Consider the following 54843-nt stretch of genomic DNA (forward strand, 5'->3'; position numbering starts at 1 on the left):
GCGCCTGGAAGGAGTTCGACGGAACGCTGACGACGATCCTCGCGCAGAGCTCGCGCGACGGCGGCAAGAGCTTCGACGCGCCGCGCGCGCTGGCGCAAACGGCGGAAGCGTCGGACCACCCGCTGCTCGTCGAGAGCAAGGGCGTCGCCTATCTCTCTTGGCTCACGCAGCAGGAGGGCTACAGGCTCGTTCCGCTGGAGCGCGGCCACGCCGCGGCGCAGGCGCCCAAGGCCACGGCCGGGCTCGCGACGAAGCGCTGAGTCCCGCCACTACGGACAAGACCGGATAGATCGCTCGGCCTTCTGCGCGCTATGTCGGCGACGCCCGCGATGCGCCGCGGGCGCAGCGAGAGCGCCGCCTTCGATGAAGCGATCGATCATTTTCGGCGCGGAGAGCGTCGCCCGCGGCCTCGGCCGGCTGGAGCCTCGACACGTCCTCGCCTATCTCGTGATCGCCTTTCTCGCCTGGCGCATCGTCTGCCATGGGCTCTCCGCCCTGCTGGCGCCGCATGATCCGCGCGCGGCGCTCGTCTTCGATGCGGCCGATCCGACAACGCTCATCCAGCTCGCTCAGCGCGAGCTGGCGCCGAACGATGATCGGCGCGCCGAGAGGGCGCGGTCGATCGCGGCGCGGCTGCTGGCCGTCGATCCACTCGCGCCCGGCGCCTTGTCGCTCTATGGCAAAGCGGTGGCGCAGCTCGGCGATGCGGAGCGCGCCGAGCGAATTCTGCGCCTCGCCGCCGCGCATCTGCCGATCGATCTCGTCGCGCACGCCTGGCTCTATGACAGCGCGCTCGCCAATGGACGGCTGCTCGAGGCGCTGGACGAGCTGGACACGTTGCTGCGTGCGCGTCCGTCGCTGGCGCAACAGCTCGCGCCGTCCTTGCAGGCGATGCTGAGCTCCGGTGCGGCGGTGGAGGACCGTTTCTTTCGGCAGCTGGCGGCGGCTCCGCCCTGGCGCGCCGTCATTGTCGCCGAGCTGGCGCCCCTCATCAAAGATCCGAATGTGATGCTTCGTCTCTTCGGCCGGCTGCAGACGTCAAAAGCGCGCCCTTCCGATGCGGAGATGAGCGTGCTTCTCGCACGGCTGCTGCGCGACGGTCTCTATGACGAAGCCTATGCGGCCTGGCTCGCGCATCTGCCGCAGGAGCGGCTCGCCCAGCTCGGGCTGCTCTACAATGAGCGCTTTCAATATCCGGTCTCCAATCTCCCCTTCGATTGGACATTCGCGCCGACGAGCGGCGCGACGATCGCGGTGGCGGAGGAGGAGGGGCGCAAGACGCTGAGCGTCGAATTCTACGGCGCGCGCGTCGCTTTCTCCAATGTGGCGCATATGCTCATGCTCGCGCCCGGAAGATACGCCTTCTCCGGCGCCGCCAGAACCGACGATCTCGACAATGAGCTGGGGCTGCGCTGGCGAATCTATTGCGCGGCGAATACGTCGCAGACGCTGGCGACGACGCGGCTATTGAAGAAGACCACTCCGCTGCGCGCGTTTCGCGTCGAGTTCACCGTGCCGAGCGAAGGCTGCGATGCGCAATGGCTCAAGCTCGAGATTCCGGTGCGAATCGCCTCCGACGCCGATGTCGGCGGCAGCGCCGACTACGTGAATCTCGCAGTCGAAAGTCTCGCGAGCGCGTCTAGATCGAGCAATTCGGCAGGCGCCATCGTGCATGACCGCAAATAGACCGGCGATAGCGCGAATGCTAGCGTCGAATCACGCTCCGCTCGGGCGATTTGGCTTATCGGGGGTTTCAATGAAGAGAATTTTAGCGACGATCGCCATTTTCGGCTGCTGCGCGCAAATGGCTTACGCCGAGAGCGCGGCCGTCGGCTCACAGCCGAATCAGCGCCGCAACGTCTGCGCCGTCGGCGAAGCGCGCCTGACGAATGTGAAGGGCGGCGTGCTTCTGTCGCGCGGCGGCTCGTTCACGGAGCTGCGCGACGCTGCGTCATTGTCGCCCGGCGATCGCATTCTCGTGCGCGAAGGCTCCGCGAGCATAATGCTCGGCGATAAGCTGGCGGTGCGCGCCGACGCGGGCGCGATGGTGACGATCGCCGAAAACGACGGCGCGATTTGCGCGAAGCGCGTCTCGTCCAATCCCGAGACCGTCGGCCAGGAGAGATCTTTCGATCCGGGGCCTTATGTCGCCGGCGGCTTCGCCGCGATCATCGTGGGCGTGGGCGTCGGAGTCGGCGTCTCCAACACGGGCAACAACAACGACGAGCAGCAGCGCAACGCCGCGCTTCTGCTGCTGCAAGCCTTGAGCAATTGACGCGAGCGCGGGTCGCTCATGCGCAAGACCGAGATGCTCTGCGGCGCCGCCATAGCGGCGTCGCTGATCTTCGGCGGCGCGACGCAAAAGGGCGGCGTCTCGGATGTCGTGGTGCAGCTCGCGGCGCTTCCGCTGCTGGCGCTGGTCTTGCCGGACATAGGCAGGAGCCTCGCGGGCCGCGGTTGGATCGCGGCCCTGCTCGGCGTCATCGTCGCCGTTCCGCTGCTGCAGCTCGTTCCGCTCGCGCCCTCGGTTTGGAACATGCTGCCGGGGCGTGACGCCGTCGCCGACACCTATCGCATCGCCGAGCTTTCTCCGCCATGGCTCGGCCTTTCCGTCGCGCCATGGGCGACGTCGATCAGCCTTCTCGCTCTGACCGCGCCGATCGCCATTTTTCTCGGCGTCTTGTCCTGCCACGCCGATGAGCGGCGGCGCCTGATGCTGCTCGCCACATGCATCGGCGTCGCGACCGTCCTGCTCGAGGTGATGCAGATCGTGCAGGGCCAAAAAAGCGCGCTTCGATTCCACAGCGGCGTCGACGTCGGCCTTTTCGTCAACAGAAATCACACGGCGGCCTTTCTCTATTCGCTGACGCCGCTCGCCGCCTATGCGCTGGAGCGATATTTGTCGCGGCGTTCCGCCTATGGCGTGCTGGCGGTGTTCGCGCTGCTCATGCTTTTCACGCTCGGCCTCATGATGACGGGCTCGCGCTCGGCTCTGCTATTCGGCCTCGTCTCGGCCGCGCTCACCTATGCGCTCATTCTCGGCGACCGGCTCGGCGGCGCGAGAGCCGGCAAGGCGGCGATCTATTTCGTCATCGCGCCGGCGCTCATCGTCACCGGCCTGCTGGCGCCCTATTTCGGGCTCACGCAAATCATCGATCGCTTCATGGGCGCGGATATCGCCGCCGATGCGCGCTGGAAGGTGTTTCGCATCTCCTTCGAGACGATGCAGGCGTTCTTCCCGCTCGGCTCCGGCCTCGGCACATTCGATCGCGTCTATCCGCTGTTCGAGCCGACGAGCATGATCGTCCCGGCGATCGTCAATCACGCGCACAATGACATTCTCGAATTGGCGATGGAGCTCGGGCTCGTCGGCATTCTGCTCGTCCTCTGCTGGCTTGCCGCGACGCTGATCGCCGCTTTGCGCAATTTCCGCGAGAGTGATGCGACGCTGAGAAAAGAGCGTTTCGCCGCTCTCATCGTCGTCGGGCTGCTATTCGCGCATTCGACGATCGACTATCCAATGCGAACCTCGGCGCTCGCCGCCGTCTTCGCGATGTGCTGCGCCGTCATCTGCAAAAAGTCGAGCCGCGCCGCGCGCCGCGACGAGCATGCGTCGCGGCGAACGGAGCTCGTCCACGAGCTATGAGCGCGCGGCGCGGATCTGTGGCGCTCGCTCTCATGCTCGCCGGATGTCAGGGCGCGCCGCTGGCGACGCCGCGTGACGCCGGCGGCAATCTGCGCGCCTATATCGATGAGGCGCGCCGGCTCGACGCGCGCGGCGCGCCGAAAGCCATTCGCGGCGTTTGCGCTTCCGCCTGCACGATCTTTCTCGGCCTGCGCAATGTCTGCGTGGAGCCCGGCGCGCAATTCTGGTTCCACGCCGCGCATCTGCCCGATGATCCGCGCCCCGACAGTCTCGGCTCGCTCGAGATGCTCGCCTTCTACCCCCCGCGCGTGCGCGAGTGGGTCATGCGATCGGGCGCGCTGGACAGCACGGATTTCGACAAGGCCAAAATGCTGTCCGGCGAAGCGCTCATCGCCATGGGCGTGCCCGCTTGCCGCGCCGCGCCGCTGTAGAATCTCGCGGCGCTCGCTTCCGATCTCTAGCAGGCGGCGACTTGTTCCGAGGTCAATTTGACCTTCACCGGACGGCTGAGCAATTCCATCAGCACGATGATGCGATCGCGCTCGTCCATGTCGATGACCGTGGCGACGAAGTCTTGAAAGGCGCCGCCGGCGATGCGCACTTTCTGGCCGATCTCGAAGCGGCGCGACGGCGCGACGATCACGCCGTCGACTTCTCTTATTTTCAAATCCTCGACGAAATCGCTCGGGAGCATGCTCGGGTTCTCGCCGGAGCGCACCAGCGTTCTCACGCCGAAGGTCGAGCAGATCGGCGTCCAGCGCGTGTCGGACGCGAGCTCCACGAAAACATAGCCGGGAAACAACGGCCGCGAGACCTCTCGCGTGCGACGCGCATGGCGGACGCGCTCGAGCATGAAGGGGCAATAGACGTGGAATTGCTGACGCATCAGATTTTCGATGGCGAGACGTTCCCGGTGCGGGTGCGTGTTCACCACCCCCCAGCCGCGCGCGTGGCGCAGGGAAACGTGTGCGACAGCATTATCCATATCTGGAAACGACGCCATGAGAAACCTCGACTGCTGAAATGAGACGAAGACAAGATTACACGCTCCGATGCGAAGGCCGCGCCGGTTGCGATGATGATTGCAGCTCGAAATGGCGCGGCCGAATATTTCGACGAATGAGACGTCGATGCGGCTTCGCGTCCGAAGGTCAGGCGCTCTTCACGAGCGGCGGCTCGACACACATCATGATCAATCCGCTTTCTGTTGACACAATGCGGCAATCATATACGGCTCGGTTACGAATTGTAAACGCCCGCCGCCACATGGACGGCGCGCCGAGCCTGCGTGATTATCCGCGCTGGACAAAGCTCTCCAGCACCATCTTGCGTCCGGCCTTGTCGAAATCGACCTGCAGCTTGGCGCCTTCGACATTGACCACCGTGCCCGGCCCGAACTTCTGGTGAAACACGCGCACGCCGATCGTGAAGCGCGCGCTCGTGGAGGATTTCGCCAGCACCTCGCCTTCTATCATCGGCGGCGCGCGGCGTGACGCAGGCTTGCTTCCGCCGCTCTCGCGCGCGGCTTGCGCGCGCTTCCAGCCCGGCGTCGAATAGCTCGAGCCATAGCTGTCCATATTGGCGAAGCGCGACACGCCGTATGAGCCATATTGCGAGCCGCCGGAGGCTTCTCTCACCTCGACATTGGCCGCCGGCAGATCGTCGAGAAAACGCGAGGGCAGAGTGGTTTGCCACAGGCCGTGAATGCGCCGATTTGTCGCGAAGAAAATTTTCAGCCGTCGCTTGGCGCGCGTGATTCCCACATAGGCGAGGCGGCGCTCCTCTTCCAATCCGGCGCGGCCATTGTCGTCCAGCGAGCGCTGATGCGGAAACAGGCCTTCCTCCCAGCCGGGCAGATAGACGGTCTCGAACTCGAGCCCCTTGGCGCCATGCAGCGTCATGATCGACACGCGCCGCTGATCGGCGGCCTCGTCCGTCTCCATCACCAGCGACACATGCTCGAGGAAGCCCGAAAGATCGGGGAATTCCTCCATGGCGCGCACCAGCTCCTTCAAATTCTCCAGTCGGCCCGCGGCCTCGGGCGTCTTGTCGTCGCGCCACATTTGCGTGTAGCCGGATTCGTCCAGCACCGTCTCGGCGAGCTCGTTCTGCGGCATGGTCTCGATGAGGCTGCGCCAGCGATCGAAATCGGCGATCAGCGCGCGCAGCGTCGCGCGCGGCTTGGGCTTCAGCTCCTCTGTCTCGACGATGACGCGCGCCGCCTGCATCAGCGGCGCGCTCTCGCGGCGTGAATATTCGTGCAGCACCTGCAGCGTGGCGTCGCCCAATCCGCGCTTGGGCGTGTTGACGATGCGCTCGAAGGCGAGATCGTCGAAAGGCTGCGCGACGCAGCGCAGATAGGCGAGCGCGTCGCGTATCTCCAGCCGCTCATAGAAGCGCGGGCCGCCGATCACGCGATAGGGCAGGCCGAGCGTGATGAAGCGCTCCTCGAACTCGCGCATCTGGAAAGACGCGCGCACGAGAATGGCGATCTCCTCGAGATTATGCCCCTTGCGCTGCAATTGCTCGATATCTTCGCCGATCGCGCGCGCTTCCTCCTCGCTGTCCCAGACGCCGGTGACGCTGGGCTTCTCGCCATCGGCGCCTTCGGTGAACAGCGTCTTGCCGAGCCGCCCTTCATTGCGCGCGATGAGATGCGAGGCCGCCGCGAGAATATGCCCCGTGGAGCGATAATTGCGCTCGAGCCGCACGATTTTCGCGCCGGGAAAATCCTTCTCGAAGCGCAGAATATTCTCCACCTCGGCGCCGCGCCAACCGTACACGCTCTGATCGTCGTCACCGACGCAGCAGACATTGTGCCGCCCCTGCGCGATGAGGCGCAGCCAGAGATATTGCGCTGTGTTGGTGTCCTGATATTCGTCGACGAGAATATATTTGAAGCGCTGGCGATATTCGTCGAGCACATCGGCGTTCTCGCGAAAGAGCCGCAGAGTCTCGAGCAGAAGATCGCCGAAATCGACGGCGTTCAGCACCTTCAAGCGCTCCTGATAGAGCGCATAGAGCTTCTTGCCCTTGCCGTCGCCGAAGCTCTGCGCCTCGCCGAGGGGGACCTGATCCGGCGAGAGGCCGCGGTTCTTCCAGGCGTCGATCTGATGCGCGAGGCCGCGCGGCGGCCAGCGCTTGTCGTCTATGTTCTCGGCCTGCAGAACCTGCTTGAGCAGGCGGATCTGATCGTCGGTGTCGAGAATGGTGAAATTGGATTTGAGCCCCGCCAGCTCTGCATGGCGGCGCAGGATTTTCGCGCTGATCGCGTGAAATGTGCCGAGCCACTGCAGCGCCTCGGCGCCGGGGCCGGCCAAGCTCTCGATGCGCTCGCGCATCTCGCGCGCGGCCTTGTTGGTGAAGGTGACGGCGAGGATTTCCCAAGGCCGCGCCCGTCCGCTCGAGAGTATGTGCGCGATGCGCGTCGTCAGCACGCGCGTCTTGCCTGTGCCGGCGCCGGCGAGCACCAGCAGCGGGCCGTCGATGGTCTCGACGGCGGCGCGCTGCTCGGGGTTGAGCGCCTCGAGAAAGCGCCCGCGTCCGGCGAGCGCAGCGGCGCGCGCGGCGACGCCTCCCTCGAGCGGCGTGAAGTCTTCCGGCGGCGCTTGACGTGACAAGGCGATTCTCCTTCGAAGCGGGGAGAATATAGGAGAACGGAAGGCGAATCACCGCCCTATTCGCGATATGCCCCCAAATGTGGGGACCGCGAGGGCGCGACCGTCACGCCTCGAGAGCTTGTGCGTCGTTATGGCGTGCGGACGCCGTGCGCTCCCTCTCCCTGCGTCAGCGGGGAGAGGGCCGGGGTGAGAGGCTCGGCGCGAATGGCGGCGGAGAAAGCCGCTCAGCCCTCCTCGCCTGCCTCCGCGCCCACCACCAGCCCTTCCTGGAACCAGCCGGTGAGCATTTGCGCCAGGCGCTCGGGCGAGGCGTCGGCGTGATCGCGGAAGGCGGCCATTTGGCAAATGTCGCCGAAAGCGTGACCCTCCATCGCCAGAGACAGCGCCATGAACTCGTCCGCCTCCAATTCGCAATGAACGGAGTCGAGATCGGCGCGCCATAGGGCGACATGGCCGCGGCCTTCGCCGCGCGGCGGCAGCTCCTGCTGCTCCATCGCCGCCTCATGCGTCGCGATCGTGCCGGTCTCGAGCTCCAGCAATATGAGGCTCGGGTGAAAGGCGAAGGAGAGGCGCGGCCATTGCTCGGGCGCGAAGGCGGCCAGCTCCTCGATCGGCAGAGCTTCGGCGTCGGGCGCGTCGAAAGCGTCGGTGAGCGCGCGCTCGAACAGCGCGAGGTCGATCGCGCGCGCATCGTCGCGCCACGCTTCGCTCTCGCGCAGAAAATCCGGCAGGCGCGTCGTGTACCAGCGGGCGTTGCGCTCGCGCGAGGGCTGCGCGCCGATATAGGCGTCGGCGAGCGCGTCGAAGGCTTCCTCGCCGATGAGCGCGCGCAGGGCGGGGAAGTCCGCCGCCAGGAACTCCGCGAGCCGCGCGTGATAGGCGTTCACATAGACGCCGAAGAGCGTGGTGCGGTCGGCTTGGCGCGAATTCTTCACCGATTCGAGAATTTGCGCGCCATCCTCGGCGCCGGCGAGCACGCCGGCCTGGAACATGGCCTGCAGCTCTGCGAGCCTCATGCGGCGCTCCGTGCGCTCTCGGCGTCTATGTGCGCGGCGATCTCGCGCATATGGCCGAGCTCGGCGAGCAATTCCTCGAAGGGCGGGAAATTATCGTCGCGCTCGATCATGGTCGAGACCGCGCCGAAGCGCCGCCGCGCGCGCTCATAGAGCGCCCACACCTCGTCGCAGACCGGCTGGTCATGCGTGTCGATGCGATGCGTGCCATTGTCGGTATGGCCGGCCATATGGAATTGCGCCACGCGATCCGGGTCTATGGCGTCGATGAACGCATTGGCGTCGAAGCCGTGATTGAAGCTGGAGACGAAGACATTGTTGACGTCGAGCAGCAGCAGGCAGTCGGCGCGCCGCGCCAGCTCATTGACGAAGGCCCATTCGCTCATCTCAGATTCGCGAAAGGCGACATAGGTGGAGGCGTTCTCGACGACGAGGCGCCGGCCGAGAAAATCCTGCACACGCATCACGCGCTCGGCGACATGGGCGAGCGCTTCCTCCGTATAGGGAATCGGCAAGAGATCGTGCAGCGTCACGCCATGCACGCCGGTCCAGGCGAGATGGTCGGAGACGAAGGCCGGCTCCACGCGCTCGGCCAGCGTCTTCAGCTCGCGCAGATAATCGAAGTCGAGCGGATCGGTGGAGGCGAGCGACATTGCGACGCCATGCATCACGATCGGATAATCGGCGCGCACGCGCTCCAGCATGGCGGTGGGCCGGCCGCCGCCGGTCATGTAATTTTCCGAGATGATCTCGAACCAGTCGACGGCAGGGCGCGTCGAGAGAATTTCATCATAATAGATCGGCCTCAGTCCGAGGCCGTGTCCCAATGGGGCGGGTCTGCTCATCTCTCGCGCTCCAAATGCTCTTTCGCGTCGCCCCCGCCGCGAGAATCGATCGCGCCCCGAATGGCGCGCGATCGACGGCTTCGATCGGCTCAGCGGCCGGCGCAGGAACCCTTGGCGCTGCAGGAGGCCTTATGCCCCTTATGATGCTTGCAGACGCCCTTTTTGGTCATGCACTTCGTCTTGCCGCCGCACTGGCCTTTTTCCATATTGCAGACATGTTTGGAATGCTTGGCGGAGGCCTGCGTCGAAACGCCGCCCGCGAGCGCCAGAGCGATCGCCGCCGCGGCGATGGTCGAGCCCGAAACGATCTTGGCTTTCATTTTTTTCTCCCATCATCGCTCTCCGCCCCAGGGGACTAAAGAGCGCGACCTGGACCTCCCCAGGCCCGGCGCGACCATAACACTCACCGAACGATTTGAAAGCGCGCTCCGATTCGCGCATCCGCCTCCGGTTGGCAGCCGCGCTCGCGCTTTCCATTCTCGCCGTCTGCGCCCTATCTGCGCAGGCGCGCCATGAGGCTCGACGTGTCCCAGCGTCGGCCTCCCATATTCTCCACCTCGGCGTAGAATTGATCGACCAGCGCGGCGACCGGCAGGCTCGCGCCATTGCGGCGGGCCTCGGCGAAGCATATGCCGAGGTCCTTGCGCATCCATTCGACCGCGAAGCCGAAATCATATTCGCCGGCGAGCATGGTCTTGTGGCGATTCTCCATCTGCCAGGATTGCGCCGCGCCATTCTTGATGAGCTCGACGACCGCGGCGCCGTCCAGCCCGGCGCGGCTGGCGAAATCCAGCGCCTCGGCGAGGCCCTGGACGAGGCCGGCGATACAGATCTGATTGACCATTTTGGTGAGCTGCCCGGCGCCGGACGGTCCCATCAGCCGGCTGGCGCGCGCATAGGCGGCGAGCACGGGCTCGACGCGGGCGAAATCCTCCGCATCGCCGCCGCACATCACCGTGAGCGCGCCATTCTCGGCGCCGGACTGGCCGCCGGAGATCGGCGCGTCGAGAAAGCCGAAGCCGCCCTTTTTCGCGTGCGCGTAGAGCTCGCGCGCGACCTCCGCCGAGGCGGTGGTGTGATCGACGAAGACCGCGCCGGCTTTCAGCGCGCGAAAGGCGCCGTCCTCGCCGATCGTCACCTGGCGCAGATCATTGTCATTGCCGACGCAGGAGAAGACGAAATCCGCGCCTTCGGCGGCGAGGCGCGGCGTCGGCGCCGTCTTCGCGGAAAATTGCACGGCGAAGCGCTCGGCTTTCTCCGGCGTGCGATTGTAGACGACGACTTTGCGCGCGCCGCGCGTGACGAGATGGCCGGCCATCGGATAGCCCATCACGCCCAATCCGATGAAGGCGACGGTCAGCTCGGTCATTGGTCGGTCCTCTGCGGGTGAGATGCGAGAGCGAGGAAGCAAGGCCGAGGCCGGCCGTCCCCGTTTCAGCGTATGTCGAAATCGAAATATTTGCTGCGGATCGTGCGATAGGTTCCGTCGGCGACGATCGCGTCGATCGCCGCGTCGATTGCGCTCTTCAGCGCCGTGGCGCCTTTGCGCAGGCCATAGCCGAAGCCGCCGCCGAAATAGGCCGCGTCCTGCGGCAGATCGGCGATGATGCGGCAGCAGCGCCCTTCCTTGCGCTCGCGCAGAAAATCCATGGCCGCGAGCTTTTCCTCCGCGACGACGTCCACGCGGCCCTCGGCGAGGTCCAGCATGGCGGCCTCGAGCGTCGCATAGCGCTGCACTTCGCTCTCCTTGAGCTTGTCCTCCGCATAGGCCTGCTGCGGCCCATCCGCGACGACGCCGATGCGGGCGCCCTGCAGCGTTTTCGGATCGGCGTTCGCGAGCGGCGATTGGCGCTGCGCGATCAGCGCTGAGGGCGTATGCGCATAGGGCTTGGAGAAGTCGATTTTGCGCAGCCGCTCCTCGTTTATCTCCATGGCCGAGACGACGAGATCATATTGCCGATTCTCGAGCCCGAAGACGAGGCTCTCCCATTCCTGGGTGATGAAGACGCAATCGGCCTCGATGCGGCGGCAGATCTCGCGCGTCAGATCGATCTCGAATCCGGCGAGCTGATTATTGGCGTCGAGATAGTTGAAGGGCGGCCGCGCGCCTTCGCTGGCGATGCGCAAATGGCGTGGCTCGGCGGCGGCCGGGCAGAGAAGAAGGGCGATGGTCGCCGCGGCGGTGGCGAGGCGCCGGATCATCCCCCGGTCGTGCTCATATGCCGCGCGACGGCCGGCGCTCGCGTCGAGCGGTCGATGATGAAATCATGGCCCTTGGGCTTGCGGGCGATCGCCTCGTCTATGGCGGCGTTGAGCGAGGCGTCGGTCGGATCGGCGCGCAGCGGCGCGCGCAGATCGGCGGCGTCCTCCTGGCCGAGGCACATGAACAGAGTGCCGGTGCAGGTGACGCGCACGCGATTGCAGGATTCGCAGAAATTATGCGAGAGCGGCGTGATGAAGCCGACGCGCCCGCCAGTCTCGGCGACGCGCATGTAGCGGGCAGGCCCGCCGCTGCGATAGTCGATCTCCTCCAGCGTGAAGCGCTCGGCAAGACGCTCGCGGACCAAAGTCAGCGGGATGTATTGATCGACGCGCTCGCCGCCGTCGATCTCGCCGAGCGGCATCACCTCGATGAAGGTCATATCCATGCCGCGCTCATGGGCGAAGCGCGTCAGCGCGACGAACTCGTCCTCATTGACGCCTTTCAGCGCCACGGCGTTGAGCTTCACCTCGAGGCCGGCGCGTAGCGCCGCGTCGACGCCGGCGAGAACGCGCTCATGGTCGCCGGTGCGCGTCAATTGTCGGAAACGCTCCCGATCCAGCGTGTCGAGCGAGACATTGACGCGCTTGACGCCGCAATCGACCAGCGCCTGCGCGAAGCGCTCGAGCCGAGAGCCGTTTGTGGTGAGCGTCAGCTCCTCTAGCCGGCCGGAAATCAGATGACGCGAGAGACGCTCGAACAGCGAGAGAATATCGCGGCGCATCAAGGGCTCACCGCCGGTGATGCGCAGCTTGCGCGTGCCCCGCTCGATGAAGGCCGTGCAGAGCCGGTCGAGCTCCTCCAGCGTCAGCAGATCGCGGCGGGGCAAAAATTGCATGTGCTCGGACATGCAGTAGACGCAGCGGAAATCGCAACGATCCGTCACCGAGACGCGCAGGTAGGAAACGGCCCGTCCGAACGGGTCGACGAGCGGCGCGGGGGCCGTGGGATCATAGGCGATTTTCGGATGCGGATTCATATAGTCGACCGTTTGCGGCGTCCCGTCCTGCGTATAGGCTCCAAAGGAGGTTCCTATATATTGACGGAATGGCCGCGCGTGAAGCCCCAAGCAATGGGTGCGCCGGGGCGGACGGCCGACCAGACGATCGGGAGAAGACCATGGCCGACGCGGATATTTGGCCGAGCGAAATACGCCTGATGGAAGAGGGGCGGAAGCTCAAAGTGAGCTTCGAGAATGGGGCGAGCTTCGATCTTTCGGCCGAGCATTTGCGGGTGCGCAGCCCCTCGGCCGAGGTGCAGGGCCATTCGCCGGAGGAGCGCAAGACCGTGGGCGGCAAGCGCAATGTCGCCATAATCGGCGTCGCGCCGGTCGGCCATTACGCCGTGCGGTTGGATTTCGACGATCTCCACAACACCGGCATCTACACCTGGGGCTATCTCCATGAGCTCGGCGCGGGCGGCGCGGCGGATTTCGCCGCCTACGAGCAGGAGCTCGCGGCAAAGGGCCTGGATCGGGACCGTCCGGGCGAGCGATAAAAAAAGCGCGCCGAACCCTTTCGGGCGCTCGGCGCGCGATTTTACGGATTTGGAGATCAGCGGTTGACGATGACCCGCGCGCCGACGCGCACACGCTCGTAGAGGTCGACGACATCCTCATTGGTCATGCGGATGCAGCCGGAGGAAACCGCCTGGCCGATGGTCTCGGGCTCGTTGGAGCCGTGGATGCGGTAGAGCGAGCCGCCGAGATACATGGCCCGCGCGCCGAGCGGATTGGTGAGCCCGCCCTGCATATGGCGCGGCAGATCGGGGCGGCGGCGCAGCATTTGCGTGGGCGGCGTCCAATCCGGCCATTCGCGCTTGCTGGAGACGACGCGCGTGCCGGTCCATTCGAAGCCCGGCCGGCCGACGCCGACGCCATAGCGGATCGCCTGATTATTGCCGAGAACATAATAGAGCCGCCGCTCATTGGTCGAGACGACGATGGTGCCGGGCGAGTAGCCGCCGGGATAGGACACGATCTCGCGGGCGACTGCGGTCGCCTGCGGCCGGCCGTCGGCCGGCTGCTGCTGTCCACGCGGACTCAAATCGAACAATCCGGCCAAGCCCCCTGTTTCGTACGCAGACCCGGCCGAGCAACCCATGAATGAAATGCACAGAGCAACTGCGATACGCCGCATGAGCTTCCCCCATTCGCCTCAAGTGACAACAATCGAGCGGCCACGGCCGCCGAAGCGACCGTGTTGCGAGCCGGACGCGGGTCCAGCGTCGTTTCCTCGCACACCCTCGCTCTAGGCGAAAGCGGGCGGAAAGAATTTAAAAAAATACGATGTGACGAAGCGGCTGCGGCGTGGCCTGCAACCTATGGGCGCGCCGAGCTCGCGGCGCGCCTTCGTCGGTCGTTCGGGATCAGCGGCTGCCGCGGCGGCGGCGCTGCTGGCCGAGGCCCATCTGCTTGGCGAGGGTTGAGCGCGCCTTGGCGTAATTCGGAGCGACCATCGGATAATCGGCGGCGAGACCCCACTTCTCGCGGTATTCTTCCGGCGAAAGACCGTATTGCGTGCGCAGATGGCGCTTGAGAGACTTGAACTTCTTGCCGTCTTCCAGGCAGATGATGAAGTCGTTGGTCACCGACTTGCGCACCGAAATGGCGGGCTTGGGCGCTTCCGCCGGCTCGACGACGACGCCGGAGCCGACCCGCATGAGCGCGCCATAGACTTCGTTGATGAGGCCCGGGAGATCGCCGGCCGGAACCGAATTATTGCTCACATAGGCGGAAACGATGTCGGCCGCGAGTTCGATGTTGTTCGTCGATGTCATCTCTTCACTCTTCACTTTCTCGTTTCGGCGCCGGAAGTCCTGACACGGCGCGGTCGACGGGGCAAAGCCCGGCAAGCTCGGGGCGGGCAAGTCAGCGCCGTTTCGACCGCAAAGACATTTGCGGGTATACATCAATGCTCTACCCCTCGCAACTAATTCCTAACCAAGCATCACTAAATCTGGGCATAAATATTTGTCGCGACTGCTACGTAGAACTACGCTCGAAAATCGAGCGGCCGTCGACGTCGCCGTTTGACTTGCTCGGCCAGGCTGTGGGCGCGTCCACGAAAGAACCGGCCATGGCCTGCTAGAAGAATGGGCCGAGCCCATATCTCGAATCGAAGTCGAATGCGTCATCCGTGCGCAGACTATGCTCGTTCAACCGCTGGTCGACGCTTCCAGCTCGGCTTCCACGCGTAGATTGTCCAGATCGCGGCCGATCGTGGCTGTCGCCATTCTGTGATCGCGGGAGAAATAGGTGACGATGCAATCCCTTTTCTCGAGGTCGCCGGCGATCTCGACGCGATCCCAGGCGCCGGCGTGTCCGACATAGGCGATGGTCATGTCGTAATGACGGCTCCAGAAGAAGGGCGGCGCCTCGAAGGGCTCCTTCGCGCCGAGTATATTGCGCGCCGCCGTCTGCCCTTGGCGCTCGGCGGTGACGAAATGCTCGATCCTGATCCGCTCGCCGCTGCGGCGATCCGGCCAGCGCGCGATATCGCCGGCGGCGAAGACGCTCTGAGCGCTGGTTTCGAGATATTCATCGACGAGGACGCCGTGATCGACGGCGAGGCCGGCCTCCTCGGCGAGCGTCGTGAGCGGGCGCACGCCGACGCCGACGACGACGAGATCGGCCGGAACGCGCGCGCCACTCGCCAGAGCGACATGATCCTCGCCGATGGCGACGACGCTCTCGCAAAGATGAAAGACGACGCCATGCGTCTCATGCGTCGCGCGCACCAGCCGGCCTATGTCCTCCCCCAGCGTCTTCTGCATCGGCGTCGCGTCCGGCGCCACGACATTGACCTCGAGCCCGCGCTCGCGCAGCGCGGCGGCGGTCTCGAGGCCGATGAAGCTCGCGCCGATCACCGCGACGCGCGAGGCCCGCGCCGCCGCGGCGATGAGCGCGCGGCTGTCGGCGAGGCTGCGCAGATAATGGACATGCGGCAGCTCGGCGCCCGGAATTGTCAGGCGCACCGGCTCGGCGCCGGTCGCCAGCAGCAGCGCGTCATAGCGCAGCGGCTCGCCATGCTCGAGGGAGACCAGTCGCGCGCCGGGGTCGATCGCGCGCACGCGCGTCGCCAGCAGCAGCTCGATGCGCCGCTCCTCGTAATAAGCGCGTGGGCGCAGCGGCAGCCAGTCTTCCGGCGCCGAGCCGGCGAGATAATCTTTCGACAGATTGGGGCGGTCATAGGGGGCGGCGGCGTCGGCGCTGACCATGACCAGCGAGCCGGAATAGCCTTCCTCGCGCAGCTCATGGGCGGCGGCGAGCCCGGCCGCTCCGCCGCCGACGATGACGACGCGTCCGAGCGTCGGCGGCGCGGGCGCGCGCTCGCGCGTCGAGGGGGCGATCTTCTCCATGGCGAAGAGGAGATCGCCGCGCTTTTCGGCGCGCCAGCAGGGAATGGGGTCGAGGGCCGGGGCGCGCAGCGCTCGTCCGTCGCGCAGGCTGAAGCAGGCGTGATGCCAGGGGCAGCGGATCGTGTCGGCGACCACCAGCCCCTCGCCGAGCGGACCCTGATAATGGGTGCAGGCGGAGCCGATGATGGAGAATTCGTCGCCGCGGCGGATGAGCAACGCCGGCTCGGCGCCGACGCGACCGGAGAGAATGGCGCCGTCGGCCATATCGGCGACGCTGACGCCGAGCGAGAAATCGGGGCCATCGGCCGCTGCTGCGCCCTCGCCCATGACCGGCCTCGAGGAATACAGGCTCCCGCGCGGCGGGATATCGCAGCTCATGTAGAGAGGCGCGCCTGCTCCGACAAGGATGCGCCGCGCGAAACTAACCGGCGCAGCTGTGCTCGCCGCGGCTGCGCAAATGCCGCGCGACGATCTTTTCGGCCTCCTCGAGATCAGCGAATACGGCGCCCTCGAGCGCGGCCAGCGCCCATGAGGCGCCGCAAAATCTCTTGCATTCGCCCTCGGTCACCAAAAGCCCGACGGCGATCTGATCGACGAAGACGAAATCGACATTGCTCGGCATGGGCGTCCTCGAGAGCCTTCTGAGCGAATCCTGTAGCGTGAATGCTAGGAGTACAAGTCCATAAGTCAACAAGATTAGTCGAATATTGGGCCGCATGACGCCGCGTCCGCCTCCGCTATATTGCCGAGGGAGCCCTGAGCCCTGGCGTGTTCGGCGAGGAAGGGACATGGCGAGGATGCGACATGGTGAGGATGGGATGGATGGAGCCCTGATTCTCCGCTTGCTGCTTCTGCTGATCGTCGCCAATGGCGCGCCGGTGCTCGGCAAAAGGCTGCTCGGCGACCTCTTCGCCCGCCCTGTGGACGGCGGCGCCCGCTTCTTCGACGGACGGCCGCTGCTCGGCCCCGCCAAGACTTGGCGCGGGCTGCTTCTCGCCGTGCTCGCCGCCGCTTGCTGCGCGCCGCTCGTCGGCTTTCCCGTTCATCTCGGCGCATTGCTCGGCGCTTTCGCCATGGCGGGCGATCTTTTCTCGAGCTTCGTCAAGCGCCGGCTCGGCCTTCCCTCCAGCAGCCGCGCGCCGGGGCTCGATCAAATTCCGGAAGCGCTGCTCCCGCTGCTCGCCATCGCCGCCCCGGCGCGCCTCGGGGCAGGGGAGATCGTCATCGTCACCGGCCTGTTCTTCTTAGGCTCGCAGGCGCTCTCGCGGCTCATGTTCGATCTGCGCGTCCGCGAGCGGCCGTTCTGACGACGGGACAAATCGCCCGCGCAATCGAGACTTTTTTGAAATGAAGCGCGCCTCGGCGCCGCCTATGTTGGCGAGACATTCTCGAGCTATCGGATAGGCTGTGCTCTCCAATTCTGCTCTCGCATGGGCGCGTTCTCTGGCGTGCCGCGCCTTGCTGCCGCTCTGCCTCGCCGCCCCGGCCGCCGCCGCGGATATCGATCGCGGCCGTTATCTCGTCGAGGCGCTGACCGCCTGCGACAATTGCCATACGCCGCGCGGCCCCGACGGCTATCGGCTCGACAAGCGCTTTTCCGGCGGCTCGCAGACTTTCAATGGCGAGACTTACAGCGTGCGCGGCCCGAATATTTCATCGGACGCCGCGACCGGAATCGGGTCCTGGAGCGATGAGCGGCTGACGGCGGCGATCGTCGCCGGCGTCGGGCCGGAGGGACGTCTCGCGCCGGCCATGCCGTCGGAATATTATCGGATATTGACCGCGCGGGATATCGAGGCGGTCGTCGCCTTTCTGCGCACATCGGCGCCGGTGGAGTCCGCGCGGCCGGCGCAGCGCCGCGACGGCGAGCAGAAGGCCGACACCTTTCCCGGCGCCGAGGCGCCATTCGAGGAGAGCGCGCTCGACGATCCGCTGCGGCGCGGATTTTATGTCGCGACCCTGGCGCGTTGCATGGAATGCCACAGCGGCGAGACCAATGGCGCGCTCGACCATAAGGAAAAGCTCGGCGCCGGCGGCAAGCTGTTCCGCACGCCGGCGGGAACGGCGGTCGGCGCCAATATCACCCAGCATCCGACGGCCGGGATCGGCGCCTGGAGCGACGAGGAGATCAAGGCCGCCATTGTCGCCGGCGTCGGCCGCGACGCCAAGCCGCTCAAGCCGACCATGGCCAATCTCTCCAAGGCGCATTTCTCGAAGATGACGCCACGCGATCTCGATGCGCTCATCCTCTGGCTGCGCACGATTCCGCCACGCGCGGGGCCGTGAGCCTTTTCCCGAAGCGCTCTAGCGCGCGTCTGCCCGAAGATTGGCCCGAATAGCGTCCAGCAATTCGCCCTCGAACAGCAGCGCCATGCCGAAATGGCGTTCCATGTCGAAATCTCGGCGCGAATTCATGTCCAGCGAGGCGCTGTGCATGGCGATGAGCCGTCCATCGTCGCCGAAAATCCCCGAGCCCGAGCCGCCATAGCCGTCGTTGCAATCATGCCGAGCGCGGCGAATTCCCGCCTCCGTCGGCGCGTCGATCTGATGAATCTGGCACTCTTCTATGCTGGTCGCGCGGCGGAAATTGGAGTGGCCGGCAGGCGACACCATCACCACGCGCAGCTTCTCGACGCCGGTCGGCAGCGCCGGCCCGTCGGGGATCGGCTGCGGCGTTATATCGGCGTCCACGGGATCGCGCAGGCGCACCAGCGCCCAATCATCGGTGATGTTCAGCGATTTGGCGTCGCGGGCGAAGCCGAAGCGCAGGCTGTCCGTGTCGAAGGCGTATTCCTTCTCGCCGATGGAGAAAGCGCAATCGTCTATGGGATGCGTCGGCCGCAGCTTGCGATCGACGAAATTATGCGCGTTGAGCACGACGAGGCCGCGGTCGCCGATCAGCCAGGCGGCGGCCGCGCGCTCCGGCACGCCCTCCTCCGTGCGACACGTCAGCACGCCGGCGCCCGGATAGCGGCGAAAATCCTCCTCCGCCATGAAGCGCCGCGCCTCCCGCGGATAGAGCGCCGCCAAGGCCGCGGCGGCGCTGGCCGCGAGCAGCAGGGCCGCGCCGATCGTCGTCCGAAAGCCTCGAAGGCCCGCGCCCGCAATTCGCCAGCCGCCCTGCATCCCACGCCCTTTCCTTCACGTCTCTGTCATATTCTAGCGGCGGACGCGAAGCTCGACCAGATGCGCGGGCGATTTCGCCGCTCAGGCGGTCCGCAGCCGATGCAAGGTGATCTCCGGCGGACAATTGAACCGCACCGGCAGCACGGAGGAGCCGGCGCCGACCGACGTATAGCCTTGCATGTCGTGATATCGCCAAGCGCCGGCGCCATAGGCGCGCGGCAGCACGGAGTCGAGCGTGAGCGCGACGCCGCCCGGCAGGCAGATCTGCCCGCCATGCGTATGACCGGCGAGCAGAACGTCGAAGCCCGCATGCGCCGCCTGTCGAAAAATCTCCGGCGTATGCGAGAGCAGCAGAGAGAATTCGCCTTGCGGAATTCCCTCGCCGGCCTTGGCGATGTTGTCGACGCGAAAATAATGCGCGTCATCGACTCCGGCGACATGAATGCGCGCGCCGTCGCGGACGAATGTCTCGCACTCATTGAGCAGAACGCGCATCCCCATCTGCTCGAGGCCCGGCGTCATCAATATCGTGTCGTGATTGCCGAGCACGGCGAGGATCGGCGCGCGCAAAGCCTCGCGCAGCTCCGCCATGCCGTCCAGCGCCGCCGCGTGGGACCCATGCGTCGCGCCACGATAATCGCCGGTGAGCACGCAGAGATCATAGGCGAGATCGGCGACCATCTCGCGCAGCCGCGCCATAGCGCGCGGACACATATCGACGTGCAGATCGCTCAAATGGAGAATGGCGAAGCCGTCGAAGGCGCGCGGCAGCCGCGCGCTGACGATCTCATTCTCGCGCAGCAGAAGCTTCTCCGCATTGGCGAGACCGCGGCGGTAGAGTCCGACGGCGGTGAGCGCGGCGCGGATCAGCAGCGGCGAGGCGGCGAGATTCTCCGGGTGAAAGAAATTGAGGCCCTGGCCGAAGATCTGCGCCTCATGGTCGCGCTCTATGCCGAGCCTCTGGCGCGCATGCAGTCGTCCGAGCCGCGCCTCCAGCGCGCGCATGATGTCGTCCTCGGTCAGCGTCGGCTCGTTGGACATGTCGCAGCGCTCCATTAAAGAGCAATATAACCGGCCGCGACACTTTGCCTATGGCGTCGCCCCGCAGCGAAAGCCTTCGCTTTCGATCGCTTCTCATCCTATCCGCCCTTCGCCGACGCAATGCGCCGATTGTCTTTTCGCGCGGCGCTCCTACGTCACAGGCGTCGTGCGAGCGCGCCGACGCGCGCGCCACGCCGATCGTCCATTTTGATAGAGGAGGCGGAAATGGCGGAAGCGCAGACGAGAGTTCCGGTGAAAGAATCGAAGGAGACGCTGCCGAACTCTGGATTGTTCGACTGGCATCCTCTGGAGACGCTGCGGCGGCAGATCGATCGCTTGTTCGAGGATGCGCCCTTCCAAAAAGGCGCGACGCCAGATCTCGAGCCTTTCGGACGCTTCGGCATCGGCTGGGCGGCGACGCCCGCGGTCGATCTCGTCGAGAAGGACAAGGAATATCAGATCACCGCGGAGCTTCCCGGCATAGACGAGAAGAATGTCGAGGTGAAGCTCTCCAACGGCTCGCTCATCATCTGCGGCGAGAAGAAGGAGCAGCGCGAGGAGAAGGACAAGGGCTATTTCCTCTCCGAGCGTCGCTATGGCTCCTTCCGTCGCGCCTTTCGCGTGCCGGAGAATGTCGAGGCCGACAAGATCGACGCGACCTTCGCCAAAGGCGTGCTGACCGTGCATCTGCCCAAATCGGCGCAGGCGCAGAAATCCGAGAAGAATATCGATATAAAGGCAGCGTGAGCGGCGACGGCAATCTCCCTCTCCCGCCGCGCGCGGGAGAGGGCGCGAGACGGATTTTCGACGAATGGCGGGCCATTTTCGCCTCGCGACCTTCAACATAGAGAATTTGGACTGGTCGCCATCGGCGCAGGACGAATTCGATCGGCGCCTCGCCGTGCTGCGTCCGCAGCTCGCGGCGATCGACGCCGATATTCTCTGCCTTCAGGAGGTCGATGCGCAGCGCGAGACCGCGCATGCGCCGCGACGCTTCATCGCGCTCGATCGTCTCGTCGAAGGCGGCGGCTATGCGAATTTCTTCCGCGCGACGACTTCGCGTCCAGGCGCCGACGCGCCCGCCGATATCCACAATCTCGCGCTGCTCTCGCGCTGGCCGATCGTCGAGCGCCGCCAGCTCTATCACGACATAATCGCGCCCTGGCGCTGGATTCCGCCGCCGGAAACGAGCGCCCCGCAGCCGATCGACATTCTATTCGAGCGGCCCATTCTCTATGCGCGCATCATGCTCCCCGATGGCGCAACGCTACATGTGCTGAACTTGCATTTACGCGCGCCGCGCGCCGTGCCGCTGCCGGGCGAGGCGGATCGCAAATCGAGCCGCGCCTTCGCGGAAGGCCAATGGCTCGCCGCGCAAAAGCGCGAAGCGCAGGCGCTGGAGGCGCGGCTCTTCGTCGATCGCATTTTCGATGTGGAGACCGCGCCGCTCATCGCCGTCTGCGGCGATCTCAACTGCGACGCCTATGATGCGCCCGCGCGCATTCTCTGGGGCGCGGAAGAGGCCGCGGCCGGGCCGCGCAGTCTCGCCCCGCTCGCGCTGCGCATTGCGGAGCGCACGCGCTTCACCGTGATTCACGCCGGCCGCAAGACGCTCATCGACCAGATATTGGCGTCGCCCGCTCTCGCGTCACGATGCGAGGAGGTCGTGATATCGAATGAGGGCCTCGCCGATGAGGCGACGGCGCAAGATCCGATTCTCGGCTCACTCCACGCGCCGCTCGTCGCGCGTTTTCGTCTTTGAAATTATTGCCGATCGTCCTCGAAGCCTTCGCAGCTCTCGTCGAACTCGTCGAGCCCCGCCTCCAGATAGCTCGCCAGCAGCGGAATGCCGAGCAGATATTTCGAGGTCGGCCCTTTGCGTCGCTCCTTCGCCTGAATGACCGCGGAATCCCAATCATCGGCGGTGAAATCGCCGCGTCCGACCCAGACGAGCGCGACCAGCTCCGCCTGCTCGTCATCGTCCATCGCCTCGATGAACTCGACGAGCTCGCGGCGATTTGGCGACCAGCCTTCCTCCGTCAGCACGCTCACGAATTTGTCGTCGGAAGGATTGGAGGCGTCGGGCTGCATGCCTTCGTCCTCGGCCTCGAGCTCGCGCGCCTTGACGATGACGAAGCAGACTTTATCGGTATTGATTTCCGGCATGGCTCACGTCCTCGAGATGTGATCGACGTCATATGGGGCGCGGGACGGCTCGATCACCGTCACGCCGGCGGCGCGCATTTCCGCGCGCGCCTTCTCGCCGCCCTCGCGTGTCACTGGGCGCGTGGCCGCGCGCAGCACATGAGTCTCGAAGCCGAGACGCGCAGCGTCGATCGCGCTGCATTTCACGCAGAAATCTTCGGCGAGACCGACGACGAAAATGCGATCTATGGCGCGCCGGCGCAGCTCCTCCGCGAGGCTGGTGCCGTCGAAATCGGAATATTGCTCGCGCTCCGCGCGCTTGGCCTTGGAGACGAACAAAGCGCCCGGCGGCAGGCGCAGCTCAGGGTGAAACTCCGCGCCTCTGCTGCCGCGCACGCAATGCTGCGGCCATTCTCCGCCCTGCGCGGCAAAGCTCACATGGTCCGGCGGATGCCAGTCGCGCGAGACGATGATCTGAGTCCCGGAGCGGCGCGCCTCGTCGATGACCTCATTGACGACCGGGAGAATCTCCTCGGCCTTTGGAACAGCGAGCTTGCCGCCCGAAAAAAAGTCGAGCTGAAGATCGACGATCAGGAGAGCGTCGGTCGAGCGCAGCCCTATCTTCTTTCTCGTCATCGCGACCTCCTCCAATGAAGCCGCCTATGTCTTCGCCGCAAGACCGAGCGCCATCCGATCGCCTCGCCGAGGAGCTGAAGCGTCGCCTCGCGCGCGCGCCCGCCGGCGTCGATGTCGTCGAGACACATATGTCTCGCCTGTTCCTTGCGGGAGACCGCGTCTATAAATTGAAGAAGCCCGTGCGCTTCGCCTTCCTGGATTTTTCGACGCCGCGCGCGCGTGAGGCCGATTGTCGCGCAGAGCTTCGGCTCAATCGTCGCCTCGCGCCGAATGTCTATCTCGATGTGGTTCCGGTCACGTTCGCCGATGGACGATTGGCGATCGGCGGCGCGGGCGAGATCGTCGATTGGCTCGTCGAGATGAAGCGTTTGCCGGCCGAGCTGATGCTCGATCGTCTGCTGGCTGCCGGCGCTGTCGACGCGCGCCGGATCGAGGCGCTCGCAATGCGTCTTGCCGCCTTTTATGCGGGCGCCGATCGCTCCACCATCTCCGCGTCCGAATATGTCGCGCGCTTCTTTCGCGAGCAGGCGGAAAATCGACGCATCATCACCCTGCGCGATTTCGCGCTCGATCATTACGACGCCGTGGCTCTGCTCGATCGCGTCGATCGCCTGCTGGTAGCGCAGACGCCGGCGCTGGAGGCGCGCGTGCGCGAAGGGCGCATCGTCGATGGACATGGCGATTTGCGACCCGAGCATATCTGCTTTTGCGAGCCGCTGGCGATTTTCGATTGTCTCGAGTTCAATGATGAATTGCGGCAGGTCGATCCTTTCGACGAGCTCGCTTTTCTCGATCTCGAATGCGCTCTGCTCGGCGCGCCGCAAATCGGCGCGGCCATTGTCGAGGCCACGGCGCGGCGTTTGCCAACTCCGCCGCCGCCCGCGCTCTTTGCGCTCTATGGCGCTTGTCGCGCGCTGCTGCGTGTGCGTCTCTCGCTCGCTCATCTGCTCGATCCCGCGCCGCGTCACAAGGACAAATGGGAGCCGCTCGCGCGCCGCTATCTCGCGCTCGCGCGTGAGCGCCTCACGCGCATCGGGTGAGATGCGGCTGTCGCGTCCGCGGAGCCTTGCGCGTGAGAGACGCTTCCACCTCGCGCTCATATTCGGCGAGGCTCACGCTGATCGTCACCGGATAGGGACCGGCGCAAGGCGAAAGGCCGCGGGCGTCGGACGGCAGCGCCGCCATCGCCGCGCGCGCATGCTCGCGAATGTCGGGCAGGCTCGGATGCGGCTTCACCAGCTCGCCGTCGCGCATCACCGGCTCGAGCAATGGAACGCCGGAGTAGCGCTCGTCCTCGCGCGCGATGACGTCGCGCAGCGCGACGCCATCGTGGAATTGGCGGAAGATCTGCTTGCGGCCCGGTAGATTGCGCTTGCCGGGCGACAGCTTCATGCGCCCCTCGCCAGCGAATTCCACGAGCTTATAGGCGATATCGAGCGCCGGCGCATCGGTGGAAGCCGCCATTTCCGTGCCGACGCCGAATGCGTCGATCGGCGCATGCGAGGCGGCGAGGCGATCGATGAGCGTTTCGTCGAGCCCGCCGCTCGCGACGATCTCGACGCGCGTGAGCCCGCCTTCGTCCAATATGCGCCGCGCCTGCCGCGACAGCGCATCGAGGTCGCCGGAGTCGAGCCTTATCGCATGCACGTCGAAATCGGCGCCCATCTCCTGCGCCAGCGCGACGATCTTGCGCACGCCTTCCAGCGTATCATAGGTGTCGACCAGCAGCGTCGCGCCGGGAAACATGCGCGCATAGGCCTCGAAGGCGGCGGCCTCCGAAGGGCAGGCCTCGATGAAGCTGTGCGCCATGGTTCCGGCGACGGCGATGTCATGCGCTCTGCCCGCGGCGAGATCGGAGGTGGCGGCGACGCCGGCGATATGAAAAGCGCGCGCGCCTTTCAGCGCGGCGTCGAAGCCTTGCGCGCGGCGTGCGCCGAAATCGACGATGGCGCGTCCGCGCGCGGCGAAGACCATGCGCGCCGCCTTGGAGGCGAGCATGGTCTGCAGGCCGATCTGATTGAGGATCAGCGTCTCGACGATCTGCGCCTCGCCGATCGGCGCCGTCACTTCGAGAATGGGCTCATTGGCGAAGAAGGGCGTGCCCTCCGGCAGCGCGCGAATGTCGCCGGTGAAGCGAAATCGCGCGAGCCAGTCGAGAAACTCGCGCCCGAAGCCGAGCGAGGAGAGATAGCGCAAATCGTCTTCCGAAAAGCACAGCTCGTGCAGCTCTCTCAGCACATCGGCGAGGCCGCAGGCGAGCAGGAAATTGCGCGCTGGCGGCAGACGCCGCACGAAGAGGCCGAATGTGGCGCGGCGCTCCGCCATGCCGAGCTCGAAATAGGCGCGGAGCATGGCGATCTCATAGAGATCGACGAAGAGAGCATTTGCGGTCATGGGGCGCCTTTCGGACCTGTGTCGAGCAATTCGTCGATGGAGCCGCCGCTGTGGAGGCGCGCGATCGCCTCGGCGAGCAGCGGCGCGACGCCGAGCGTCACCAGGCGCCCGCGCAAGCGTTGCGCGACGGCTTCGCTCAGCGCGACCGTGTCGGTGACGACGATCTCCTCGATCGGCGCCTCGCGCAGCGCGCTGTCGGCGTCGCGCGCGAAGAGTCCATGCGTCGCGGCGAGGAAGATGCGCGTCGCGCCATTGGCGCGGCAGGCGCGCGCGGCGCGCGCCATCGTGCCGCCGCTGCTGATGAGATCGTCGAGAATGACGACCGCGCGGCCAGCCACATCGCCGGCGAAAATCTCGCCGGCGATCTCGCCCATGCTGCGATGCTTGTCCATGAAGCCCTTCGCGACCGGATGCGCGAGGATTGTCTCGAGGCGCTGGCGGAACAGCTCGGCGCGCTTTTCGCCGCCGAGATCGGGAGAGACGATCGCCGCAGGCTCGGTGCCGAGCCGCTGCGCGAAATAGCGCGCGAACAGCGCCTGCGCGTCGAGCGCGACGGCCTCTATGCGAAAGGCGTTCTCGAAGGCTGCGATATTATGCGCGTCGATGGCGACGATGCGATCGGCGCCGATCGCCTCCAGCAATTGCGCGACATAGCGCGTAGCTACAGGATCGAGCGGCTTGGTGCGGCGATCCTTGCGCGCGTAGCAGAGATAGGGCGTGACGGCGGTGACGCGCGCGGCGCCGGCGTCGCGCAGCGCGCCGATGAAGAAGAGAAGGCGCAAGAGCTTGTCGGCGCCGCTGTCGCCGGTCTCGCCCTCGAGGCTCGCGAGGACATAGACATCCTTGTCGCGCACGCCGACGAGCGGCCGCGTCTTGCGCTCCTCATCCTCGAAGCGGCGCTCCTCATGCGGCGAAAGCGTGATCGCGAGCTCGCGCGCGACGCGCTCGCCGAGCGCGCGGCTGGAGCCGAGCGCGAACAGCGCGATCGGCTCGTCCGTCGCCGGCGGCGGCTCATGCGCCGGCGCCGGCGCCTCATAGCGCTGAATGTTCAGCGCGCCGAGCACGGCGCCGAGCGCGCCATCGGCGAGCGCGAGCGGAGCAGCGAGCAGCTCGACGCCGGCGCGGTCGCGGCCTTTCTCGACCAGGGTGAACTCCACGAGCGCAGGCTCGCCGGCGCGCAAGGCTTCATCGAAGAGGCGGCGCAGGCGCACGGCGCCGCGGCGGTTGGGCGCCTCGCTCAAGCGCGCGCCTTCCGCGACGGCGCCGAGCAGCGGCGCCACCGCTTTGGCGCCGATCACGATCTCATAATCGCGCGCTTCCGGCACGGCGCGAAAGGCGAAGCCGCCATGACGCAGATCGGCGACGACATCGGCGAAAGTCGGCGCAACGCCGCGGCGTGAGGCGCGCCAATGCTCGAGCGCGCGGCTCGTCTCGACGCCGATCGGCCGCGGCGCGAGATCGATGCGCTCGAAGAGACGCTTCAGATAAGGTTGCGTCTGGGCCAGCGTGGTCATGCGAATCTCTCGCTTCGATCGCGCCGCGCCAATTTCTCGGCCAGCCATTCCGCCGCGAGCGCGGCCGCCTGCTCCAGAGTTCCAGTCTCCTCGAACAAATGTGTCGCGCCTGGCACGACGTCGAGCCGTGCGTCGGCCAAGCGTCTCGCCGCGATGCGATTGAGATTAAGAACTTCGAAATCGAGTCCGCCGACGATGAGCAGAGTCGGCGCGCGCACATGCTCTAGCGCGTGGCCCGCGAGATCGGGGCGTCCGCCGCGCGAGACGATCGCTTTCACCTTTTGTGGCCGTTCCACCGCCGCGACGAGAGCTGCGGCGGCGCCCGTGCTGGCGCCGAAGAGGCCGATCGGCAGATTGTGGAGCAGAGGCTCGATCGCGGCCCAGTCGATCGCCTCGACGACGCGGCTGGCCAGCAAGGGAATGTCGAAGACATTGCGGCGGTCCTCGGCTTCTTCCTCGCTCAGCAGATCCATCAGCAATGTCGCGAGGCGCCTCTCGCGCAGCGCGGCCGCGACGAAGCGATTGCGTGGGCTGAAGCGCGACGAGCCCGAGCCATGCGCGAAGATTATCGAGCCCTGCGCATCTTCTGGAACTGCGAGCGAGCCGCCGAGCCGGCGCGGCCCGACGGCAACCTCGAACTCGGCGATCGGCGTCGTCATGATGCGCATCCTTCCGCCGGCGGCGCGACTTCCTCCGCACGCCCTATCTATCTATCGCGCTGCTCGCACGAGCGGCGGCGAAATTCGCGTCACGAAAACGGAGGCTCGGCCATGCAGACGACGCCGGAAATCGATTTTCAAGGCATGGAGGCTTCGCCGCAGGCGCAGGCGCGCATTGCGCGTCAGATCGACGAGCTCGAGACTCGCTTCGGCCGCGTCACCGCTTGCCGCATCGTGGTCAAGGCGCCGAGCACGCGTCATCACACGGGCGGGCAATATGAGATCAACATACGGCTCGCTCTGCCGGATGGGCGCGAGGCGATCGTCGAGCGCACGCCGCCGCAGGACGAGCGCTATCAGGATTTCGATTTCGCGCTGAACGACGCTTTCAAACGCGCGCGCCGCCGGCTGCAGGATCAGGTGCGTCGCCTCGAGGGTCATGTGAAGCAGCATGCCGAGCCCGCGCTCGGCGTCGTGCGCCGGCTGATGCGCGAGGACGGCTATGGATTCCTAGAAGGCGAGGATGGGCAGGAACTCTATTTTCACCGTAATAGCGTCGAAGGCGCGGGTTTCGATGCGCTCGAGCGCGGCGATCGTGTGCGCTATGTGCCTGAAGACGCCGAGGATGGCCCTCAGGCCAGCGCGGTGCGGCCGCTCGGCGAGCGGGCGCCTTCGTGAGCGGCCTCTCGCATCGCGGCGGCTCCCGACTATATCGATGGCGTCGCGCATCCGCGCCGGAGCTGGATCGCCATGCCGTTTCGAGACCGTGACGACGCAGGTCGCCGCCTCGCCGATGCGCTCGCCGCGCATGCCGGCCAAGCTTGTGTCGTCTATGCATTGCCGCGCGGCGGCGTTCCCGTCGCCGCGCATATCGCCGAGAGGCTGAAGGCGCCTCTCGATCTCGTGCTGGTGCGCAAGATCGGCGTTCCCTATCAGCCGGAGCTGGCCATGGGCGCGATCGCCAATGGCGGCGCGCCGATCATTGTGCGCAATGAGGATGTGATCGATGCGGCGGAGGTGACGGAGTCCGTTTTCGATTCCGTCTGCGCGCGCGAGCGGGCGGAGCTAGAGAGACGACGCGGGGCCTATCTGCGCGGCAGGACGCGGCCCGATGTCGGCGGCAAGCTCGCTGTCGTCGTCGATGACGGCGTCGCGACCGGCGCGACGACGCGCGCGGCGCTGCGCGCGGTTCGCGCGCTGCATCCGCGCAAGCTCATTCTCGCCATTCCCGTCGCGCCCACCGATGCGCTCGCAGCGCTTCGTCACGAGGCCGATGAGATCGTCTGCCTCGAGGATTATCGGAGCTTCGGCGCGATCGGCTTCTTCTACGAGAATTTTCGCCAGATCGAGGATGCGGAGGTGGTCGAGATTCTCGATCGCTTCTCGCCGCTCGCGTGATCGGAGAGCATGATGCGCGTCGGCGCGCCCAAGGAAATCAAGGACAATGAATTTCGCGTCGCGCTGACGCCGGCCGGCGTCTACGAGCTCGTGCAGCGCGGGCATTTCGTCATGGTGGAGAGCGGCGCCGGCGTCGGCGCGGGGATTTCGGACGGCGATTTTCAGACGGCGGGCGCCGCGCTGGTGGAAGGGCCGGAAGCGATCTTCGCCTCCGCCGATCTCATCGTGAAGGTGAAGGAGCCGTTGGCGCAGGAGCGCGCGCGATTGCGGCCGGGGCAGCTGCTGTTCGCTTATCTGCATCTCGCCGCCGATCGTGCGCAGGCGCTCGATCTCATGCGCTCCGGCGCGATCTGCATCGCTTACGAGACCGTGACTTCGCCCTTCGGCGGTCTGCCGCTGCTGACGCCCATGTCGGAGATCGCTGGGCGGCTCGCGCCGCAGGCGGGCGCGCGCTGTCTCGAGAAATCCATGGGCGGGCGCGGCGTTCTGCTCGCTGGCGCGCCGGGGGCGCCGCCGGCCGAGGTGATGATTCTCGGCGCCGGGACAGTCGGAACGCAGGCGACGATGATCGCGCTCGGCATGGGCGCGAGCGTCATCGTCGCCGATCGCGGCGCCGAGCCGCTGCGGCGCCTCTCCGCGCGCTTCGGCAATGCGCCGCGCACCATTTTCTCGACGCCGACGGCGATAGCGGAGCTGGTGCGGCGCGCCGATCTCGTCATAGGCGCGGCGCTGGTTCCGGGCGCGGCGGCGCCCAAGCTCGTCAGCCGCGGCATGGTCGCGGGCATGAAGGCGGGCGCGGTCATCGTCGATGTCGCGATCGATCAAGGCGGCTGCTGCGAGACCTCGCGGCCGACGACTCATTCCGATCCCACCTATGTCGTCGATGGCGTCGTGCATTATTGCGTCACCAACATGCCGGGCGCCGTGCCGCGCACCTCCACATTCGCGCTCGCCAGCGCGACCTTGCCTTTCGTGCTGGCGCTCGCCGACAAAGGGCTCGGCGCCTTGCGTGAGGATCCGCATCTTTCCGCCGGCCTCTCAGTGGCCCGCGGCGAGATCGTCAACGCAGCCGTCGCCGCGGCGCTCGGTCTCGCTGTCGCGGCGGCGGAGAAATTCACGACAGGAGCGTAATATGCGGCTGCTATCGTCGGCCTTCGCCCATGGGGAGGAGATACCGCGCAAATACACATGCGACGGCGCCAATGTCTCGCCGCCGCTGCGCTGGAGCGACGCGCCTGCGCAGACGAAGAGCTTCGTGCTGCTCTGCGACGATCCAGACGCGCCGGCCGGCGTCTGGCGCCATTGGGCGGTCTATGATCTATCGCGCGACGCCACGGGATTGCCGGAAGGCGCCGGGCGTCCGGGGCCGCAGCGCGGCTTCTCGCAGGGGATCAATGATTTCGAGGGCTCCGGCTATGGCGGGCCATGTCCGCCGCCGCGCCATGGCGCGCATCGCTATCGTTTCCGGCTGATGGCGCTTTCCACAGCCTCGCTCGCCGTGGCGCGCAAGGAGCCGAGCTGTCTCGAGGTGGAGCGCGCCGCCAATGAGGTCCTGCTCGAGGAGACGGCGCTGGTCGGCGTCTATCAGCGCTGAGCGCCCTCAGTCGGCGCGGCGTTCCGCGGCGGGAGCGGGCTCCTTCTTCTCCTTATTGTCTCCCTTGACCTCGCCGGGCGTGAAAATGCTGCGCACGCGCTGGCCGGGCTTCTCGATCACGGTCGCTTGGCCCGTCGCCGTGTCGTAGGTAAGCTTCTCTCCCCTCACGACTCCATTGTCTTTGGTCAGGGTCACATTGCCGATGAGATAGACCTTGTTCTCGCCGCGCTCATAGCTGCCGTGATCGCCGGTGCCGATCTGATCCTTGGAAACGAGCGTCACCGGGCCTTCCGCGTCTATGTGGCGAACGCGGTCGCTGCCGCCGTTGCTCTCCTGGCCCGGCTGCGCCTTGTCGAGGAAGATGATGAGGCGCGAGGCCTTCAGCGTGGAGGGGCCGTTCACGACGATGACGCCGCCCGAATAGACGAGCTTCTGCTCCTTGTCGAAATAGTCGAGCTTGCCCGCGTCTATGTCGACCGGGTCCTTGGCGCTGGCGCCGGGGAGAATGCCGCTGGAGCGGCCTTTGGCGGCGAGCGGCGCGGCGGTCATAAGCGCGGCCGCGAAGACGGGAATGGTCAGGAAAGCAATGATTTTCGTCGAGATCATTTTCTTGGCGATCAACTTCTTGGCGATCATTTTCATGGAGACGATCCTTCCGCCGCGCCAGCGTCGTCGTCGCCGGGCAGCGTCGTATGCACAGCGCCGGAGAATGTCGCGCGGCGCTCGTTCTGCGAGAATTCGACCGATTGCGACGTCACCACCGATCTGTCCAGCGTCAGCCTGGTCGGATGGTCGGAGGTGACGATATTGCCGCGAAAATCGATGACCGCCGCTTCGGTGCGCAAATCATAATGCTTGCCGTCGAAGACGCGGGCGCCGCGGGAGAGATCGGCGCGGTCGTTCTTGGCGTCATAGAGGCCATGTTCCGCCGTCAGCACGACATTCGATTCATTGTCGCTCTGAATATGCACCTCGAGCTGCTCCAGCTCGAACACATCTGGCTTGGCGATATCCTGTATGCCGGTGCGGGCGTGCAGCTCATAGGGGCGGCCGTCCTTGCGATAGCCGACGAGCTTGGGGCTTTCTATGGTGATGCGCGTGCCCTGCATGGCGATGCGCGAGAAGCGCAGATCGGCCGGCAGAAAGCGCAGCGAATGAAGCGCCACGCCCACGGCCACGGCGGCGACGATCGCGCCGCTGCCCCACAGCAGCCAGCGCCGCAGCCGGGCGACGCGCTGGGAATGGCGCCGCGCCTGCGGAATGGCGTCGCGTCGCGGCGCGACGATGGAGGCGAGCCGATCGCGTCTGTCGCTCGGCGGCGAGGCGTCGTTCATTCTGATTCTGCCCGCCAATTCTGCTCGTCATCCCTGCTCTAGAGTCATTCCGGTTCAGATCGAGCCGGAATGACTCTCGATTTCCTTGTTCGGTCGTGTTTTCTTCACGCGAACCGGTTCCCACCTCGCTCGAAAACACTCTAGAACCGCCGCGAGATAACGCCGACCGCATGGCGAATTCGAGGCGTCATTCATGCGAGAAAATATCGGTCTCCGGCCAGCCCGCGAGATCGAGCCGCGCGCGCGTCGGCAGAAACTCGAAGCAGGGAGCCGCGAGATCGGCGCGGCCCTCGCGCGCCAGCATGGCGTCGAGCTTCTCGCGCAGCGCGTGGAGATAGAGCACGTCCGAGGCCGCATAGGCGAGCTGCGCGTCCGAAAGCGTCGCCGCGCCCCAGTCGGAGGATTGCTGCTGCTTGGAGATTTCCACGCCGAGCAATTCGCGCACCAGATCCTTCAGCCCATGGCGATCCGTGTAGGTGCGGATGAGCTTGGAGGCGATCTTGGTGCAATAGACGGGCTCCGCCATCACGCCGAAGGTCTTGGCCAGAATGGCGATGTCGAAGCGCGCGAAATGGAAGAGCTTCAGCACCTTCGGATCGGCGAGCATGCGCGTCAGATTGGGCGCCGCGGTTTGGCCCGGCGCGATGCGCACGAGATCGGCGTCGCCATTGCCGCCGGAGAGCTGGACGAGGCAGAGCCGGTCGCGATGCGGATTGAGGCCGAGCGTTTCCGTGTCGATGGCGACGACGGGGCCGAGATCGGCGCCGTCCGGCAGGTCGCCCGTATGCAGGCGGATGGTCATGGGCTTTTGATTCGCTTTCTCGAGGGAGAGCGATCTTTAGCCGATTTCCGGGGGCTTTGTCGAAGCGGGGCTCGGAACCGCTATGGCGTGTTCCAATAGCCGAAGGGCCGCTTCGACAATTCAGAGTTGAAATAGCGCGGATCGCCCGAGACCTCGCGGCCGAGCCAGCCCGGACGGTCGAAGCTCTCCTCCTCGGAGCCGAGCTCGATCTCGGCGATAATCAGCCCGTCATTCTCGCCCAGGAACACGTCGACGGTCCAGAAATGGCCGCCGAACACCTCCTCATAGCGCGTCTTCTCGATCAGCGGCCGCTCGCACAGGCGATCGAGCATGATCTGCGCATCCTCGACGGGAATGGGATATTCGAACTCCGAGCGGGTGACGTTGGAGGTTCGGCCCTTGATCGTCAGAAAGGCGGCGCCGCCGGCGATGCGCACGCGCACCACGCGATCCTCGGCGCGCGAGAGATAGCCCTGGCGAAAGGCCACGCCGTCGTTGCGCGGCCGCCACAGCTCACGCGTGACCAGAAACTTCCGCTCGATCTCCACGCCCATTCCTTCCTCCTCCTGCTCAGATCGCCAGAGCGGCGGCGCGCTCGACGCCTTTGGGAAAATTAACATTGAGCCGCGGATCGGCGTCGAGCGCGTCGAGCGCCGCGGCGAGGCGGCGCTCGTCCTCGCTCTCCAGAGCGACGCTCTCCATTGGCGCGGGGCCGATCTGCAGCCGCACGAATTCCGCCGCGCAGCCGCGAAAGGAGAAGCGCAGCCGCGACTTTCGCACCGCGACGGCGCGCAGCGCGGGGCAGGGCGCGACGATCTCCGCAAGAAAACGCGCCTCGTCATAGGCGGCGCGATCGAGCCGGCTCAGCGGCAGCGCCAGGGCCGCGGCGGCGGCGGCGAGACGCTCCGCCGTCACCGGAAAGGGCGCCCGAAAGGCGGGCTCCCATAATTCCAGCCCATCGTCGACGCGCAGCAGACGCTTCACCTCGAGCGCCTCGTCGCGAAGCTTCGCGGAATGCGGCGTCAGCGCGTTCAGCAGATAGATCTCGTCGCTGCGGCGCGGCAGGCTCGTCGGCGAGCCGAGCTTGGCCTCCAGCGCCGCGAGATCGGCGCCGAAGATGCGCCATTCCCAACGTGGCGTCGCATTCGGCTGGAGCGCGTCCATGGGACCTCTCACTCTCACGGCGAGCACCGCTGGTGTGCAGCCTACCGAGGCTTGCAATGAGCGTCGTGACGAAAGACGCATCGACACGACATTTAGCGCGGCGGCGGCCGGAGAGGATGGCGCGATCGTTCGCCGTTCAGAAACACGGCGAATAAGATGGCGCAACATCGGCGTCCGAGATAGAGCACAGTTGTGGCTCGGCCCGATTCGTGGATCACTCGCGAAGCATGAACGACATCACGCCGGATTCGGCTTTTCGACAGGCGCGCGCGCGCCACGAGGCGGGACAGATCGACGAGGCCGCGGCGCTCTATCGCGGCGTTCTCGATTGCTGGCCGGAACATGCCGACAGCCTGCATCTTCTCGGCCTTCTGGAGGCGGAGCGCGGCGCGCCGGAAACGGGCCTCGCGCTGATCGCCAAGGCGATGGCCATCACGCCCGGACAGGCGATCCATCACAACAGCCGCGCGCTCGCTCTGCGCGCGCTGGGGCGGCTCGAGGAGGCGGTCGAGGATTATCGCGCCGCGGTCGCGCTGCGGCCCGGCTCCGGCGCGCTGCATTGCAATCTCGCCAGCGCGCTGATGGATCTCGGCCATGGCGCCGCCGCCGCCGCGCATTACGCCGAGGCCACGCAATGCGCGCCGGATCAGCCGGCGATCTGGTACAATCTCGCCAATGCGCTGGCCGAGATCGGCCCCGCCGCACAGGCGGAGGCGGCCTTTCTGCGCGCCATAGAGCTCGAGCCGCGGCTCGTCGAGGCGCAGGGCAATTTCGGCCGCTGGCTGATGCGGCGCGGCCGCTGGAGCGAAGCCGCCGCGCGTCTCACCATCGCCGTGCGTCTCGCGCCCGGCGACGCCAATTATTGGAACAATCTCGCCGTCGTGCTGCAGGAGCTCGGCCGTCATGCCGAGGCGATCGTCTGCTATGAGAGCGCGCTGGCGCTGAAGCCCGATCTCTCCGACGCGCATTATAATCTCGGCTGCCTGCTGCATCTCGAGGGACGCACCGATGACGCGGTGGCGCGCCATCGCGCGGCCATCGCGGCCGATCCCGGCCATGGCGGCGCGCGCATCGCGCTCTGCATGGCGGAACTGCCGATCCTCTATGACACGCAGGAGGAGATCGCCATTCGCCGCGCGCGCTATGCGCAGGCGCTCGCAGCGCTCGCCGCTTCCGCGCAGGATGCGGAGATCGCCGCCGCGCTCGCGCCGGCGATCTCCGCGACGCAGCCCTTCTTCCTTCCCTATCAGGGCGAGGACGATCGCCAATTGCAGACGCTTTATGGCGAATTCGCCTGCCGCACTCTCGCGCAGGCGCATCCCGCCGCGCCGCTCGCGCCGCCGCCGGCGGCGAGCGAGCGCATACGCGTTGGAATCGTCAGCGGCTTCTTCTGCCGCCATACCGTGTTCCGTCTTTTTCTCGAGAGCTGGATCGAGAAGCTCGATCGCGCGCGTTTCGAGATCATCGGCTTCCATACGGGCAAGACCGAGGACGCCGAGACGATTCGCGCCGCGCAGGCCTGCGACCAATTTCCGCGCGAGCCTTCGACGCCGGAAGGTTGGCGCGAGGCCATTGTCGCCGCGGCGCCGCATGTTCTGCTCTATCCAGAGATCGGCATGGATCCCGTGTCCGGCTGGCTCGCGGCGCAGCGTCTCGCGCCCGTGCAATGCATGGCCTGGGGCCAGCCAGAGACGAGCGGCATGCCGACGATCGACCATTTTCTGTCGAGCGAGCTGATGGAGCCCGAAGGCGCCGAGCGCTTCTATACCGAGCGTCTCGCGCTTCTGCCCAATCTCGGCCTGCATTACACGGCGGAGACGCTCGCGCTGCAAAAGCTCGATCGCTCGCTTTTCGACGCCGAGCCGCACGCGCCGATCTTCTTCTCGGGACAAGCGCTCTACAAATATCTGCCCTGCTATGATTCCGTTTTTCCGCGCATCGCCGCGGCGATCGGGCCGTGCAAATTCCTCTTCATCGCCTTCGCCAAGAGCGAGGAGGTGACTGCGGTCTTCCGCGCGCGGATGCAGCGCGTCTTCGCCGCCGCCGGACTCTCCGCGGAAGATCATTGCGTGATTTTGCCGCAAATGCCGCAAGAGCTGTTCATCGCCACCGCGGCCGCGTCGGATGTCATTCTCGATACGCCAGGCTGGTCCGGGGGCCGCTCGACGCTCGATCTGCTCGGCGCCGATCGCCCGATCGTGACATTGCCCGGCGCATTCATGCGCGGGCGCCATACGGCCGCGATTCTGCGCCGCATCGGCTGCGAGGAGACGATCGCCTCCTCGCTCGATCATTATGTCGAGATCGCCGTGCGCCTCGGGCGCGACCGCGCCTCTCGCGCCGGGCTCGCCGCCCGCGTCGCCGCCGAGAAGCGCAGAGCCTTCGAGGATATGGATTATATTCGCGCGCTCGAGGATTTTCTCGAGACGGCCGTGCGCGGCGGTTGAAGGGCCGCGCCGGCTACAGCCGATTTCGCCGGCTCAAATCTTCTGGAGCGTTCGCTTTTTGGCGACGACGCCTGTCGGCGCTTCGCGCGGCTGCGCCGGCGAACGGCGACGCGCGGGAGGGGGAGTGAAAACGAAGCTGCGTCCGCCGAGCACGCCGCGATAGGGCGCGCTCGTGTCGTAGCGCGTGAGATCGAAGCTGACGTAGGTGTTCGGCACGCCGACCGAAAGCACAGATTCGTCATGGGCGATGACGTCGACCTCGAGCGCCTCGTCCGGTCGATCGGGGTCCAGAAGGTGAATGCGTCCTTTCATCTCATCCTTCTTCTTCGTATCGATGCTCGACAGAAAGATCGATGGTCCAGACGATAGGGACGGCGCCGAAGCCTCGCGGAACCGGTTGCGCCCTCATCTGGCGTGCTGCAATGACGGCTTTCGGAAATGACGGCCTATCGAAATGGCTTCGCGCTCGTTCCAGCAGCAGCGCCTACGGTAGAAAATACGTGAGACTCAGAAAAAGTCAACGATGTTGAGTTGGTCGGCCGCATGTCGGATTGACCGCCGCCGGCGGGCGCATATCTTGCCTGCGCTCGGGCGGGGGACGGGATATCGAGATGCAGGCGAAGCCGAAAGAAAGCCGCGGCGGAGAGAAAACGCGCGGGCGCATTCTCGCGGCGGCGCTCGCGCGTTTCGGCTCGGCCTCCTATGAGGACGTCAAGCTTCGCGACATAGCGGCGGATGTCGGCGTGGATGTCGCGCTCGTCCACCGCGCCTTCGGCTCCAAGGAGCAGCTCTATGCGGCGGCGCTGACGGCCTCGCGGGCGAAGGAACGGCCGGTCGTTTCGGAAGGGCGCAGCCTCAGCGCGCAATATGCCGAGGGCCTGTTCGGCGAGCGCGAGAATGAGACGCTGCAGATCGTCGTGCGCTCCATGACCAATCCGCAAGCGCGCGAAGTATTGCGTATGCGCAGCGGCCCGGAATTCATCGGCCCTATCGCCGCGACGCTCGAGGGGCCGGCGGCGCTGGAGCGCGCCACTCTCTTCAACGCCTGCCTCTTCGGAATCTCGATATTGCGCCAAGTCCTCGGCGTGGAGGCGCTCCGGGACGCCAATGAAGCGACGATGCGTCCTCTGATCGAGCGCCTGCTCGCTGTCTGCCTTGCGCCAGAAGGCGCAGTCGCGGAAGGCGCGGTGGAGAAAGTGAGCGTCCCGCCGGCGCTCGAAGCGCGCCGAGCCGAAGCTCTCCCCAACAAAAAGACGGCGGCAAGAGCGGCGCGCAAACGCCACGCTGAGCGCAAGTAGCGAGCGAGCCGCGCCGGCCCATCGGCCTGCGACATGCGCGCCGATGGATAAGCTCGCGGCGGCGCCTATATTCCACCAGCGCGACTCGTTTCTCGGTGCGCGCGGACGCTCGGCCCATCTTTAGAGTGTTTTCGAGCGAAGTGGGAACCGGTTCGCGTGAAGAAAACACGGCAGAACAAGGAGATCGAAGGTCATTCCGGTTCGATCTGAACCGGAATCACTCTAGCGACGATGAGGCGCGACTCATGGAGCAGCCACCGAAGGACAAGGCCTGGTCTTTTCATCTCGCCTATTTTCTGCTGGCGCTGATCGGCGTGCTCATACTGCAGCAGATGTGGACGGTCTATCGTCAGACCGAGGTCGTTCCCTATAGCGAGTTCCAGACCCTCTTGCGCGACAGCAAGATCGACTCGGTCGAGGTCGGGAGCGACGTCCTACGCGCCACGCTGAAGGAGCCCATGTCGGACGGGCGCAAGCAGCTCGTCGCGGTGCGCGTGCCGACCGATGTCGCCGCCGAGCTCGAGGCCGCCAAGGTCAAATATTCCGGAATCGTCGAAAACACCTGGGTCTCGACTCTGCTCTCCTGGGTCGTGCCGATCGCTCTGTTCTTCCTCGTCTGGAGCTTTCTGTCGCGCCGCATGACGCAAGGCTTGGGCTCGGTCATGCAGATCGGCCAGAGCCGCGCCAAGATTTTCGTCGAGACGGATGTGAAGGTCGGCTTCGCCGATGTCGCCGGCGTCGACGAGGCCGAAGAGGAATTGCAGGAGATCGTCGCCTTTCTGAAGGACCCCAAGACCTATGGGCGTCTCGGCGCGCGCGTTCCCAAAGGCATTCTACTCGTCGGCCCGCCCGGCACCGGCAAGACTCTGCTCGCCCGCGCGGTGGCGGGCGAGGCGGGCGTGCCCTTCTTCTCCATCACCGGCTCGGAATTCGTGGAGATGTTCGTCGGCGTCGGCGCCGCGCGCGTGCGCGATCTGTTCACGCAGGCGCGCGCCTCGGCGCCTTGCATCATCTTCATCGACGAATTGGATGCGCTCGGCCGCGCGCGCGGCATCTCGGGCCTCTCCGGCGGCCATGACGAGAAGGAGCAGACGCTCAATCAATTGCTCGCCGAATTGGATGGATTCGATCCGAGCGCCGGCGTCGTGCTGCTCGCCGCCACCAATCGGCCCGAGGTGCTCGATCCGGCGCTTTTGCGCGCCGGCCGCTTCGATCGGCAGATTTCCGTCGATCGGCCGGACAAGATCGGCCGCGCCGCGATCTTGAAAGTGCATTTGCGCAAGATCAAGCTCGGCGCCGATATCGATCCCGCGCAGATTGCGGCGATGACGCCGGGCTTCACCGGCGCCGATCTCGCCAATCTCGTCAATGAGGCGGCGACTTTGGCGACGCGGCGCGGCGCGGTCTCGGTGACGCTGGACGATTTCACCTCGGCGATCGAGCGTGTGATCGCCGGGCCGGAGAAGCGCAATCGCCTGCTGCATCCGCGCGAGCGGCGCATCGTCGCCTATCACGAGATGGGCCATGCGATCGTCGCCATGGCGCTGCCGGATATGGACCCGATCAAGAAGGTCTCGATCATTCCGCGCGGCATGGGCGCGCTCGGCTATACGATGCAAATGCCGACCGAGGACCGCTATCTGATGACGCGCACCGAGCTGATGAATCGCATGACGGTTCTGCTCGGCGGCCGCGCGGCCGAGATGAATGTGTTCCACGAGGCGACGACCGGCGCCGCCGACGATCTGCAGCGCGCGACGGAAATGGCCCGCTCCATGGCGACGCGCTACGGCATGGAGCCCGCGGTCGGTCAGGCGTCCTATATCGCCGAGCGGCCGCGCTATCTCGACATAGCCGATCTCGGCCAGCGCTCGCAGGCGAGCGAGGAGACGAGCGCGCGCATCGACCGCGCCGTGCGGGAGCTGGTGAACGACGCTTTCATCCGCGCTACTGGGATTTTGAAAGCCTGCGCGAGCATTCACGAGGAGACGGCGAAGCGGCTGCTCGATAAGGAGACGTTCACAGAGGAGGAGCTGGAGCCGATCCGCGCGGAGGTGGAGGCGAGCCTGAAGGCTCGCGGTCCAGGGACCGCGCCGAACGCGGAGCCTTCAGGCTCGCATTCCGCGACGAGTGGCGGTTGATAGCTGCGCCGCCCGTCCGCGCGCTTTTTCCAGCATGTGGTCGAGGGGCGACCCGCGACTCGCTTTAACGATCACAATAGCGAGGAAGAAATACGGGGATATCGGGGATATTGGGGATATTGGGGATATGAAGAATATCGGCGCCGCCAACGCATCGACGGATGGGCGCGTTTCTCCGTAGCCGTGTAGATAGATAGGCGTCACCGAATCCTGAAGGCGCCTCATGCTCACCAACAGTCGCGATATTATCCGCCGCCTGGAGCGTGAAGGCTGGCGACTCGTGCGCATCAATGGATCGCATCATCACTTTGCGAAAGACGGCCGACGCAATCTCGTGACGGTTCCGCATCCTAGGTCCGATATTCCGCTCGGCACGGCGCGGAATATCTACAAGCAGGCTGGCTGGGCAAAGGAGTAATCAGGCCGCCTGTTGCGTCGATCGGGCGCGCGGCGGCGGCAGGGCTATGACGAGAACGGCGTCGGCGAAGCTCTCCGCCCATTCCGGGTCGCCCATTATCTCGGACAAATCGCGGGTCGGCAGGATCGGAAGACCTTCCTCGATCATCCCCTCGGTCCAGCCTTCCAACGCCTCCGTCGCCATGGCGAACAGATCGTCGAGCTCGTCGGCGGCCGAGAAGCAGCCGGGCGCGTCGGGAAAGCTCACGCCATAGGCGCTGTCGCCTTCCTGGTGGATGATGGCGATATAGGGTTTCATGCGACGCTCGTTCTCATAGACGAGCAATCATAGCGCATTTCATTCATATTGCCATGCGGGACGAGGCGAGCGAGACGAGGAGCGGCGCGGCCGACGCCCGACGGCTCTGCGAACGGAGCCGCCGGGCCGGATGGCCTCACCCCAGCGTCTTCTTCAGCTCCGCCAGAATCGCGTCGCCCATCTGGCTCGTCGAGACCGGCTTGTCGGTCGGCCCGGCGATGTCGGCCGTGCGCAGGCCGGCGGCCAGCACGTCGGCGATCGCCTTGTCGATCGCATCGGCGACCGGGGTCAGGCCGAAGGAATAGCGCAGCGCCATCACCAAAGAGCCGATCATGGCGATCGGATTGGCGAGCGCCTTGCCGGCGATATCCGGCGCGGAGCCGTGGCAGGGCTCATAGAGCGCCTTGCGCTTGCCGGTCGCCGCGTCTTCCCCGCCGAGCGAGGCGGAGGGCAGCATGCCGAGCGAGCCGGTCAGCATGGAGGCGACGTCCGACAAAAGATCGCCGAAGAGATTGTCGGTGACGATGACGTCGAACTGCTTGGGCCGGCGCACCAGCTGCATGCCCAGCGCATCGGCGAGCATATGCTCGAGCTGCACATCGGCATATTCGCGGGCGTGCAGGGCCGTCACCACCTCGCGCCACAAAAGGCCGGACTTCATCACATTGGCCTTCTCGGACGATGTGACCTTGTTGGTGCGCTTGCGGGCGAGCTCGAAGGCGATGCGGGCGATGCGCTCGATCTCATAGGTCTCATAGACCTGCGTATCGACGCCGCGCTTCTGGCCATTGCCGAGATCGGTGATTTCCTTGGGCTCGCCGAAATAGACGCCGCCGGTCAATTCGCGCACGATCATAATGTCGAGGCCGTCGACGAGATCGGGCTTCAGCGAGGAGGCGTCCACCAGCGCCGGATAGCAGATGGCGGGGCGCAGATTGGCGAAGAGGCCGAGATCCTTGCGCAGCCGCAACAGGCCGGCCTCGGGGCGCACGTCATAGGGAACGCCGTCCCATTTCGGCCCGCCGACGGCGGCCAGCAGCACGGCGTCGGCGCTCTGGGCCATGGCCATGTCGGATTCGCTGATCGCCTGACCGTGGGCGTCATAGGCGGAGCCGCCGACGAGGCCCTTCTCCGTCTCGAAAGAGGCGACGCCGGAGGCGCTCAGAAACGCGATGAGCTTTTCGGCCTCGGCCATGATTTCCGGGCCGATGCCGTCGCCCGGCAGGAGAAGGAGCTTGTAGGCGGCCATGAAATCCTCTCTATCTCTGGTTCTCGGGGTTGCGCCGTCAATAAGGCGCGCGCTGCCGCAAGGCAACATCGCGGAGAAATCCATCGTGATGCGACAATCTGTCCGAGGCGGCCGGCTTGCCGGGATCGCGACGGCCGTGCAGCCTGCGTTCCGAGCCCCATAAGGAGCCCCGCTTCGCGCCCGTCGCATTAGGCCGGCGTGAAGGATAAAAACGAAAAGAGGAGACGCGTTTCATGTCGAAATCGAAGATCGTGGCGGCCGCCCTGCTCGCGACCGCGCTCACCGCCGGCCGCGCCGAGGCCTTCTGCCTGTTCTCCTGCGATCCGACCGCCGACAACGCCCGCTCGGTTTTCGAGAATCGGCTGAAGCAGAAGTTCGATCCGGACGTCAAGGTGGTCAAATTCGAGGTGTCGCGTTTCTGGCAGCTGGATGTCGAGGGCGCGGGCCATAAGGCCGTCGAATTCTACTTCACCGGCACGGCGGAGTTCCCCAAGGGCGCCAATCTCGATTGCAAGCCGGATGAGGCCGGGGCCGTGAAGGAGGGCTGCTCGGCCAGCAAATATTATTCGACGACTGTCTCCAATCAGGAGATCAAGGGCCGGCAATATATCGAGCCGGGCGCCACGATCGAATTCAAGGACGAGACGCGCTTCGATCAAGCCCCGAGCGGCTGGAAGGGCCAGGACGGCAAGTCCTATTGATCGGGCGATCGGCGCCGCCCCTTCCCTAGGCCCGCGCAATTGGTGTAGAAGGCCCGCGACAAGAACATGCGCGGGCCGCGGGGCGGGCGGAAACCGGGCGTCGGGAGACAGCGGTTCATGCAGCAGGTTATCATCGTCATCCACCTGATGGTGGTGGTCGCTCTCGTCGTTCTGATTCTCTATCAGAAGTCGGAGGGCGGCGCGCTCGGCATCGGCGGCGGCGGCGGCCTGTTCACGGGCCGCGGCCAGGCCAACGCCGTCACCCGCGCCACCGGCATTCTCGGCGCCATCTTCTTTCTGACGAGCATCGCGCTCACTGTTCTCCCGGCCTGGGAGCGCGGTAGCGAGGGGGTCGATCCCGGCAAGCTGGAGCTCAAGGAGATCCCGCCGGCCGGCGCGCCGGCGACGGGCGCCTCGACGCCGGCTCCGACGGACAAGAAAGAAAGCATCTTCGACCAGCTGCAGCGCGTCCAGCAGCAGCGCCAGGGCGCGACGCCGCCGGCGGCCGAGCCGCCTGCTGCCGCCGCTCCGGCGACGGAAGGCGCGAAGGAGCCCGAGGCGAAAGCCCCCGAGGGCGCAGACGCAGACAAGGCTCCGGCCGAGCAGAAGTGAGGCGCGGGCGGCTCGCGAGGGCCGCCCTTCGCAGCTTCGGCCAGCGAACGGCCGGTGGAATTCCGCCGGCCGACGAAAAAAGTCTTTTCCGAATCGATCCAGAGGCGATAAGCGTAAGGCCCCATGGCGCGGTACATCTTCATCACCGGCGGCGTGGTCTCCTCACTCGGCAAGGGCTTGGCGTCGGCGGTGCTCGGAGCATTGCTTCAGGCGCGCGGCTACACCGTGAGGCTGCGCAAGCTCGATCCCTATCTCAACGTCGATCCTGGCACGATGAGTCCGTACCAGCACGGCGAGGTCTTCGTGACCGACGATGGCGCCGAGACCGATCTCGATCTCGGCCACTATGAGCGTTTCACCGGACGTCCCGCTTGTCGCCAAGACAATGTGACGACCGGGCGCATCTATCAGGACATTATCGCCAAGGAGCGGCGCGGCGACTATCTCGGCGCGACGATCCAGGTGATTCCTCACGTCACCAACGCCATCAAGGAATTTGCCCTCGAGGGCAATGACCATGTCGATTTCGTCCTGATCGAGATCGGCGGCACGGTGGGCGACATAGAGGGCCAGCCCTTCTTCGAGGCGATCCGCCAGCTCGGCAATGAGCTGCCGGAGAAGCATTGCATCTATATCCATCTGACGCTGCTGCCCTTCATCCCCAGCGCCGGCGAGCTGAAGACCAAGCCGACGCAGCATTCGGTGAAGGAGTTGCGGTCCATCGGCATTCAGCCGGATATTCTGCTCTGCCGCACCGATCGCGAGATTCCGCGCGAGGAGCGCCGCAAGCTCGGCCTCTTCTGCAATGTCCGCGAGAATGCGGTGATCGAGGCGCGCGACGCCGCCCACATCTATGACGTGCCGCGCGCCTATCACGCGGCAGGGCTCGACGCGCAGGTGCTCGCCGCCTTCGGCATAGACCCCGCGCCCAAGCCGGATATGAGCCGCTGGAATGCGGTGACGCAGCGCGTGAACAATCCCGAGGGCGAGGTCACGATCGCCGTCGTCGGCAAATATACCGGCATGAAGGACGCCTATAAGAGCCTCATCGAGGCTCTGGCGCATGGCGGCATCGCCAATCGCGTGAAGGTCAATCTCGACTGGATCGAATCGGAGGTGTTCGAAAGCTCCGATCCGGCCGCCCATCTCGAGCATGTGAACGGCATTCTCGTGCCGGGCGGCTTCGGCCAGCGCGGCGCGGAGGGCAAGATTCTCGCGGCCCGCTTCGCCCGCGAGCGCGGCGTTCCCTATTTCGGCATTTGCTTCGGCATGCAGATGGCGGTCATAGAGGCGGCGCGCGCCCTCGCCGGCATAGACAAGGCCAATTCGACCGAATTCGGCCCCTGCGAGGAGCCCGTCGTCGGCCTGATGACCGAGTGGCTGCGCGGCAATGCGCTGGAGCAGCGCTCCGCGAGCGGCGATCTCGGCGGCACGATGCGCCTCGGCGCCTATCCCGCCCATCTGAAGCCCGGCTCGCGCATCGCCGCCATCTACGGCCGCTGCGATATATCGGAGCGCCATCGCCACCGCTATGAGGTGAACGACGCCTATCGCGAGCGGCTGGAGGCGCATGGCCTCTCCTTCGCCGGCTCCTCGCCGGATGGCGTGCTGCCGGAGACGGTCGAAATTCCCGACCATCCCTGGTTCATCGGGGTGCAATATCACCCGGAGCTGAAGTCGCGCCCCTTCGAGCCGCATCCGCTCTTCGCCAGCTTCATCGAGGCGGCGAAGGCGCAGAGCCGGCTGGTCTGACAAAGCATAGGCGCGAGCGAGCCTGAAGGCTCGCGGTCCAAAGCGCATCCTGGACCGCGAGCCGTCAGGCTCGCTCGCGCTCGGAGTTACTCCGCTCGCTCGAGGCTCCGAGCGATCGTCGGCGCCGCGGCTTCGCCGGCGCGCCAAGCCGCGCGCGCCGCGAGGAAGGCCGCCGTCAGAAATCCCACCGTCGTCAGGGTGAAGCTCACGCCCGCAATCAGGGGAAAATGCGGCTCGACCGGCGGCAGCGTCGCCGGATCGATCTTCGGCGTCAGCGCGCGCAGCGCGAAGGACAGCGGATTGTTGAAGGTTCCGAAGCAGATAGAGACGATCATCCAGATCGGCGGCCGTATGGCGTATTGGCGGAACAGCAGCGCGAAGACAAAGACGAACTGCGCCATCATCAGATAATCGATATGGGCGCGGATGAGATCGTCGCGCCGGGGAATGGCCTGGGCGAGCGCGCTGTCCGGGTAGAACAGAGTGACGCCCAAGATCCAGGCGATGGCGAGCGCCATGCCCAGCAGCAGCGTCGCAAAGGCGAGCAGAAAGGCGTTGCGCGACGGCAGGCGCGCCGCGATCGATCGCTGTCTCATCGTAAATCTCCGAAAACCCCGACAGGGGAGAGGGGCGATCCTGCCTGCTCGCCGCCTCTCGTCCTAGGGCGCCCGGACCCGCGTCGCCCGGGCATTTTGCCCGATCTTCCCGAGGTAAAGCAGAGCGGCGGCCGGATCGCATTGGCGGTCAAGGCGATTCCTGCTTTACTCGGCGATGCTGGGAGAAAGCCGGAGCGAAGCCCGATGCAATTGATCATTCGCCTCATCATGCGACTCGTCGCCATTGTGGGCTTTTGCCTGGCGCTCGCCATCGGCTGGGTGATGGACGACGCCAATCGCTCCATTCGCGCGGAAACGCGAGGCTCTGCCGAGCGCGTCGCCCATGAGCTCGAGCATCTCTTCTGGCGCGAGATTCTCTGGCGCGGCTCCATGCGGCGCGACAACATATTGCCCATTCCCAATTGGGAATCGCTGGCGACTTTGAAGCTGGTCTCCCCCGGCGTCTGCATCACTTTCGCGCCGGGGACGGAGGAGCCGCGCGTTCTGTGCAGCCAGATGGATGGCGTCGGCGTCGAGGCGCCGCAATGGTTCACCCGCGCTTTCGATCTTCTGTTCGGCGCGCCGGCGCCGGTGTCGCGGCCGCTCACCGTGCGCCAGCCGGAGACGGGCGCCGTGGTGGCGCGCGCCGATCAGGGCGCCGCCGTGCGGCAGGCCTGGCGCGAAATCTCCATCGTCGCCGGCGTCGCCGCATCCATGGCGGTCGGCGTCTGCCTGCTGGCGGCGCTCGCCATCTTCCACGCGCTGGCGCCGACGCAGATCATCGTCGATGGGCTGCGCCGGCTCGAGAATGGCAATTACCGTCATCGCATCAAATCCTTCACCAGCGGCGAGTTCGGCCTCATCGCCCGCGCCGTCAACGACCTCGCCGAGCGATTGGCGCAAACGACGGCGGAGCGGGTCGCGCTGACCAAGCGGCTGTTCGAGGTGCAGGAGGAGGAGCGCCGCGCTCTGGCGCGCGATCTCCATGACGAGTTCGGCCAATGCCTGACGGCGACCAGCGCCTTCGCTGCGGCGATAGAGGCGGGGGCGTCCGACCGGCCCGATCTCGCGGCCGACGCGCGCTCCGTCGGCAAGGTGGCGCGGCGCATGACGATGACCCTGCGCGAGGCGCTGGCGCGGCTGCGCTCGCAGGATCTCGACGAGCTGGGCCTCGAGGCCTGCCTCGTTCAGCTCGTCGCCGGCTGGAACGCGCAGACGGCGCCTCGTGCAGTCGTGCATCTCGATCTGATGGGCGATCTCGCCGGCGTGCCACCCGCGGTCTCCACCAGCGTCTTCCGCATCGCGCAGGAATGCCTCACCAACGCCATGCGCCACGGCCGGCCGAGCGAGGTTTTTCTCCGCGTGGAGCGGCTCGCCTCCAATGATGGTTTCGTCGCCCTCACCGTGGAGGACGATGGCGAGGGCGATCCGACGCGCATCGACTTTTCCGCCGGCCATGGCCTGCTCGGCATGCGCGAGCGCGTTTCCGCCTTCGGCGGCAGCCTCTCCATCGACCGCGCCGCGCGCGGCGTCTGCGTCGCGGCGCGCATTCCGCTGGCGCCGGCCAATTCCAACGCCGCCGGCGCATTCGGGCGGGCGGCGTGAGCGGCGTCTCGGTGCTGCTCGTCGACGATCATCCGATCGTGCGGGAGGGCTATCGCCGCCTGCTCGAGCGCCAGCCGGGCTTTCGCGTCGTCGGCGAGGCGGACAGCGCCGCCGCGGCCTATCAGGCCTATCGCAAATTCTCGCCCGATGTGGTGGTGATGGATCTCCAGCTCACCGGCGGCGCCGGCGGGCTGGAGGCGGTGCGCCATATAAGGCAATGGGACAAAAGGGCGCGCATTCTCGTCGTCACCATGCATGACGCCGCGGCCTATGCGTTGAAGGCGTTCGAGGCCGGCGCCAGCGGCTTCGTCACAAAGGGCGGCGAGGCGGCGGAACTGGTCCGCGCGGTGGAGACGGTCGCCCATGGCGGCCGCGCGCTCGGCGACGACATAGCGCGGGAGATCGCGGCGGAGCGCCTCGCCGAGGGGCGTTCGCCCATTGACGATCTCGGGCCGCGCGAGACGGAGATTCTCCGCCTCGTCGCCTCCGGCCGCACCACGGACGAGATCGCCGGGGCGCTCAACCTCAGCGCCAAGACGGTGCAGAATTACCACTATCAGATCAAATCCAAGATGGGCGCCCGCACGGATGCGCATCTCGTCTGGCTCGCCATCGGCGCCGGCCTGGTCGGCGGCGAGGGGGCGGTGTGAGAAGATGCGAGCCTGAAGGCTCGCGGTCCAAGGGCGGGATCGGACCGCGAGCCTTCAGGCTCGCCTCGTGAAGCCTCGCGCCGATGCGCTTTACGACTTCGTCTTCTCGGTCAGAATCCTCTCGAGGTCGGCCTCGGAAATCTCGCCGCTGTATTTGTCGCCATTGATGAAGAAGGTCGGCGTCGAATTAATGCCGAATTTCTCCGCCGCGCGGTCGCGCACCTTGCTCACATTCTCGAAGAGCTGCTGATCCTTCAGCGTCGCCTCGAATTTCTCCTGGCCGAGCCCGGTCTGCTTCAGCACGCCGGCGAGGCCGTCCAGCGGCTTGTCGACGAAGGCCCAGTTCTTCTGCTGGGCGAAGAGCAGATCGACCACCGCGTCGCGCTTGTCGCCGGCGTTGCGCGCCAGCATGAAGGCCGCCGTGGCCAGCGGATCGAGCGGGAACTCGCGCAGGATGAACTTCACCCTGCCGGTGTCGATGAAATTCTTCTTCAGCGTCGGATAGACGTCCTTGTGGAAGGCCGCGCAATGGCTGCAGGTCATGGAGGCGTATTCGACGATGGTGATCGGCGCGTCGGCCTTGCCCTCGACGATATCCGGCAGGGCGTTTGGCCCCATCAGCTCCTCGACCGGGATCTTGCCGCTCGGCGCCTTCTGGGCGAGGGCGGGCGCGGCGAGGCCAAAGACGGCGAAAGCCGCCGCGGCGAGCGCGGCGCGACGGGAAAATCGAAGGTCGAAGCTGGGCATGGACGCTCCATAGGGTCGCGGAACCGGCGGACCATAGAGCATTTTCGGCCCGCGGGGAATCGGCGGAAAGAGCGGTCTTTCCGCCGTCGCGCGAATCGCTACCCAACCGTCAGCGCGACGCCGCCCACGCCCTCGATCTCGCCCGTCACATGGTCCCCGGAAACGATCGGCCCGACGCCGGCCGGCGTGCCGGTGAAGATGAGATCGCCCGCCTCCAGCCGCACGAATTGCGACAGGATCGCCACGATCTCCGCGACGCTCCAGATCATGTCGGAGAGATCGGCGTCCTGCCGTATCGCGCCATTGACGGCGAGGCTGATGCGTCCCTTGCCCGGATGGCCGACGCGCGTCGCCGGCGCCAGCGCCCCCAGCGGCGCGGAATTGTCGAAGCCCTTGGAGAGGTCCCAAGGCCGCCCGGCCTTGCGCGCCTCGCTCTGCAGGTCGCGGCGGGTGAGGTCGATCCCGGCGCCATAGCCGAACACATGCGCGAGCGCGTCGGCGCGGGCGATATCCGCTCCGCCGCTTCCGATCGCCGCCACCAGCTCGATCTCGTGGTGCAGGTCCGTGGTGCGGGGCGGGTAGGGGATGGTCGCGCCGCTGGCGACCACGGCGTCGGCGGGCTTGGAGAAGAAGCAGGGCTGCTCGCGGCTCGGGTCCTTGCCCATCTCGCGCGCATGGGCGGCGTAATTCTGCCCGACGCAGAAGATGCGCCGCACGGGAAAGCGCCGGGTCTCGCCGGCAATGGCGAGCGCGGCCGGTTCCGGCGGCGGAAACAAAAATGCGCTCACTGCGAAACCTCTCGTTTCTGCGCGGAACAAGGGCGGCGGCAGCGCGAATGTCGCGCCGCCGTCATGCGCTCGAGAGACTGACCATCTATCGGAGCGATGTCAAAAGCACATCGTTTCGAGGTTATTTCATGATCGAGCTTCTGTCCCGCGCATCACGCGCGCTGATTTGCGCCGCTCTTCTCGCGCCGCTGTCCGCCGTCGCCTCCGAAGAAGGTCCCCAACGTCCCATCGTCATCGGCCATCGCGGCGCCGGCGGCTATGTCCCCGAGCATACGCTCGAATCCTACGCTCTCGCGATCGAGCTCGGCGCCGATTTCATCGAGCCCGATCTCGTCTCCACCAAGGACGGCGTGCTGATCGCCCGTCACGAGCCGAACATCATCGCCACCACAAATGTGAAGAGCCTGCCGCAATTCGCCAACCGCAAGCGCAAGGCCGTCGTCGACGGCGTCGAGCAGGAAGGCTATTTCGTCAGCGACTTCACCTGGAGCGAGATCAAGCAGATCGGCGCCGTGCAGGCCTTCGCCGAGCGCGACCCGGACTTCAACGGCCGCTTCCACATTCCGAGCTTCGACGAGATCATCGAGCTCGCCAAGCGCAAGGGCCGCGAAGAGGGCCGCGTCATCGGCGTCTATCCCGAGACCAAGCATCCGACCTATCATCAAATGATCAACCTCCCGCTCGAGGATCGCCTGCTCGCCGTGCTGACGCGCCATGGCTGGAACCATCATAGCGCTCCGGTCTTCATCCAGAGCTTCGAGCAGGCCAATCTGAAATATCTGCGCAAGAAGACGACGGTGCGGCTCATCCAGCTCATCGACGCCAATGACGTCAATCCCGACGGCTCGCTGGATTTCACGCCGCCCTATGATCGTCCTTATGATTGGACCGTCGCCGGCCGCCAGGGCAAATTCGCCGATCTCTTGAAGCCCGCCGGCCTCGCCGAGGTCCGCACCTATGCCGATGGCGTCGGGCCGTGGAAGACCTATCTCATCAGTTCCGCCTGCATAAAGATCGTCAACAACGCCTGCGCCGACGCCAATGGCGACGGCTCTGTCGATGAGGCGGATCGCAAGCTGCTGGCGCCGACCTCCGTCGTCGCCGACGCCCATGCGGCCGGCCTGCTCGTGCATCCCTATACGTTCCGCAATGAGCAGCGCCGTCTCGCCAGCGATTACAAAGGCGTTCCGGTCAATGAATATCTGACCTTCTACAAGCTCGGCGTCGATGGATTGTTCAGCGACTTCGCCGATACGGCGGTGACGGCGCGCTCGCTGTGGGCGCTGAAAACCGACCCCGATGCGGCGAAATGTCTGGTCAAAGGCCTCTATGGCCATGACTCCGCGTGCCGCGGGCTGCGCTGGCTCAACGCCAATTGAGATGCATGACGGACGGCGGCGGATAACGCCGCCGTTCCTTTACAAATAGCTCAGCCACCAGTCGCGGCGGCGGCGCTTGACGCCCGCGAACCAGACGCAGGCGGGATAGATCGCCGCCATGACCAAAATCCAAATGACATAGGCGCCGGCGAGGCCGAGCCCGTAATTCTCTGGCGGCGGCCCGCCGCTCTCGAGGCCTTTGATATCGACGCCCTTCGCTATGGCGACGAGCACGGCCGCCGCCAGAATGGCGTAGAGATGCAGCACATAGGCGAAGAGCGGAACCCGGCCGAATGTGGCCAGCACGCGCCCCACGGCGCCGCCCGCCCGCTCCAGCGCCGGCAGCAGCAGAAGCCCGACGCCGAGCGTGACCAGCGCGTAATGCAGCGAGGGCGGATATTTGGTGACGTTGAGGAAGGACAGCGCCGTTCTGACGCCTTCCGGATAAGTCAGCCAGAGCCGCACGTCGCCATAGACGCCAGCGAAGCGCAACACGACAAATCCCGCGAGAAAGGCGAGGCCGAGCGTGACGAGCGCCCGCATCCGACGTTCATGCGGCCATAGGAAGATCGGCGCGAGCCCATAGCCGAGCGCGATGACGCCGATCCAGGGCAGCACGGGATAATAGACCTGGCCGCGCAGGCCGAAGGGCAGCGGCCCTTTCTCGTGCAGCACATTCCACAAGGGCGCGAAGCCGCCCAATTGCGCCGCGTGAACGCCGTCGAAGAGATTGTGCGAAAGCAAGATCGCCGCGCCGATCGCCAGCACGACGCGCGTCGGCAGATGGATGAGCGCCGAAAGCGCGATCATGCCGCAGCCGATCGCCCAGAGCGTCCCCAGCTCGATCGCGCCCGAGCCCACCGTCCACACCGGGCTGATGATGAAAATGTCGAGCAGGATCAGCCACAGCCCGCGCGTCCACAGGAAGCGAGAGAGCGCGCCGCGATCCTCGAGCGAGAGCCCGTGCAGATAGGCCGAGACGCCTGCGAGAAAGGTGAAGGTCGGCGCGCAGAAATGGGTGACGAAGCGCGTGAGGAACAAAGCGGGATAGGTGCGTTCGAGATCGGTCGGATCGAAGCGCAGCGCATCGGCGTCGAAGAAATCGCGTACATGGTCCAGCGCCATGACGATGATGACGAGCCCGCGCAGGCGATCGACGGAGAGGAGCCGCGTTCCGGCGGTGAGCGCGGCGTCGTGCGGGACGTTCGGGATTTTCTCCATTGTCTTCGTCATGACGTCTCTCCGCCGGCTATCGAAAATTCAATGAATGAAACTGCAGCCCTCACCCTCCCCTTCAGGGGGGAGGCTTGTGCGGCTAATGGTAACGCAATCAACGATGGAGGCAGCAATGTGCTTATCGGATTTGTCTCGCTTAGCTAGCCTCTCCATACAGGATTGGGTCGTAATCGAAATCAAGCGGGGGGGACTGCGCCCCGTTTTCCCAATGAAAGCGGATCTCTGCAATCCGCTTACCCCCGCGATGGAACCTCAACCCCTCTGTTCGATAGTTCCCATATATAATAGTTGAAAGGTCGACTGCTTCGCACGCGAACAGCAGCGCCACCGGGCCGAAGGAGATACGGCATCCGATGGGGCGGTCGTGTTGTGAGTGGAGTAAAGGGGCTAGCTCGGAGGGCATACCAGGCCTTTGGACGTGTTTCGGTGGGTAGGTTAGATATAGGCCCAGCGGAGCGGGCATCGAAGCTGTTGTAAAGAACCGCCGCATGATTGCGATGTCAGGAACTCTCGTCACTTTTCGCCCGTTACGGCTCAGCACACCTGCATAGGAATGAGCGCAGAGGCGCTGCATCATGAATCGCTCAAGGTCATTTCCATTGATGTCGAAACGAGCTTGAATTTCTCCAGTATTTATAAGAGCAATCGACTTGTATAGATTCGTTCCAGCGTCGTCGAATTCGCTGAGCAAAGAGTTGTGATTCTTGCATAGAACTTTCGATGTGAATGCAAGCGGGAACGGGTTGTGTATTTCTACTCCGGTAGGGTCGTATCGCTTGTGTGGGTCTTTGTTCGTTATATTACGAGACATAAGATGTTCATTGGTCATCTTTTCGCAGCAGCCACCTAAAGGGTTGAGATAGCACTTTGGGTTGCGAAAAGTATTAGGGGCATATTTTAGCAGATGCCCGCGCGGACGCTGAACGTTCATAGGCGGCTCGATGGAAGACGCTCGACGCTGAAAATTAAGCCATCGCCGAGTAAGTTTGCAATGTTCGCTAGATTTAACACCCACGCCCCATCGATGGAAGCAGCGCCCGCGCTACTCGAAATCCGCCGGGTCGAACTCGCGCAGCGTGCGGCAGAATTCGCAGGTCACGCCGATGCGGCCATTGTCGCCGATCATGTCGCTGCGGTCCTGCGGCGCGAAGCTGCGCAGGAGATTGGCGATGCGCTCCGTCGAGCAGCGGCAGGATTCGACGATTCTGCGCGTCGGATAGACGGTGACGCCGCGCTCGTGGAACAGCGAATAGAGCAGCCGCTCGCCCGAGAGCCCCGGATCGACCAGCTCGTGATCCTGTGTCGTCGCCGCCAGCGACAGGCCTTCGACCCAGGCGTCCTCTTCGCTATCGTTCGAAAGAGCGGAGCTGGCGGGCGCGTCGCCGGGATCGAGATCGCGCGGGCGCAGGGGCGTCCCCGGCAGATATTGCAGCAGCAGGCCGCCGACGCGCCAGCTGCGCCCGGCGGGCGTCACGCTCTCGGCCACGGCGAGGCGCACATAGCTCGGAATCTGCTCGGACTGGCGGAAATAGCGATGCGCCGCCTCGGCGAAGCCGTCGCCCTCCAGCGGCACCACGCCCTGATAGCGCGCGGCGTCGCGGTCGTGCTCCATCGTCAGCGCCAGATGGCCGCGGCCGAGCAGATCGCCCGGAGCCATGCCGGCGACGATGCGGCTCTCGTCATAGCGCGCGAAGCCGCGCAGCTTTCCGGGCGCGTCGAAATCGACGACGATCATATCGACCGGCCCGTCGCTGCGCGTCTGCAATTGAAAGCGCCCATGCGACTCGATCAGCGAGCCGAGCAGCGTCGTCAGCGCGGCCGCCTCGCCGAGCAGGCGCGCGACGGCCGGCGGATAATCGTAATGGGTGAGGATGGAATGCGCCGCCGGCCCGAGCCGCGTCAAACGTCCGCGCAGATCGAGCGGCTCGACCGCGAAGGGGAGCAGGCTGTCGTCCTCGGCGAAGGGCGACGCCGGCCGGGCGATGGCCTCATCCGCCCGTCGCGTCATTTGCGCGCCTGTCGCGTCATGGCCCGTTCGCTCCGAAAACCCAGGCGAGCACGCCCTTTTGCGCGTGAAGGCGGTTCTCCGCCTCGTCGAACACCACCGATTGCGGGCCGTCGATCACCTCGTCGGTCACTTCCTCGCCGCGATGCGCCGGCAGGCAATGCATGAAGATCGCGTCCTTATTGGCCGCTTCCATCAGCTTGGCGTTCACCTGGAAGGGCGAGAGCAGCGCATGGCGGCGCGCCTCCTCCTGCTCGTCGCCCATGGACACCCAGCAGTCGGAGATGACGGCGTCGGCGCCGGCGACAGCCGCGAAAGGATCGGCTGTGAGATTGAGCCGCACGCCATTGGCGCGCGCCCATTCGACCAGCTCGTCGCCGGGCGCGAGCTCCGGCGGCGTCGCGACATTGATCGTGAAGTCGAAGGGCTTCGCCGCATGGACCCAGCTCGCCAGCACATTATTGGCGTCGCCGGTCCAGGCCACGGTGCGGCCCTGTATCGGGCCGCGATGCTCCTCGAAGGTGAGCACGTCCGCCATCACCTGGCAGGGATGCGAGAGCTTGGTGAGCCCGTTCACCACAGGCACGCTGGCGTAGCGAGCGAGCTCGGTGAGATCGTCATGCGAGAGAATGCGGATGACGATGGCGTCGACGAAGCGCGACAGCACGCGGGCGGTGTCCGCAATCGTCTCGCCGCGGCCGAGCTGCATCTCATGGCCCGTCAGCATGATCGTCTCGCCGCCGAGCTCGCGCATGCCGAGATCGAAGGAGACGCGCGTGCGGGTCGACGGCTTGTCGAAGATCATCGCCAGCGTCTTGCCGGCCAGAGGCTGGTAGCTCGAGCGCGCGCCGCGCACGCGCGCGGCCTTTATCGCCGCGGCGATATCGAGAATGCGTCGCAGCTCGGTCGGCGGAAGCTCGGAAATATCGAGGAAATGACGGACGCCCGTCAGCGGCGTATGGGCGGTCATCGCGCGGCTCCGGCGCTCTCGAGCTTCACACAGGCGGCGTCGAGCCGTCGCGCGGCTTCGGCCAGCTCATTCTCGCCGACGATCAGCGGCGGCAGCAGCCGCACCACATTGTCGCTCGCGGGAATGGTCAGCAGCTTGGCCTCGCGCGCCGCGGCGGCGAAGTCGCCATTGGGCACGCGCGTCTTCAGGCCGAACATCAGGCCCTCGCCGCGCACGCTCTCAATGATCGACGAATGACGATCCTCGAGCTCGGCGAGCTTTTGGCGGAACAGCACGCCGAGGCCGGCGACGCGCTCCACGAAGCCGGGCTCCAGCACCACATCGAGCACGGCGTTGCCCACAGCTGTGGCGAGCGGATTGCCGCCATAGGTGGAGCCATGCGCGCCGACGGTCATGCCCTTG

59 protein-coding genes (2 of these 59 only partly in view) are annotated in these 54843 nt (G+C 65.8%); 25 read left to right on the plus strand and 34 right to left on the minus strand.

Features of this window, described 5'->3' with window-relative positions; translation table 11 throughout:
• The 5 genes from A1351_RS05910 to A1351_RS05930 all read left to right on the plus strand — a co-directional run.
• A protein-coding gene (locus A1351_RS05910) for a sialidase family protein (protein WP_024881451.1) crosses the window boundary here: on the plus strand, positions 1-260 show its final stretch. It extends 1030 nt beyond the left edge of the window; the window shows 260 of its 1290 coding nt (coding positions 1031-1290); the start codon falls outside the window, past its left edge; it ends in the stop codon at positions 258-260.
• A gap of 103 nt (positions 261-363) precedes the next feature.
• Positions 364-1686, plus strand: a complete 1323-nt coding sequence (locus A1351_RS05915) for a hypothetical protein (RefSeq protein ID WP_064032491.1) — start codon at positions 364-366, stop codon at positions 1684-1686.
• Between the two features lie 70 nt (positions 1687-1756).
• On the plus strand, positions 1757-2275 hold the full coding sequence (locus A1351_RS05920; protein ID WP_026599625.1) for a hypothetical protein: 519 nt from the start codon (positions 1757-1759) through the stop codon (positions 2273-2275).
• Between the two features lie 18 nt (positions 2276-2293).
• On the plus strand, positions 2294-3646 hold the full coding sequence (locus A1351_RS05925; RefSeq protein WP_064032492.1) for an O-antigen ligase: 1353 nt from the start codon (positions 2294-2296) through the stop codon (positions 3644-3646).
• Positions 3647-3663: 17 nt separating this feature from the next.
• Positions 3664-4077 (plus strand): hypothetical protein, encoded by a 414-nt coding sequence (locus tag A1351_RS05930; protein WP_245291585.1) that lies wholly within the window; start codon positions 3664-3666, stop codon positions 4075-4077.
• 26 nt (positions 4078-4103) lie between these two features.
• Here A1351_RS05930 and A1351_RS05935 read toward each other — a convergent pair whose 3' ends face one another.
• The 8 genes from A1351_RS05935 to moaA all read right to left on the minus strand — a co-directional run bounded on the left by A1351_RS05935 (position 4104) and on the right by moaA (position 12363).
• Complete coding sequence (locus tag A1351_RS05935; protein ID WP_198162233.1) at positions 4104-4649, minus strand: transcription termination/antitermination protein NusG; 546 nt, start codon at positions 4647-4649, stop codon at positions 4104-4106.
• A gap of 289 nt (positions 4650-4938) precedes the next feature.
• A complete protein-coding gene (locus tag A1351_RS05940) occupies positions 4939-7266 on the minus strand; it encodes an ATP-dependent helicase (RefSeq protein ID WP_064032494.1) in 2328 nt (775 codons plus the stop codon).
• Positions 7267-7490: 224 nt separating this feature from the next.
• Positions 7491-8282, minus strand: a complete 792-nt coding sequence (locus tag A1351_RS05945) for a DNA-binding domain-containing protein (protein ID WP_024881444.1) — start codon at positions 8280-8282, stop codon at positions 7491-7493.
• On the minus strand, positions 8279-9124 hold the full coding sequence (locus A1351_RS05950) for a DUF692 domain-containing protein (protein ID WP_024881443.1): 846 nt from the start codon (positions 9122-9124) through the stop codon (positions 8279-8281). The genes A1351_RS05945 and A1351_RS05950 overlap by 4 nt, the downstream gene beginning before the upstream one ends.
• A gap of 89 nt (positions 9125-9213) precedes the next feature.
• Complete coding sequence (locus tag A1351_RS05955) at positions 9214-9444, minus strand: hypothetical protein (protein ID WP_018267602.1); 231 nt, start codon at positions 9442-9444, stop codon at positions 9214-9216.
• Positions 9445-9617: 173 nt separating this feature from the next.
• Positions 9618-10493 carry an NAD(P)-dependent oxidoreductase gene (locus tag A1351_RS05960; RefSeq protein WP_036309046.1) on the minus strand — a complete coding sequence of 292 codons (876 nt, stop codon included), beginning with the start codon at positions 10491-10493 and terminating at the stop codon, positions 9618-9620.
• 65 nt (positions 10494-10558) lie between these two features.
• A complete protein-coding gene (locus A1351_RS05965; RefSeq protein WP_024881441.1) occupies positions 10559-11326 on the minus strand; it encodes a transporter substrate-binding domain-containing protein in 768 nt (255 codons plus the stop codon).
• Entirely contained in the window at positions 11323-12363 is a 1041-nt protein-coding gene (gene moaA / locus A1351_RS05970) for a GTP 3',8-cyclase MoaA (RefSeq protein WP_024881440.1), read from the minus strand. The genes A1351_RS05965 and moaA overlap by 4 nt, the downstream gene beginning before the upstream one ends.
• A 140-nt stretch (positions 12364-12503) precedes the next feature.
• Here moaA and A1351_RS05975 point away from each other — a divergent pair, with 140 nt between their 5' ends.
• A complete protein-coding gene (locus A1351_RS05975) occupies positions 12504-12881 on the plus strand; it encodes a gamma-butyrobetaine hydroxylase-like domain-containing protein (RefSeq protein WP_024881439.1) in 378 nt (125 codons plus the stop codon).
• 56 nt (positions 12882-12937) lie between these two features.
• Here A1351_RS05975 and A1351_RS05980 read toward each other — a convergent pair whose 3' ends face one another.
• The 4 genes from A1351_RS05980 to A1351_RS05995 all read right to left on the minus strand — a co-directional run bounded on the left by A1351_RS05980 (position 12938) and on the right by A1351_RS05995 (position 16365).
• Positions 12938-13522: a L,D-transpeptidase gene (locus A1351_RS05980; RefSeq protein WP_024881438.1), complete on the minus strand. Its 585-nt coding sequence runs from the start codon at positions 13520-13522 to the stop codon at positions 12938-12940.
• Positions 13523-13751: 229 nt separating this feature from the next.
• Complete coding sequence (locus A1351_RS05985) at positions 13752-14162, minus strand: MucR family transcriptional regulator (protein WP_024881437.1); 411 nt, start codon at positions 14160-14162, stop codon at positions 13752-13754.
• A 378-nt stretch (positions 14163-14540) separates the two neighbouring features.
• Complete coding sequence (locus A1351_RS05990; RefSeq protein WP_064032495.1) at positions 14541-16070, minus strand: FAD-dependent oxidoreductase; 1530 nt, start codon at positions 16068-16070, stop codon at positions 14541-14543.
• 94 nt (positions 16071-16164) lie between these two features.
• Entirely contained in the window at positions 16165-16365 is a 201-nt protein-coding gene (locus A1351_RS05995) for a hypothetical protein (RefSeq protein ID WP_026599615.1), read from the minus strand.
• A 196-nt stretch (positions 16366-16561) separates the two neighbouring features.
• Between A1351_RS05995 and A1351_RS06000 the strand changes: the two genes are divergently transcribed.
• Entirely contained in the window at positions 16562-17050 is a 489-nt protein-coding gene (locus A1351_RS06000; protein WP_024881434.1) for a CDP-archaeol synthase, read from the plus strand.
• Between the two features lie 100 nt (positions 17051-17150).
• Positions 17151-18029, plus strand: a complete 879-nt coding sequence (locus tag A1351_RS06005; protein WP_245291586.1) for a c-type cytochrome — start codon at positions 17151-17153, stop codon at positions 18027-18029.
• Positions 18030-18047: 18 nt separating this feature from the next.
• Here A1351_RS06005 and A1351_RS06010 read toward each other — a convergent pair whose 3' ends face one another.
• Positions 18048-18869 carry a serine protease gene (locus tag A1351_RS06010; RefSeq protein ID WP_024881432.1) on the minus strand — a complete coding sequence of 274 codons (822 nt, stop codon included), beginning with the start codon at positions 18867-18869 and terminating at the stop codon, positions 18048-18050.
• 81 nt (positions 18870-18950) lie between these two features.
• On the minus strand, positions 18951-19910 hold the full coding sequence (locus A1351_RS06015; RefSeq protein WP_064032539.1) for a metallophosphoesterase: 960 nt from the start codon (positions 19908-19910) through the stop codon (positions 18951-18953).
• 225 nt (positions 19911-20135) lie between these two features.
• Between A1351_RS06015 and A1351_RS06020 the strand changes: the two genes are divergently transcribed.
• Together A1351_RS06020 and A1351_RS06025 are read left to right on the plus strand one after the other, a co-directional pair.
• Positions 20136-20657: an Hsp20/alpha crystallin family protein gene (locus A1351_RS06020; RefSeq protein WP_024881430.1), complete on the plus strand. Its 522-nt coding sequence runs from the start codon at positions 20136-20138 to the stop codon at positions 20655-20657.
• A 64-nt stretch (positions 20658-20721) separates the two neighbouring features.
• The gene (locus A1351_RS06025; protein ID WP_024881429.1) at positions 20722-21672 is read left to right on the plus strand and encodes an endonuclease/exonuclease/phosphatase family protein; all 951 of its coding nucleotides are present in this window, start codon (positions 20722-20724) and stop codon (positions 21670-21672) included.
• Positions 21673-21674: 2 nt separating this feature from the next.
• Here A1351_RS06025 and A1351_RS06030 read toward each other — a convergent pair whose 3' ends face one another.
• Both A1351_RS06030 and A1351_RS06035 read right to left on the minus strand, forming a co-directional pair.
• A complete protein-coding gene (locus A1351_RS06030) occupies positions 21675-22076 on the minus strand; it encodes a DUF3775 domain-containing protein (protein WP_024881428.1) in 402 nt (133 codons plus the stop codon).
• A gap of 3 nt (positions 22077-22079) precedes the next feature.
• Positions 22080-22691 (minus strand): nicotinamidase, encoded by a 612-nt coding sequence (locus A1351_RS06035; RefSeq protein ID WP_026599610.1) that lies wholly within the window; start codon positions 22689-22691, stop codon positions 22080-22082.
• Positions 22692-22717: 26 nt separating this feature from the next.
• Between A1351_RS06035 and A1351_RS06040 the strand changes: the two genes are divergently transcribed.
• Positions 22718-23731 carry a hypothetical protein gene (locus A1351_RS06040; RefSeq protein WP_036291937.1) on the plus strand — a complete coding sequence of 338 codons (1014 nt, stop codon included), beginning with the start codon at positions 22718-22720 and terminating at the stop codon, positions 23729-23731.
• Here A1351_RS06040 and A1351_RS06045 read toward each other — a convergent pair.
• Genes A1351_RS06045 through A1351_RS06055 form a run of 3 tightly spaced genes read right to left on the minus strand, consistent with a single transcriptional unit; the run spans position 23715 to position 27258 of the window.
• Complete coding sequence (locus A1351_RS06045; protein ID WP_064032496.1) at positions 23715-25085, minus strand: nicotinate phosphoribosyltransferase; 1371 nt, start codon at positions 25083-25085, stop codon at positions 23715-23717. The genes A1351_RS06040 and A1351_RS06045 overlap by 17 nt on opposite strands.
• On the minus strand, positions 25082-26599 hold the full coding sequence (locus A1351_RS06050; protein ID WP_083967170.1) for a ribose-phosphate pyrophosphokinase: 1518 nt from the start codon (positions 26597-26599) through the stop codon (positions 25082-25084). Before A1351_RS06050 ends, A1351_RS06045 begins: the two co-directional genes overlap by 4 nt.
• On the minus strand, positions 26596-27258 hold the full coding sequence (locus A1351_RS06055; protein WP_064032541.1) for a dienelactone hydrolase family protein: 663 nt from the start codon (positions 27256-27258) through the stop codon (positions 26596-26598). The genes A1351_RS06050 and A1351_RS06055 overlap by 4 nt, the downstream gene beginning before the upstream one ends.
• A gap of 111 nt (positions 27259-27369) precedes the next feature.
• On the opposite strand from A1351_RS06055, the gene A1351_RS06060 reads away from it, so the two are divergent.
• From A1351_RS06060 to A1351_RS06075, 4 genes are all read left to right on the plus strand, one after another.
• Positions 27370-27936, plus strand: coding sequence for a cold shock domain-containing protein (locus A1351_RS06060; protein WP_064032497.1), 567 nt, complete (start codon positions 27370-27372; stop codon positions 27934-27936).
• A gap of 72 nt (positions 27937-28008) precedes the next feature.
• The gene (locus A1351_RS06065) at positions 28009-28656 is read left to right on the plus strand and encodes a phosphoribosyltransferase (protein WP_064032498.1); all 648 of its coding nucleotides are present in this window, start codon (positions 28009-28011) and stop codon (positions 28654-28656) included.
• A 12-nt stretch (positions 28657-28668) separates the two neighbouring features.
• Complete coding sequence (gene ald / locus A1351_RS06070) at positions 28669-29787, plus strand: alanine dehydrogenase (RefSeq protein ID WP_064032542.1); 1119 nt, start codon at positions 28669-28671, stop codon at positions 29785-29787.
• A 1-nt stretch (position 29788) separates the two neighbouring features.
• Positions 29789-30250, plus strand: coding sequence for a YbhB/YbcL family Raf kinase inhibitor-like protein (locus tag A1351_RS06075; RefSeq protein WP_024881419.1), 462 nt, complete (start codon positions 29789-29791; stop codon positions 30248-30250).
• A 6-nt stretch (positions 30251-30256) separates the two neighbouring features.
• Here the strand turns inward: A1351_RS06075 and A1351_RS06080 are convergent, their stop codons facing one another.
• The 5 genes from A1351_RS06080 to A1351_RS06100 all read right to left on the minus strand — a co-directional run bounded on the left by A1351_RS06080 (position 30257) and on the right by A1351_RS06100 (position 33550).
• A complete protein-coding gene (locus tag A1351_RS06080; RefSeq protein ID WP_245291587.1) occupies positions 30257-30892 on the minus strand; it encodes an LptA/OstA family protein in 636 nt (211 codons plus the stop codon).
• Entirely contained in the window at positions 30889-31584 is a 696-nt protein-coding gene (gene lptC / locus A1351_RS06085; protein WP_064032499.1) for an LPS export ABC transporter periplasmic protein LptC, read from the minus strand. The genes A1351_RS06080 and lptC overlap by 4 nt, the downstream gene beginning before the upstream one ends.
• Positions 31585-31771: 187 nt before the next feature.
• Positions 31772-32386, minus strand: coding sequence for a ribonuclease D (locus A1351_RS06090; protein WP_024881416.1), 615 nt, complete (start codon positions 32384-32386; stop codon positions 31772-31774).
• Positions 32387-32466: 80 nt separating this feature from the next.
• On the minus strand, positions 32467-32940 hold the full coding sequence (locus A1351_RS06095) for a CYTH domain-containing protein (protein WP_024881415.1): 474 nt from the start codon (positions 32938-32940) through the stop codon (positions 32467-32469).
• A gap of 16 nt (positions 32941-32956) precedes the next feature.
• Positions 32957-33550, minus strand: coding sequence for a hypothetical protein (locus A1351_RS06100; RefSeq protein ID WP_064032500.1), 594 nt, complete (start codon positions 33548-33550; stop codon positions 32957-32959).
• A 227-nt stretch (positions 33551-33777) separates the two neighbouring features.
• On the opposite strand from A1351_RS06100, the gene A1351_RS06105 reads away from it, so the two are divergent.
• A complete protein-coding gene (locus tag A1351_RS06105; RefSeq protein ID WP_064032501.1) occupies positions 33778-35997 on the plus strand; it encodes a tetratricopeptide repeat protein in 2220 nt (739 codons plus the stop codon).
• A gap of 33 nt (positions 35998-36030) precedes the next feature.
• On the opposite strand, the gene A1351_RS06110 is transcribed toward A1351_RS06105, so the two are convergent.
• Positions 36031-36309 (minus strand): hypothetical protein, encoded by a 279-nt coding sequence (locus A1351_RS06110; protein WP_024881412.1) that lies wholly within the window; start codon positions 36307-36309, stop codon positions 36031-36033.
• Positions 36310-36608: 299 nt separating this feature from the next.
• Between A1351_RS06110 and A1351_RS06115 the strand changes: the two genes are divergently transcribed.
• The 3 genes from A1351_RS06115 (at position 36609) to A1351_RS06125 (ending at position 39854) form a co-directional block, all read left to right on the plus strand.
• Complete coding sequence (locus A1351_RS06115) at positions 36609-37295, plus strand: TetR/AcrR family transcriptional regulator (RefSeq protein ID WP_157096129.1); 687 nt, start codon at positions 36609-36611, stop codon at positions 37293-37295.
• 245 nt (positions 37296-37540) lie between these two features.
• Positions 37541-39436: an ATP-dependent zinc metalloprotease FtsH gene (gene ftsH, locus A1351_RS06120; protein WP_064032503.1), complete on the plus strand. Its 1896-nt coding sequence runs from the start codon at positions 37541-37543 to the stop codon at positions 39434-39436.
• A 223-nt stretch (positions 39437-39659) separates the two neighbouring features.
• Entirely contained in the window at positions 39660-39854 is a 195-nt protein-coding gene (locus tag A1351_RS06125; protein ID WP_024881409.1) for a type II toxin-antitoxin system HicA family toxin, read from the plus strand.
• Here the strand turns inward: A1351_RS06125 and A1351_RS06130 are convergent, their stop codons facing one another.
• Together A1351_RS06130 and leuB are read right to left on the minus strand one after the other, a co-directional pair.
• A complete protein-coding gene (locus A1351_RS06130) occupies positions 39855-40151 on the minus strand; it encodes a type II toxin-antitoxin system HicB family antitoxin (RefSeq protein ID WP_024881408.1) in 297 nt (98 codons plus the stop codon).
• Between the two features lie 136 nt (positions 40152-40287).
• Positions 40288-41400 carry a 3-isopropylmalate dehydrogenase gene (gene leuB / locus A1351_RS06135; RefSeq protein ID WP_026599601.1) on the minus strand — a complete coding sequence of 371 codons (1113 nt, stop codon included), beginning with the start codon at positions 41398-41400 and terminating at the stop codon, positions 40288-40290.
• Positions 41401-41633: 233 nt separating this feature from the next.
• On the opposite strand from leuB, the gene A1351_RS06145 reads away from it, so the two are divergent.
• From A1351_RS06145 to A1351_RS06155, 3 genes are all read left to right on the plus strand, one after another.
• Positions 41634-42101 (plus strand): hypothetical protein, encoded by a 468-nt coding sequence (locus A1351_RS06145; RefSeq protein ID WP_024881405.1) that lies wholly within the window; start codon positions 41634-41636, stop codon positions 42099-42101.
• A 117-nt stretch (positions 42102-42218) separates the two neighbouring features.
• Positions 42219-42713: a preprotein translocase subunit SecG gene (gene secG, locus A1351_RS06150; protein ID WP_064032505.1), complete on the plus strand. Its 495-nt coding sequence runs from the start codon at positions 42219-42221 to the stop codon at positions 42711-42713.
• 123 nt (positions 42714-42836) lie between these two features.
• Positions 42837-44465 carry a CTP synthase gene (locus tag A1351_RS06155; protein ID WP_026599598.1) on the plus strand — a complete coding sequence of 543 codons (1629 nt, stop codon included), beginning with the start codon at positions 42837-42839 and terminating at the stop codon, positions 44463-44465.
• Between the two features lie 86 nt (positions 44466-44551).
• Here the strand turns inward: A1351_RS06155 and A1351_RS06160 are convergent, their stop codons facing one another.
• Positions 44552-45061: a hypothetical protein gene (locus tag A1351_RS06160; protein ID WP_024881402.1), complete on the minus strand. Its 510-nt coding sequence runs from the start codon at positions 45059-45061 to the stop codon at positions 44552-44554.
• A gap of 204 nt (positions 45062-45265) precedes the next feature.
• Between A1351_RS06160 and A1351_RS06165 the strand changes: the two genes are divergently transcribed.
• Together A1351_RS06165 and A1351_RS06170 are read left to right on the plus strand one after the other, a co-directional pair.
• Positions 45266-46666, plus strand: coding sequence for a sensor histidine kinase (locus A1351_RS06165; protein ID WP_064032506.1), 1401 nt, complete (start codon positions 45266-45268; stop codon positions 46664-46666).
• Complete coding sequence (locus A1351_RS06170; protein ID WP_026599596.1) at positions 46663-47316, plus strand: response regulator transcription factor; 654 nt, start codon at positions 46663-46665, stop codon at positions 47314-47316. The genes A1351_RS06165 and A1351_RS06170 overlap by 4 nt, the downstream gene beginning before the upstream one ends.
• Positions 47317-47406: 90 nt before the next feature.
• On the opposite strand, the gene A1351_RS06175 is transcribed toward A1351_RS06170, so the two are convergent.
• Positions 47407-48063 (minus strand): DsbA family protein, encoded by a 657-nt coding sequence (locus A1351_RS06175; RefSeq protein WP_024881399.1) that lies wholly within the window; start codon positions 48061-48063, stop codon positions 47407-47409.
• 98 nt (positions 48064-48161) lie between these two features.
• Positions 48162-48851 carry a fumarylacetoacetate hydrolase family protein gene (locus tag A1351_RS06180; protein WP_024881398.1) on the minus strand — a complete coding sequence of 230 codons (690 nt, stop codon included), beginning with the start codon at positions 48849-48851 and terminating at the stop codon, positions 48162-48164.
• 128 nt (positions 48852-48979) lie between these two features.
• Here A1351_RS06180 and A1351_RS06185 point away from each other — a divergent pair, with 128 nt between their 5' ends.
• On the plus strand, positions 48980-50230 hold the full coding sequence (locus A1351_RS06185) for a glycerophosphodiester phosphodiesterase (protein ID WP_083967181.1): 1251 nt from the start codon (positions 48980-48982) through the stop codon (positions 50228-50230).
• Between the two features lie 39 nt (positions 50231-50269).
• Here A1351_RS06185 and A1351_RS06190 read toward each other — a convergent pair whose 3' ends face one another.
• From A1351_RS06190 to A1351_RS06210, 4 genes are all read right to left on the minus strand, one after another.
• The gene (locus A1351_RS06190; RefSeq protein ID WP_024881396.1) at positions 50270-51463 is read right to left on the minus strand and encodes a DUF1624 domain-containing protein; all 1194 of its coding nucleotides are present in this window, start codon (positions 51461-51463) and stop codon (positions 50270-50272) included.
• 1045 nt (positions 51464-52508) lie between these two features.
• Complete coding sequence (locus A1351_RS06200; protein WP_024881395.1) at positions 52509-53474, minus strand: Hsp33 family molecular chaperone; 966 nt, start codon at positions 53472-53474, stop codon at positions 52509-52511.
• A 16-nt stretch (positions 53475-53490) separates the two neighbouring features.
• Entirely contained in the window at positions 53491-54441 is a 951-nt protein-coding gene (gene argF, locus A1351_RS06205; protein ID WP_064032508.1) for an ornithine carbamoyltransferase, read from the minus strand.
• Positions 54438-54843: the 3' portion of an aspartate aminotransferase family protein gene (locus A1351_RS06210; RefSeq protein WP_064032509.1), read on the minus strand. 782 nt of this gene lie beyond the right edge of the window; only the last 406 of its 1188 coding nucleotides appear in the window; its start codon lies beyond the right edge, outside the window; its stop codon occupies positions 54438-54440. Before A1351_RS06210 ends, argF begins: the two co-directional genes overlap by 4 nt.

The organism is Methylosinus sp. R-45379 (assembly GCF_001644125.1).
Classification (GTDB): domain Bacteria; phylum Pseudomonadota; class Alphaproteobacteria; order Rhizobiales; family Beijerinckiaceae; genus Methylosinus.

Bases quoted from the DNA above. Each gene is read 5' to 3' on its own strand.
- A1351_RS06025 (WP_024881429.1), top strand. From the start codon at position 20,722: ATGGCGGGCCATTTTCGCCTCGCGACCTTCAACATAGAGAATTTGGAC.
- A1351_RS06065 (WP_064032498.1), top strand. From the start codon at position 28,009: ATGCCGTTTCGAGACCGTGACGACGCAGGTCGCCGCCTCGCCGATGCG.
- secG (WP_064032505.1), top strand. From the start codon at position 42,219: ATGCAGCAGGTTATCATCGTCATCCACCTGATGGTGGTGGTCGCTCTC.
- A1351_RS06110 (WP_024881412.1), bottom strand. From the start codon at position 36,309: ATGAAAGGACGCATTCACCTTCTGGACCCCGATCGACCGGACGAGGCG.
- A1351_RS06045 (WP_064032496.1), bottom strand. From the start codon at position 25,085: ATGACCGCAAATGCTCTCTTCGTCGATCTCTATGAGATCGCCATGCTC.
- A1351_RS06155 (WP_026599598.1), top strand. From the start codon at position 42,837: ATGGCGCGGTACATCTTCATCACCGGCGGCGTGGTCTCCTCACTCGGC.
- A1351_RS06185 (WP_083967181.1), top strand. From the start codon at position 48,980: ATGATCGAGCTTCTGTCCCGCGCATCACGCGCGCTGATTTGCGCCGCT.
- A1351_RS06080 (WP_245291587.1), bottom strand. From the start codon at position 30,892: ATGAAAATGATCGCCAAGAAGTTGATCGCCAAGAAAATGATCTCGACG.
- A1351_RS05915 (WP_064032491.1), top strand. From the start codon at position 364: ATGAAGCGATCGATCATTTTCGGCGCGGAGAGCGTCGCCCGCGGCCTC.
- ftsH (WP_064032503.1), top strand. From the start codon at position 37,541: ATGGAGCAGCCACCGAAGGACAAGGCCTGGTCTTTTCATCTCGCCTAT.
- A1351_RS05935 (WP_198162233.1), bottom strand. From the start codon at position 4,649: ATGGCGTCGTTTCCAGATATGGATAATGCTGTCGCACACGTTTCCCTG.
- A1351_RS05985 (WP_024881437.1), bottom strand. From the start codon at position 14,162: ATGACATCGACGAACAACATCGAACTCGCGGCCGACATCGTTTCCGCC.
- A1351_RS06115 (WP_157096129.1), top strand. From the start codon at position 36,609: ATGCAGGCGAAGCCGAAAGAAAGCCGCGGCGGAGAGAAAACGCGCGGG.
- A1351_RS06200 (WP_024881395.1), bottom strand. From the start codon at position 53,474: ATGACGCGACGGGCGGATGAGGCCATCGCCCGGCCGGCGTCGCCCTTC.
- A1351_RS06030 (WP_024881428.1), bottom strand. From the start codon at position 22,076: ATGCCGGAAATCAATACCGATAAAGTCTGCTTCGTCATCGTCAAGGCG.
- A1351_RS06090 (WP_024881416.1), bottom strand. From the start codon at position 32,386: ATGACCATCCGCCTGCATACGGGCGACCTGCCGGACGGCGCCGATCTC.
- A1351_RS05945 (WP_024881444.1), bottom strand. From the start codon at position 8,282: ATGAGGCTCGCAGAGCTGCAGGCCATGTTCCAGGCCGGCGTGCTCGCC.
- A1351_RS06020 (WP_024881430.1), top strand. From the start codon at position 20,136: ATGGCGGAAGCGCAGACGAGAGTTCCGGTGAAAGAATCGAAGGAGACG.
- A1351_RS05955 (WP_018267602.1), bottom strand. From the start codon at position 9,444: ATGAAAGCCAAGATCGTTTCGGGCTCGACCATCGCCGCGGCGGCGATC.
- A1351_RS06010 (WP_024881432.1), bottom strand. From the start codon at position 18,869: ATGCAGGGCGGCTGGCGAATTGCGGGCGCGGGCCTTCGAGGCTTTCGG.
- A1351_RS06035 (WP_026599610.1), bottom strand. From the start codon at position 22,691: ATGACGAGAAAGAAGATAGGGCTGCGCTCGACCGACGCTCTCCTGATC.
- A1351_RS06055 (WP_064032541.1), bottom strand. From the start codon at position 27,258: ATGACGACGCCGATCGCCGAGTTCGAGGTTGCCGTCGGGCCGCGCCGG.
- A1351_RS06160 (WP_024881402.1), bottom strand. From the start codon at position 45,061: ATGAGACAGCGATCGATCGCGGCGCGCCTGCCGTCGCGCAACGCCTTT.
- A1351_RS06040 (WP_036291937.1), top strand. From the start codon at position 22,718: ATGTCTTCGCCGCAAGACCGAGCGCCATCCGATCGCCTCGCCGAGGAG.
- A1351_RS05960 (WP_036309046.1), bottom strand. From the start codon at position 10,493: ATGACCGAGCTGACCGTCGCCTTCATCGGATTGGGCGTGATGGGCTAT.
- A1351_RS05925 (WP_064032492.1), top strand. From the start codon at position 2,294: ATGCGCAAGACCGAGATGCTCTGCGGCGCCGCCATAGCGGCGTCGCTG.
- A1351_RS06050 (WP_083967170.1), bottom strand. From the start codon at position 26,599: ATGACCACGCTGGCCCAGACGCAACCTTATCTGAAGCGTCTCTTCGAG.
- moaA (WP_024881440.1), bottom strand. From the start codon at position 12,363: ATGAATCCGCATCCGAAAATCGCCTATGATCCCACGGCCCCCGCGCCG.
- A1351_RS05950 (WP_024881443.1), bottom strand. From the start codon at position 9,124: ATGAGCAGACCCGCCCCATTGGGACACGGCCTCGGACTGAGGCCGATC.
- A1351_RS06000 (WP_024881434.1), top strand. From the start codon at position 16,562: ATGGATGGAGCCCTGATTCTCCGCTTGCTGCTTCTGCTGATCGTCGCC.
- A1351_RS05975 (WP_024881439.1), top strand. From the start codon at position 12,504: ATGGCCGACGCGGATATTTGGCCGAGCGAAATACGCCTGATGGAAGAG.
- A1351_RS06175 (WP_024881399.1), bottom strand. From the start codon at position 48,063: ATGCCCAGCTTCGACCTTCGATTTTCCCGTCGCGCCGCGCTCGCCGCG.
- A1351_RS06130 (WP_024881408.1), bottom strand. From the start codon at position 40,151: ATGAAACCCTATATCGCCATCATCCACCAGGAAGGCGACAGCGCCTAT.
- A1351_RS06015 (WP_064032539.1), bottom strand. From the start codon at position 19,910: ATGTCCAACGAGCCGACGCTGACCGAGGACGACATCATGCGCGCGCTG.
- A1351_RS06125 (WP_024881409.1), top strand. From the start codon at position 39,660: ATGCTCACCAACAGTCGCGATATTATCCGCCGCCTGGAGCGTGAAGGC.
- A1351_RS05920 (WP_026599625.1), top strand. From the start codon at position 1,757: ATGAAGAGAATTTTAGCGACGATCGCCATTTTCGGCTGCTGCGCGCAA.
- A1351_RS06100 (WP_064032500.1), bottom strand. From the start codon at position 33,550: ATGGACGCGCTCCAGCCGAATGCGACGCCACGTTGGGAATGGCGCATC.
- A1351_RS06105 (WP_064032501.1), top strand. From the start codon at position 33,778: ATGAACGACATCACGCCGGATTCGGCTTTTCGACAGGCGCGCGCGCGC.
- A1351_RS06190 (WP_024881396.1), bottom strand. From the start codon at position 51,463: ATGACGAAGACAATGGAGAAAATCCCGAACGTCCCGCACGACGCCGCG.
- A1351_RS06145 (WP_024881405.1), top strand. From the start codon at position 41,634: ATGTCGAAATCGAAGATCGTGGCGGCCGCCCTGCTCGCGACCGCGCTC.
- argF (WP_064032508.1), bottom strand. From the start codon at position 54,441: ATGACCGCCCATACGCCGCTGACGGGCGTCCGTCATTTCCTCGATATT.
- A1351_RS06165 (WP_064032506.1), top strand. From the start codon at position 45,266: ATGCAATTGATCATTCGCCTCATCATGCGACTCGTCGCCATTGTGGGC.
- A1351_RS06060 (WP_064032497.1), top strand. From the start codon at position 27,370: ATGCAGACGACGCCGGAAATCGATTTTCAAGGCATGGAGGCTTCGCCG.
- A1351_RS05980 (WP_024881438.1), bottom strand. From the start codon at position 13,522: ATGCGGCGTATCGCAGTTGCTCTGTGCATTTCATTCATGGGTTGCTCG.
- A1351_RS05995 (WP_026599615.1), bottom strand. From the start codon at position 16,365: ATGCCGAGCAATGTCGATTTCGTCTTCGTCGATCAGATCGCCGTCGGG.
- leuB (WP_026599601.1), bottom strand. From the start codon at position 41,400: ATGGCCGCCTACAAGCTCCTTCTCCTGCCGGGCGACGGCATCGGCCCG.
- lptC (WP_064032499.1), bottom strand. From the start codon at position 31,584: ATGAACGACGCCTCGCCGCCGAGCGACAGACGCGATCGGCTCGCCTCC.
- A1351_RS06095 (WP_024881415.1), bottom strand. From the start codon at position 32,940: ATGGGCGTGGAGATCGAGCGGAAGTTTCTGGTCACGCGTGAGCTGTGG.
- A1351_RS05965 (WP_024881441.1), bottom strand. From the start codon at position 11,326: ATGATCCGGCGCCTCGCCACCGCCGCGGCGACCATCGCCCTTCTTCTC.
- A1351_RS06075 (WP_024881419.1), top strand. From the start codon at position 29,789: ATGCGGCTGCTATCGTCGGCCTTCGCCCATGGGGAGGAGATACCGCGC.
- ald (WP_064032542.1), top strand. From the start codon at position 28,669: ATGCGCGTCGGCGCGCCCAAGGAAATCAAGGACAATGAATTTCGCGTC.
- A1351_RS05990 (WP_064032495.1), bottom strand. From the start codon at position 16,070: ATGGGCGAGGGCGCAGCAGCGGCCGATGGCCCCGATTTCTCGCTCGGC.